Source organism: Streptomyces sp. SD15 (genome assembly GCF_054462255.1).
Genome location: NZ_JBTLMO010000025.1, coordinates 1 through 57,671 on the forward strand (window position 1 = coordinate 1; position 57,671 = coordinate 57,671).

Consider the following 57,671-nt stretch of genomic DNA (forward strand, 5'->3'; position numbering starts at 1 on the left):
GCCGGAGTCATTGTCGACGACCAGGGCCGAGCCCTGCTGATCAAGCGTCGCGACAACGGTCACTGGGAACCCCCGGGTGGCATCGTCGAGCGGGAGGAAACCCTCCCCGAGGCCCTTCAGCGCGAAGTCCTCGAAGAAACCGGCATCAAGATCGCACTTCCCGCGACCCTCACCGGCGTCTACAAGAACATGACGGGCCTGATCGTCTCTCTGGTCTTCCGCTGCGAAGCCGCCGACGGCACACCCACCACCGGGGACGAGACCTACGCACTGCGCTGGGCCACCCGCGAAGAAGTCACCGAACTCGCCGACGAGGCGTACGCGATCCGCGTCCTGGACGCACTCGACGCGGCATCCCCGCCAGCCATCCGCGCCCACGACGGCGTGAAACTCGTCTAGCCCGAACCCGCTGCACATGGCGGCCTACCAGCACGAAGGAACTTGTATGCACGAGTATACGAGCACTGCGCGGGTCTGGGGACTCACTTGCCCAGGTTTCCCCGAAGAGGTCAGCCGGGCCCGCCGCTGGACCCGCGACATCCTGCGCGGCTCACCGTTAGCCGAGGACGCCGAACTGATCGTGAGCGAGCTGAGCGCGAACGCGATCCTGCACACCGCCAGCGGACAGCAGTCGGGCAGCTTCCATCTGGCCCTCGCTGTGTCCTCGCAGGTGGTCGCCCTGTCAGTCACGGACGACGGCGGCACCGGGACAGCACCGAAGGCCGAGCACGCCGACCAGAACGCCACACACGGGCGGGGCCTCGGCATGGTCAGCGCAATCGCCCACCGGGTCGTGATCCACGACAGCCAGGCCGGCCACACGGTCACCGCGGAACTCTTCACGAGCGCCCGCCCGGGAGGCCACCCGTGCTGACCTCGACCACTCCCGAGGACTTAGCCGCGGCGAGGCAGGGCGGCGCGTACCGCTGCTGGGCCACGGCCTATCCACTGCAGGAGACCAGCCCGATCCCCCTGGGATCACACGATTCGACGAGCCCCCGCCTGGCGCTGCGATGGCTTCTCGAGCGCACGAGGAACGTCACGGACCAACTCGACACGGCATACGCCCAGCCGGGCCGCTACTGGCTGCGGGACGAAACCGAACACGAACGAGCCCTCGCCTACCTGACCACGGGTACGGCCTACCAACTCACCCTGCACGACGAGAACACGCGCTACATCCTCGTGGCCTACCCGCCGGGAGCGACCCCGTGAACGGATACACCCGCGGCTTCTGGTGCGAATGCTGGACCGAAGACCTCACCAAGGCGCAACAGCCGACCCTCCGCGGCTCCTTCGACGCCCACTCGGCCGGACAGGCAGACCGCTGGATAGCAATCGCACTGCGCACCATCACACCAGCACTGGACCCCAGAGCCTCCGACGAAGCCTGGGAATGGCTGTACGAGGGCCGCATCGAAACGAGAAGAGCCCTCCTGTGCTCGGAACCCTGCACGGTCACGATCAACCAGGGCGGCACACGCATCACTTGGACAGCCCGACCAGCGCTCTTCCTACCCCTGGCACACCGGCGAAGCCTTGAACTCCCAGCCTGTGCATATGACTTCAAGCCCCACACCGAGTACTGAGTTACAACTTTCTCTACTGGTTCAAGGCCCGCGCACGGCGCGGGCGCGCGCCGCCTCTGCGGCGCGGCCTGCCTCCTGTCTCCGCCCCGGCTGGCCGCGCCCGGCGGCGCGCTAGCGAGCTGCGGGCATGAGGTGGGGGACACCCTCTGTGGCTGGGACGGTCGTCTCCACGGATTAGGCAGCCACTTTGGGGCGAGCCTCTAAGATCATGGCCCCAAAGCAGCTCCAGCCCAAAGCCGCTCCGCCGACCTTTCGTATCCAAGATCCGCAGCGGCCCGCTCAGAATTCCATCTCATCAATACGACTCTCAAGCTGCAAGCATAGTGCATCAATACTGCTTGCACGCTTAGGGTGCAGAGCAGCGCCAGGATTAGCAACCACGAGTTTCGACACGAGTATTTTCACCTCCGCACCCACGCTTGCATCATACACTTTACCCTGCGATCGAAAAGCAGCCTCCATTCGGTCCCCCCACTTACTCTTTTCTCTCTTAAATTCCGGTACATCCAAGGAAACGCCAAACGTTTTCGAGACTTCCCCCTTATACAGCTCCACGTTCAGAGCGTCTTCAAATTCCGACTCCTTCATGGAAGGAACTATGGTGTAGGTTTCTTCTTTGGAGGAGAGTAGACCTGCGTCGCGCGCTTTACTTCCGGCTATCAACCCGGCAGAGTCATGATCCAAGAGAACATGATACTGACAAAGCTGCTGACGCAATCCATCCAACTTGGGCAGCAAATTGGAGGCACCCTTCAAGTGATCCAAGGCGAGTCCACCACTAGCGATAAATGCACTAAGCTTTTGGCTTTTGTTCGCTATCAGAGCCTCAAGGGAATTACGATCCGTAAGCCCCTCGACGATCAGCACAAGATTAGCTTGTGCGAGGTTATCTGAAGTTCTCACCCCCAGAACATCGCGCAGTTCATTCAGCGTCTTCGCCGGTGCAGCCTTACTGCCTCGCACGATGACATTATTGGACAGCTTAAACCTGTCCACCAAAAGCGGACTATGGGTCGTATAAATCACCTGCTGCTTTGATGCGATTTCGTTCACTACTTGGCGTACCCTATGCACGGCGCTCGGATGCAGGTGAGCCTCGGGCTCTTCAATAGCCAGGATCAACGAACGCCTTCCGCTATCGGCCACCTTCCGCGCCATAGCCAAAGCCGCCAAGCTCTGCACACCATCACCCTTGTGCCTCAGGTCAGTTTCGGCACCATCATCGATAAGTACCGAAGTCTCGTCGATTAGCCCGTCGAGAATACCCCCTTCTGTTACTTGGATTCGAACGTCAGATATGTCTGGGATGAAGTTTCTTAGAGTCTCACGCAATTCGATTGCCAGCGGCTTCATCGCATCAGTGACCGCTACTGAAAGTTGACTGACCAAGCTCTCGTATTGTACGGCGTCGAGAGCTTCAGTGATGCGGTCGCGCAACATTTCACGGATCACCTCTGTAGCGTCAGCGGCCGTTCTAACCGAGCCGACGTATTCAATTCGAAGTCGGCGACCAACAAAGCCCGCCACTTGCCCAGACTTTCGGTTTAGTGTCTCCTTTCCTGGCCCCTGCTTACGGACAGTAAAATCCGCATACTTGTTAACCGTGAGACGGATCGGCAGTTCTGTTTTGAGGCTGACTCCGATCTGACTCTTAAAAAGAGCCTTTTCTGCATCATCCAACTCAAACCAAAAGTCAATTATCGTGCTGCCGTTCGGAGTCCTCTCCTGAAGGTCTTTCGGGTAGTCTTCGAACCAGTCATAATACTGCCTGCTAGAAAGACGTGCACTTGGAGAGCTAGCTCTGGCGGATCCCATCAATCCCAAACGACGCAGTATTCGCATGCCCATAACTGCCGCTCGGAGTATGTTGGACTTCCCCTCATTGTTGGGGCCGACCAGAACTGCCAACTCTCCGAAGTTGAGACGCGGAGTCTGTTTGATTGATCGGTAATTCTTCACCGACAGTCCTGAAAGTTGCACTTTCGTGGCCCCTTACCCCGTACGGCGGTTGTGATGCTCAAGCTTAGATCCGCCCTACGAGCCGTACGACGCTTTTCTTCCAGTTCGCCACCCGCGTCGGTTATGTGGTGCGACACTGTGGTGCCGTGCCGGGTGCTATCCGATTGCCGAACCGCAGCCCAAGGGCACCCCACGCACAAGAGCCCTCCCGGGCCGTCCTGGGGCCGTGGAAGGGCACTCGTTGGTGACCAGCGCTGCCAACTGCTGGCAGCTGCACAGCAGTTCAGAGCGATGATCCAGTAGATTGCCGCAGGTCACGGCCGCTGGTGGTCAGTTGTGGCTGTACAGCATCTGCGTCAGAGCGCCGACGTCCCATAGCCGTGCCACATAGGGCGGTCAACCACGGTCAACAACGGCTCGCCGGAGTCGAGATGCGCTGATGAGTTGGGCTGGCTCTACAGCCGGAGCGACCTGGACACTCTGGTCGCAGATCACGTCAGCGGGTCCAGATAGAGGCCGACGACATCGTGGACCTTGTCGACGAAGTACGGATCGGTCGACAGCTTGAAGGTCTCGGACCGGTGCGACTGCAGGCCGAACGCCCGCCAAATCCGTGACACCGACGACTGTGAGAGGCCCATCTCTTTCGCCATCGACCGTGTCGACCAGTGCGTTGCGTTCTTCGGAGTAGATTCCAGCGTCTTGGAGACCACCGCGGCGACCTCTTCATCCGTCACTGTCCTGGGGCCACCGGAACGTGGCATGTCACCTAGACCAGCGATCCGGTACTGCACGAACCTGGCCCGCCAACGGCCCACCGCATGCGGCGTGGAACCGAGTTGAGCCGCCACGTCCTTGTTCGAGGCGCCCTCCGCGCAGGCCAGGATGATCCGACACCGCAAGGCCCACGCCTGCGGCGTGGAACGACCCCGCACCCACCCCTGAAGTGCGGCCCGTTCCTCGTCCGACAGCGTCACCTCGGCCTTCGGCCGCCCCATCCGTGCCATACAGCAAGCCTATACATATGAACAGAATTCCTGACTCAGAAGACTAGAACCGTCCGCGGATCTGCTTACCTGTGTCGCTCTCCGGGTGGTTCAGCGCGTCGTAGACCTTGTGGCCGGAGTCACGGGCACCGCCCGCCCAGGAGACGGCCCCCCGGTCGGTTACCTTGGCCGCGATGCCGCTCCAGTACTTCGCCTCGCGCTCCCACTCGATACCTTCCAACATGCGCTCCAGGGTGACGCCCTCGGGCATGGGGTCGGCGCTCCAGGACATGGTGCGGTTCATGGTCGCGCCGAGGCCGGCCACGACGGCGGGGGCGGTGACGGCAGCCTTGGCGTGGAAGAGCGCGGCGTTCTCCTGGAGGAACACGCCCACCGTCTCCATGACCTCGCGCTGGACGACCGCCTTGTCCGGTCGGTCGCCGCTCTCGTTGGCGGGGATGTCTTCATGCTCGATGCCGGTCGACGCGGCGTGGATACCGGCCTTGCCGAGCATGGCCGTGGCGACGAGGGTCCGCAGGACCGACATCGTCATCCACTCCGGGGCCTTGTCCGACACCTGACGCTTGCCGGTGAGGATTAGGCTGGACAGCGGAACCGTGGTCTCACCAGCCGGCACCTGCAGCGACTCCATCAGCTTGCGCGTCACGGTGGTGCCGAAGTCGCGGCCGTCCATGGACATGGCCAAGGACTTGTCGACCGGAACGCCCTTCAGGTTACGGTCGTGGAAGATCTGGCGGGCCGCCATGACGCTGATGCCGTGGAAGATCTCGAACGACAGCGGGATCGCTCCGAAGTCGCAGTCCTCCAGGCCGTACGCAGCCGGGTTCTTCTTGATCCGGTGCCAGGCGGTGACCTGAGTCTCGCTGTCGAGAGCGAAGAGGCCGTCCTTGATCGGCAGGGCCGACGAGCCGTCCTCAGCGATGACCAGCGGGCGCGGCGACCACAGGGTGATCTGCGGCAGCGACCAAGCGTCGTCGTAGTCCCCTCGCAGGCCGGCCGCGATGTAGTCGGCGTACTCGCCGACGTTCTTAGCCTTCTTACTGCCCGCAGTGCCCAAGAGCCGCTGGATCTCAGCGCGCGTGCGGGCGTACGCGCCGATCGGCTGCCCGGCCTTCTGAGCGCGCTTGGTGGCGTCCTCGACCTCCTGGGGGTCGTTGACGATGGCCAGCAGGTTCTCGCAGTCGATGACGCCGTTCGCCATGACCCCCTTGCGGATCTCCCGAAGGTCGGCGGGCAGGCCGGTGGTCACCGGCTTCAAAGACGTGGACATGCTCAAGGTTCCTCCCCCTCACGGGCGCCGCTTTGACGCACCGTCATGCCCGAAGACGCTACCGGACACACCGTCAGGAAGTCAACTGAGGTGGCCAAGAACCCTCCATTACCTGTACCTCAGTTGGTGATTTCTAGCTGCGGTAGGGATAACAACCCTGCAGATGCGACCGCGGCGAGCAGTCTTCGGTCACTCCAGCCGTCCGCGGAAGCGACGGAGGCCACCGCAGAAGCGCGCCTTGATCAGTTCAGACCACGACGGTCACTCTTGTGTGTCTGACTGCATGGACTATTCGTGGACCGGTTCGACGCTGTGTGGCAGTCGCAGGGCCCTGACCTGCTGAAGAGCGTGAGACCCATGCGCCCTCCCGAGCCGTTGCAGCGTCCGGCAAATGTTGTGGCACCACCAACTACAGGGCGAGCACCATAGGCGCATGACAGACGAGTACGATCTGGGCGCACTCCCGGATGACGTAGTACACATGGGGCGCTTCCTCGAAGCCTCGTCCGACTGGCCTGAGAGCGCCTGGTTCGGACGCGCCATGGCGCTTCTCCACTTCGGCACGTTCCGCGTTGATCGCTTTCCGTTCGAGGAGACCTTCGAGAATGAGCTCGCTGCCGCAGGGGCGCTGGCTCGAAGCTTCACCCAACTGCGGGCAGCTTGGGTGGTCACAAGCCACGGCTTCCTAGCGGAGACGCGCAACTTGCTACGTTCGGTGTATGAGTCTGCTGGCCTGGCCAGAGTGTTGGCTAAGGACCCCAAGATGGCCGATCAATGGCTTCGTGACGGCAAGTGGTTCCCTGACGTGCGTGTACGACAGTGGCTCAGCGACGTACGAGGAGACTCCGCGCATGAGGTTGACAAGTACAAGAACTTCTACGCGGAGGCTTCTGCTTGGGCCCACCCGACGGCTGAGTCATGCATGGGGCAGTTCACAGTAGAGGAAGATCATTTCTTCTTGAACTCGGCGATCACATTCGACGAAGAGGCCTGTCAGCAAGCCGTCGGTCTGCTCGCATCCACAGCGCTCTTCGCGTGCTTCGCCTTCCGTAACGCGGTTGTCAACGAGCGGGCCATTGACCCGGCCTGGCGAAGGGATCTGTATGACCTCGCCCGCGAGATGTCGGACGAGACGATGCCCCACCTCGACCGAGACTGGGACGCTGAGCAGGCTCACTACGATGCTGTCATGGCGAACCTGCGTGATCGGCGCTACCTCAAGGGGCAGTTGCGCACCCACCCCAGGGCGTACGACAACCTCAAGCCTCAAGAATCTGAATAGCTAAGGGGCGTGTTCCCTCTTGGCTGACGTCCGCTATGCAGGCACCGTGAATAGAGGAAGCCCGTGCCAGACCCGTGCCAGATCGTACGGGGAACCACGGGGAACACCGGGGAACCGGCCGGCCTCGCAGCAGGCGCCGATACCGCTCAGCCGCAGGTCAGCCTCAGAGTAAGCCCCAGATGCCCTCAGCTTCCCAAGCTGCGAGCCTTGAGGAGGTGGACTCGGTTGTGCCCTGCGACCCGGCCAGCGTGACTTGCTGTGGTCGACGGCAGGACGGCGTGGCTGAGGCCAGTGGGGGTGCAGCGAGGCATACGCGTGCGTGGTCGGTCGGCGCACCCGCCGTCGTGGCTGACTGTCATCGGCTGAGGTTCGTGCCACTGCCGTGCCAGATGCAGGGGGCAGCCACGGTGGGTTCGGGGCGCGGAGACGCAGTCGGTCGGCGAGGGAATGGTGGATGGCGGGACTGTACGAGATCTGGCAGCGGGCGGAGGTGTCGCGCAGGCTCGACGTGTTGTCGGGTTTCATCGCAATGTGCGTGGCGAGGGACGACGACGCGCGACGTCGTCTCACCCAGCTGGTTGCCGGCGCGGACGCGGCCCTCTCCTCCTCGCCCCCGGATTTGGGGGTCGCCTCGGAGTACCTGGACGAACTCGTCTGGTGGGCTGACACGGAGTGGGCCGATCACCCCTATCGTCCCGTGGAAGCCCGGCCTGACGAGGCCGACCGGCAGACGCGTGACTACGCCAAGGATCTCCGGCACGCCGCACTCTCGGCCGGCGTCCGGGACGAGATGGGCCGCATCGAACTCAGTCTCGAAGTGCGGTTCCTGGCCTTGTGCCGCCAACCGGGGTTGGGCTGTCGGATCCGACAGGACATCTTCTACGTCGCCGGGCGTGCCGCGATGGCCCTCGACCTCGGGCACTTGGAAGCGGCAGAGCGGGAGATCCGGCGCATGGAACAGGTGGGTTCCGTGGAGCCACGGGAGAGCCGCTGCGGCTGAAGCGCGGCCTTCCGAGGTCCATAGGTGTGGAACGATCTCTTCACGTGGCTGGTGTGATCACGGCTTCGGAACCGCATTGGATAGCCCCGTTCAGCGGGCTGCAACCGCGCGACTTCCGCAGGCTGATCGCTACGTTGCGCCGAGAAGGTGCTGAGCTGACTCGCCGAGGGCGTCCCTGGTCACTGTCGCTGGAAGGCCGGGTGCTGCTGGTCACCGCGTACTGGCGGACCAACCTGACACTGCGCCAGCTTGCCCCGCTGTTCGGCATCTCCAAGTCAGCTGCTGACCGCATCGTCGACCACGTTGAGCCGTTGCTGGCGTTCAAGCAGAGGCAGCGCTTCCGCGCCGGCACCGTGCTCATCGTCGACGGCACGCTCGTGCCCACCCGCGACCACAGCGTCGCCGAGCAGTCCAAGAACTACAGGTACTCCACCAGCCACCAAGTGGTCATCGACGCAGACACACGGATGGTCGTTGTGGTCGGACGGCCGGTGCCTGGGAACCGCAACGACTGCAAGGCGTGGGCGGAATCCGGTGCGAAGGCAGCCGTGGGGAAGACCACCACGATCGCCGACAGCGGCTACCGGGGCACCGGGCTGGGCATCCCACATCGCCGTCCCGCGGGCGGCGAACTGTTCGGCTGGAAGCAGGAGCACAACCGATCTCACAAGCAGGTCAGAGCACGCGTCGAGCACGTCTTCGCTCGGTTGAAGACCTGGAAAATCCTTCGCGACTGCCGCCTGAAGGGCGACGGCGTCCACAACGCCATGCTCGGCATAGCCAGGCTGAACAATCTCGCCCTCATTGGAGGAGCTGGCTTCGCCTCACGGTGAAAGTGTTCTGCCCGTCCAGCGTCGCGACGCCGTCCGGCGAGGTGGAGACCGTCACGATCTCGTCGCCGACTGTCCCCACGCCGACACCCTGGACCACACACGCCACCGTGACCTCGACTGGGTAGGTCGAGTCAGGGGTCAGCTCACCAAGCTGGGCAAAGATCGCACACTTGTCGATCAAGGACCAGCAGTGTCCCGTTGCATCGATGAACCGGACCTCCACGATGCCGGGGAACGGCTCATCGTCCACCCAGCGAACCGCTTCGCAGCGCAACTCAGGCACTCGGCCCCCATTCCAGAGCCGCGCCACCGCGGCAACGCCCGTCAGTATGCCCGAGAGGCCGACATCACTTACGGGACAGCCTTTAGAAAGTGTTAGCCCGCTGGACGCAATGAGGTCGGAGAGGGCAGTCGGTGCAGTAGGGCTCACTCTCACGACAGACGGTCATGCCAATCCGCCGTATACCAGCCATTCGCAAGGGCGCCTCCTCACCCGCTCCTATCAGCCTCGCCAGGTCTACACGGCCATCACTGAGTCGGTTGGACCGGTCGGCCTTGCTACCGTTGACGCGAGCAGCTACGCGGAGCTGCCCTTGTCCAACGAGGAGAAGATCTTCCCCCAGCAGGAGTCGGTACAAGGAAGTCTCGGCCCCTTTGAAGCCAACTCTCTCGGGTACCTCTAGAGGTTCTCTCCAGACGACGGACTTACCCACGAGTGGCCGCAGCCGCTCGAGAGATATGACAAGTCGGTCTGTAGGAGCGAGGCCCAGGAGTTTCGCGAACGTTGACCTCCTGAGAGTCTTCTCGCCCTCGACTAGATTCATTGCGTCGGCCAGTGCGGCACCAGATAGTTTCGAGGAGGAAAGGGCAGCTGCCACTGCGGCTTGGACAGGTCCCATTTCATTTCCTGGAAAATGGAACCACGCTTCAGCGTCACGCTGCTTTTCTGCCCACACCGTCAGATCCTCGCGCGCATCGAGCCAACGGGCTCTCAACGGAGCATCTGACACAGTCCCCGGCAACGGGCGCAGGGCTTCTGCTGCAGCCTGCCCGAGCATGGGCGGCACAGCATTACCGATCTGCCGGAAGGCGTCACTGCGTACTCCCGCGAAGCGGAACCAGTCGGGGAAGGTCTGGATACGCGCAGCCTCCCGTACTGAGAGAGTCCGATGCTGCTCCGGGTGGATGTACCCGTATCCGTCCTTGGCGATATGCGCAGTGATAGTCCGACTAAGGTCGTCCCAGTCGAGCCTCTTGTACTTGTCTTTGAAATGTTCGGTGCCGTATCGCCGCAGATGGGCAGGGATGTCCCGGTACAGGGTACGGGAGGTCATACCCTCGAAGATTTCCCGGTCGTCAGGGCGGACATGCCGTGTCATATGGTCATGCACGATCCCCCGATGCGCCTGCTCTCGCATTTGTTGCGCGAAGGTTGGCAGGCCACCCGGCTCGATGTAAGCGAGAGCACGGCCGCCAGTTTCTCCGTCACCGATGGCCGGAAGATCGCCTATGGCATCCCGCAGTGAAGTCCGCTTCTTCACCGCATCCGGCCACTCGATCCGATCGATATCGTTGCGCGCCAGGAGGATGAGACGTTTGCGGTGTTGGGGCACTCCGTACGTCCAAGCGTCGACGAGGCGAACCTGGGTGACGTAACCCTCCTGCTGCAGCTTGTCCTCGATCGTGCGCGTAACAAAGAAGTCGTCTCCGAGTCCCATATCTGGGACGTTCTCCATCAGGACAGCACGTGGCCTGAGCGCCAGAACGATGTCGAGGTACGCAACCCACAGTTCCTTGCGCCGGTCGTGAGGATCCCTGCCATGCCTCTGCACAAGACTGCGGATCTTGCTACGTCCCGCTCTACTGAACGGCTGACACGGAGGACCGCCAGCGATGAGGTCGATGCTGGCTGGCTGGAGCAGCTCGACCAGCCACTCCCGGTACTCCGGGTTACCCAAATCCAAGTGGAGGCTTAGGCCAGGGAAATTGGCAGCATGAGTCTCTAGGGCGCGTTCGTCAGCATCGACGGCCGCCGCTACCTGCCAGCCAGCCTGCTTGAGGCCAAGGCTAAGGCCGCCGGCACCGGAGAAAAGGTCAACGGCCAGCGGCCGGTGATCGCCGTGCTCCGCAAGCCAGTTCGTGAAGGTCTCCGGTGTACAGCTGTTCTCGTGCGGATCGAGCTTGAGATAGTCACTCCGCTCGAGAGGCACACCGTAGTGACCCCCCACTGTCCAACCTCCGTTTAATGACAACAACGAGCACCAGGAGACCATACATCCCCCCAGCCAGGCAAGGTCTCCCAACTTCCTGACCTGGGGCCTTCCTTCCGTCCGCGCCCGAACGGAAATGACGCCCCACTCGGCCCTCCTGCTGGCGGTCCGTCAGGTGCGTGGACCCCAGTCCACCGCGCGAACCGTTTGCCAACACTGCGACTTCTTGCACCACTCGGTGACGTTTCCCGAGCCCGGGGCCGCGACCAGCAGCGGCCGCACAACGTCGACCGCCAGTTCAGGCACAAGGTCATCGACCCACTGAGGGAGAGCCTGCGCGCGCCAGACACCGTCCAGATCAACCTCGTCCCGGTACCGGTCGATCAAGAGCGCCACTGCATAGGCAGTGGTCGGCCCCAAGTAGCCGCCCAGTCTCATTTTCTGGATCGTCTTGCGGGTGTACTCAAAGAGAATGCGCTTGGCCACCACGTGCTTGAAATGACCTGCGTCAGGAGAGCCCTCGAAAGCGTCGACGACGTCCGTCGTCCAAACCCGGAAGCACTTCTCCGCGCCCAAACACACGTCGTGGGGGCGTCCCAGGTAGGTGAGCTCGTACTTGGCCACATCCGTCTTGCTGAACTTTTTAGCCAGCGGGTACTCACGCGTGAACTTCGTCTTCTCGGCCTGCTTCTCCAAGGCGCTCAGGTCCACCTGGTACTGCCCGCGAACACGCTCGTAGTACCAGCGAGCCTGACGCGTGCTGCCCTCCGGGGCTGGTGCCCAGATCGACCGTGACAGTGCCTGCAGCCTTCGGTGGTAAGGGCTGTTGGCTTGGAGGTCGGCTTCCTTGATCGCGTTTTGAGAGTTGGCGAAGCGCGAAATGTTCGGGACGAGCTCGTCCAGCATCTCCTGCCGAACAACGGTGATTTTCGCGGGCACTCTGACCTGAGAAAGGTCGACACCTTTCTGCATCATGTGGTGAAGGGAAGCGGTGGTCTGCCCACCGTTGACGATCTGCAGGTCGACTAGCCGGGTCAATACCACTCCGCCGTCCGGCATCACCGTAGTGTCCGCCGTGGTCACGGTAGCGGACACGCCATTGTTGTACGCAAGGAAGCGTCCCGGCTCCTGACGCACTGTTTCGCTGATTCCTTTATTCACCTTGCCACGGGCCTGCAGATACGCGCGGACGTTGCGCTGGAGCAGACGGCCACCGTGCTCCTTGTAGAGCTCAGCGAGGAGTTGGCCCGGCAAAACGGTCAGGAGGCAGTCGAAGTCCGGGTCACCCGGCGCATTCAGGCATGGGAGAGGCTCGGCAAGCTCGATAACGGTCTCTTCCTCACGCCGCCCCGACGAGGCCAACCGGTGCAGACGGACGATGTCCCACAACTCGTAGGTGCACCGCAACCCTTCCGTCTCACCCGGAGGCATCGACTCGACGGTAAGCCGGGCGTCGGTAAACAGGAAAATGCGCACGCGGTTGATTCCTGACCAAGCATCATGAATGCTCTGCGCCATCGAATAGGCGGGGTCAGTCTCGTCCATCTCCAGATGGAAGCCCTTCCGGCACTTCTCTACGAAGGACTGGGCCCGGCGCAGGGCACGCTGGACATCAGCCTTATGAATCGTCTGTGCCTTCCAGCCATGCTCCGCTGTGACGATGTCCAGGACCGATCCGCCATCATTTAGCGCATACCCGTACACCTCAGCCGTACTACGGCCGAGCTGCTTACGGCAATAGCAGGGCTCGACGTCCTCCAAGACACCATCCTCGACGAGATACTCGCGGAAGACATCGACGAAAGCACCGTTGAACCTCGTGCCCACGGGAGAATCCGTGCGCGCTCGCGCGTCCTCATAGAGATACTCCGCGAACTCCGTGAGCTCGTTCTCGCTCAACCGTCCCCCTCCCCAGGGTGGCGCACACCGGCGCCCAGCACAGCCAGAACCTGAGCCTCCCCGACCAAGGCCTGTCCGCAGGCACCAAGGTCCAGATCGTACGACAAGTTGGATATGCCCTTGGGCAGCAGGTTAGGCACAAGCCGCGGGAAATCTGCGGTGACCCGGTAACATCGGCGTGCATTCAACTGCCATCGCTCGCCCTCATAGTGACTGCGATGCACGTCAAACCATCCAGCCTCGACCAGGCAGTTCTCCAGTACCGCCCCCTGCCCGTCAACGCTGGGGTGGGCTCGCAGCTCGTCGACGAGATCGCACAGACTAGACCCTGCCTGATCGCTGCGCAGTTGCTGGTGTACGAGCGCCAGGTAGTCGAGTGAGCCCTCGTCCAGCTGCTCCTCTCCATGGATGCGGCACCGCAGGCGGTTGTTGCCGCGGTCTCCGGACACCGTCTTGACCTCCAGGCCCCAAGCCCCCCATGCGAAGTCCCGCACACCACCCGCCGGCCCCAGCCATCTCGACACGGCGTCCCGGCCGCAGGCAGGCAGCACAAGGTCCCGCAGGACCAGCAATTCACCGAAGAGACCGATCCTGGCCTCGGGCTTCAGCATCCCTCCCAGCCCCCGGCCCAGCACCCGCTGCCAAGAGGCGATCCTGCGCACCACTGCAGCAGCCGGCGCGACGGACGTGCGCTCGATGTGATCGACAAGGTCGGCCAGCAGGGTGCAGAAGATGTGGGTGTCCGTGGTCGGCTGCGCCACGACTTCCACGTGCCCCTCCCGAAATGAGCAGGTCAGACCATTGGCCATGACGAGCTGCCGGTTCTCCAGCCGCTCGCCGCTCGCGATCACCAGGGCACGTTCCCGGCCGGGAAACCGCACTTCGAGGAAGACGTCGAGAGGGTTGTCGGGCAGCAGCCGACGCCGTGAACTGCCGTGGGACGCGGCACGGGCTCGCTCGATGGCGGTGAACGACTCGGCCACCTCCTGGGGGGTCACACGCGTCACTCTTCGCCCTCCTCGGGGTCCTCGCCCGCTCCGGAAAGCATCCTCTGCAGCTCCCGCAGATAGATGTCGTTGACCCGGTAGCGCTTTGGGCGTGCAGTGGTGGAGACCGGCAGGGACAGCGCGTAGCCGACTAGGGGAAGTCCCTTGGGCCGAACTCCGTCGACCTGGTCGCCCGGGTCCACTGGATAGACGAGAAGAAGGCCCTCGCCCGGATCCCTGCGACTGCGAATCGTATGGCCACTGGCCCGCGAGGAGGCCTTGACGCCCGCCCCTTCCGTGCCCCCCGAACCGCTCGCCAGCTGCTGGTAGGCCTCAGCTGGCAGGCCAATAGCTTCATGGACCGGGCTCACCAGCACACCCACCTGGTAGTCGGTGCCCGCAGAGATAGTCTCCTGCAGACCAGCCAACTTGCGCTTGACCATGCGCAGTTCCCGACCGTCGAGCGTAAAAGTGCGCGACGCATTGCCGGTCGTTACCGCGACGGTCCACCTAGTCAACTCACCGCGGCTGTTCTGCTGAGATATGTAGTCGACGAGCGTCTGCGGGTTGGCCTGCAGGGTGCGGGGCGAGGCAGCGAACCCATCAAGAAACTGCACCACGGCCGAGGCAGGCACGTTTTGGCGGAAGAAACCTTGCGCACCGCGCCGCAACGGTTGAGGCACGTCATCGCAACCCTCCACCGCGGCCACCAGCCGCTCCAAGCGTGCATGGTTGTCCCGCAGAGCCTGCTCGTTGGTGCGCATGTAGAGGGTCTCGGGCCGCTGCCCGGAGGAGCACAGAGACACTGAGGTGGAATTGCGCATCTTGGCCGCTGCGGTGACCTGCAGGTGCTCATAGCCGTCCTGCACACGCATCCCCACGTCCTCCGGCGTCCGACCCGTCTCAGCCAGGTAGGACACAAGGTCCATCAGTTCGCGGCTGGCCCGTGTCACGTGGACATAGGAGTCCACCAGCTCCTTGGTGGTGTACAGCCGAGTGACGTCCAGATAGCCAGGCCGGTAGCCGAACCAGCGCCCCATCTGCATAAGCGTGTCGTAGGTCTTGGACGTCCTGAGGTAGTAGGAAACCGTCAGTCCCTCCAGGGTCAAGCCCCTGGAGAGCTTGTCACCGCCGACCGCAATCACGGTCGCTGGCGTGCTCGCTTCGTACTCCAAGACGTCCGCGGCATCACCGTTGATGGTCTTCACTCCAGCGGCGCACTCGGAGAGGACGCCCGCGATCAACGACTCGACCTGCTCCCAGGTGACCGACTCTCCCACCAGTCCGGGAAGGTCACTACGCTCGGAGAGTTCCGTGTATGTCGGAACGAAGTCGTTCTCCCACAACTCCCGCAGGCGCAACCGAAGTGCAGCTCCAGCGGCCCCCCGGTCTCCCCAAAGGTTGTCCATGCCGGTGAAGTGGTCCGTCAGCTGCCGGGCCACCGCGAACTGAACCGCTTTATACCGGGTGACGTGCACGAGCATCGTGTTGTGGCCGGACCGGCTTCCCAGATACTCGGTACGGGCCTTGCGTACCGCTGTAGCTAGCACGAACGAATCCAGCGCCTGCCGCAGCGAATTGGGAAGCAGCCGGTGGGGCTGATGCTCTTTACCGTGACCGTCAGGTACCCATAGCGCCTCGTCGGCCACCGCTCTGATGACGGGCAGCGGCTCACGGATGACGTCTGCAGACGCGTCGTCCAGCCCGAATACGACCTCGGGGCCGCAGTAGTTGGTCGGTGGGCGTAGAGCCACCATGAAATTGCGCGGAAAGAGATCATCCCGATAGTCAGGATGATCGGTCCGGTCGTCTATGAAGATGTTCGCAAAGGGCGTTGCCGTGTAGCCGACATACGCGCGCTTCTCGAAGAGGTTCAACAAGTCACGAATGCACTGGTTAATACGCGTCGGATCGTGCTCCGAGTCGCTGGCGCTCTTTCCACGCCGCGGCTTGCGGGTGTCCACCGAAGCGTAGTCAGCCTCGTCGTCGATCAGAAGAAGTGGCAGGTCCCTGATGATCCGGCGGCCATCGTCCTGCGTGGCCGTGAAGTTCCCCAACCAGTCCCTCAGGTTTTCCAGGATACGGGCGTTCTTCTTCACAACGGCCAGCAGGCGCACCCTACGCGGATCCACAGGCGTGCTCTCGAAGACGCTCGCGCTGAAGTCCTTGTCCCGCGTCGTGATCGACAGACACAGCGGCGGATTCTTCATACTCAGATTCCCGACCCCGATATAGGTCGAGTCGTCGGTCTGTTGGCGAGTGAAACGGCTGTTGAAGCCGAGGAACTCCAGGTCCAACCGTGCCTGCGTCTGGTGACGGAGGCTCTCGTGAGCGCCGGTGAGTACGACCACAACCTGGTAGCCGGCATCGACGGCCTTGCAGATGAGGCCAGTGTAGTTTGCCGTCTTGCCCGACTGTACCTGTCCGTAGGTAAGGCCCTTCACCGACCACTCACCCTGACGCTCAGGACTCTCAAGCAAAGAGAGCACCGTATTCGTGGAATCGCTGAGCGCCTCCACCGTGGGTGGCTTCCATCCCGAACGATGCGTGAGCCATGTCTTGTATCGATCCCAGTATGCCCACTCGATCTTTTCCTGACGGTCCGACAGCCAGGGCTGATGATCGTACGGATCCTCAATATGCACCGCAGGGGGTACCCAGACGTCGAATCGAGCCTCCAACTTCCGGGCGATCCGCTCCGAGGACACGTCCTTCCCTGTCGCGGCCAGCATGGTCCGGACTGTCTCCGCGATGCCCCTGAGCGTTTCCGGCGTACGGTTCGACTTCTCCGTCTCCAGCAGCATCGCCTCAGCCATGCGGAGAGCAAGGGTCAGCGGATCGATACTCAACGTCATACTCCCGGGTTCATCTGACGGACGATCTCTGTGACCATGTCGGGGAATCGGTTAAACGGCTCTACAGACCCCAGGGCGCGAACGACAGCTGCCCGAGCCTGAGCATCTTCGGGCAGAGCCGCAAGCATCACTACCAGGTCTGCCCTTGCTTCGGCCTCCTCCACGCCTTCTAGCGCCGCGTGGGGCATACGTCCCAAGTCGTTCTCAGCCTCGATAGCGATCACGCCAACCGGGAGGGTTCGCTCCACCATGCGGAGGAGGGCTTCGACATGAGCTCCTGGACCCACGGCCAGAGCGGCTTGCACAATGGGATGCTGACGGTTGACCAGGTACCGGGACGTGCCGTGTCTGCGTTCCTGGATCCACCCGAAGGTGAGCTCACGATCACGTCCCTGTCGTCCAGGCGTATTGGTGGCCCTCCGGCGAAACACAGCGACCGATGCCTCGCGAGCAGCCGCGGCGAGTCTCGTGAGATCCTCCTCGAGACCGGCAGGCGGGTGTACCCGGGACTTGCGTACGTCCACCTGCCAAAGGTGGTCCGAAGCGGGATCCATGGAGATCTCGATTCTCGCCAGGCGAGTCTGCGGCGCTATCACCATTTCGGGCAGACCGAGCCAACCGCCTGCGGAAACCATCCTGTCCCCGCGGTAGACGTAGAAGCCCTGTTGTGCGTTCCAGCCACGCGGCCCCGCACTGTCTTTGATCTCGGCCTCGCTCAGCCGGGATGGGTGGGGCAGGACATATGGAATTACCTGAATCTGTCCTCCGGCCTCCAGCCGCTCGGTTCCCAAGTCCTGCGTCGCCATGTGCTGGCGGCAAAACGGGTCCCACGGCTCCAGCACGTGCCCACCCACTGTGAGGCGGAGCCTGCCACGCGCGATATAGCGGTGGAACCACATCCTCAGCCGGCTACGGCTTTGCCCCAGTTTTCGGGCCAGAGTTGCGCCCTCACCAGCGTGATCGAGTCGCCTCCACAGGACCATCGTGCCTGGCCCCTCGAAGCCGATCTTGTGCGCGATACCAACGGCTTCTTCGTCGGCCACGACACGGACTCGCCAGTCGTCAGCAGCACGGACCAGGTCGATGTCCCAGGTTCGACACACGAGACCGTGGTGCGTGCGGGATAGGACGGTGAGCACACGACACTGGGACAGAGATGCCGTCTTCATACCAAGGCCGAAACGCCCAAGATCACCCGTCCTGCGCTCCAATGTCGGACCGCTTCCACCGAAGCGGACAGCTTCATGAAGCTCCTTCTCGGTCATACCGTCGCCGTCGTCGACCACTGCAACCCAGGCGGCACCCTCATCGGTGCAGAATTCCACACGTACTTCGCGAGCCGAGGCTGAAAGACTGTTGTCTACAAGATCGGCGAGCGCAGTAGCCATGTCGTAGCCGAATGCGCGAAGCGAGTCCATCAGCGCTGAGGCGCGTGGTGCCACTACAGCTTCTAATCCATCCGCATCGGGCATAGCTGTCCCCCACCACCGCTCTACATGCGCCTTGTTGAGCAGAGTAGGCGATCAAGATTCAACCAGTCACTGGTCTAGCGAGATCGTCAGATACAAGGTGTCCTGGCGGCACTCGGCAACGACGGCAGCGCCGGAGGACACCGGGTAGGTGTTGATCCGGCTGTACGGGTCTAGTCGCCGCGCCACCTCAGCGGACGCGACGGCATCAACTCTCGCCGTCGACTCGCGAGACCTAACGCCCCATTGGCCATGAGCGTCCACCAAGCCGCCAACAGGTCCATGGCATCGGTTGCCTGAGACGTTGATCGCTTCTGTCCAGCAGCAAGCCGTCAGGTCACGGACCCCAGCAAGCTGCTGACGGATCTTTCTCGCCTACTCAGGTGCAACCAAGCCTTGTGGAGGGCAAGACCCGGAACCGCCGCAGTCGGACCTCGGTTGTCCACACTCCGCCCACGCAAGCTACGCCCAGTGCGGTAGCGCAGTCGTGAGAGCGCTCGCGCTCATCCCGCCTGAGGAATAGCTCCCTTGGACCATGCGTGGACGAGTTCACCTCTGCGGATCGCCGCCTCGGCTATGACCAGCGAAGTTCCTCTTACTCGACGCGGCCTTCGGAGCCGTGTGCGCAGGTTCGAATCCTGCCGGGGGTACTCGCCACGCAGCCAGTAAGAGATGGACGGGAGTCAGTCTCACTGACTCCGGCCCTTTCTCATTGAGCCTTTTCAGCGTGGCCACCGATCCGGTGACGGCTTCGGCTCCCCGGGCATCAAGCATTCGTCGAGGAGGCAGTCAGTTGAAAGCGTCGGTCATGCAGTCCATCCGGCAGTCGGCGGCCTCGTAGCGCTGGCGGAGGGCGGCTGCTGCCTCTTCGCGCTCCACGAAGAGGTGCCCGTAGTGCTGGCACGCCACCCTGGTCACGTCCCCGACCGTGACGATGGCCGGCTCGCCGCGTGCGGCCCGGCGGCGCGCTTCGGCGATCGCCATGTCCGCAGAACGCAGCAGATTTCTGGAACGGTCCCGGATCACGGCCGCCTGGGCCCGTTTCAGCGAGAGGGGGCGCAGGACACGTCCCCGCCAGACGAAGCCGGCGGCGACAAGTACGAGACCGAGCGCTACGAACAGGAGTCCGCCGGGGTCGTGAGGCATCTTTCCAGTCTTCACCACTCGCGTGGTGATCGTCATGCCCGCGCCGGCGTGACGCTGCCGATTTTCGGAGCGACTGGGTATCAGTGGGCCTTTCAGCACGGCCACCGATCGGGTGGCGCCGCGGGGATGCGGGAGCCGTGACGAATGGATTCGGTCCTGCTATAGGAGGTGAGCGGCGTGCGGCTGAACCGATCGGCCGTAGGTTTTCTACGCCTTTCCGTTCCCACCTCGCAGCGACGACAGCACCAGACGCCCGTACCGGGTAGTAAGGACTGCCGCCGTGGCGGCGACCGACAGGCCGACGGCGGTGAGTAGGTGCGTCACGGAGTGGTCGTCGAGGACCTGAAGGATGCCGAGGGCGGTGCCGAGTGGCAGGCCGAGAATGGTGAGGACACCGAGGGCACCGCTGATTTGCTGGCTTTCCTGTGTTTGTACGAGCCTGCTGTAGTCGGCGGCCTCGGCGAGGATCTCCTGGAAGCGGGCAGGCAATCGGTGCTGGTTCTGGAAGGCGAGCAGCAGATCGTTCGCCGCGCCGTGGGCGGTCAGGTGCTGCCGCCAGTAGGTGCTGCGGAAGACGGCGATGTTCCTCTCCAGGGTGGCGACGCGGCGTGCCAGCCGTGAGGAGGTGAACACTTCGGAGAGTTCGTCGGTGAGCTCGTCGATGTGATCGCGCTGGAGGGCGCCGAGGAGTAGGGCGTCGAGGTAGACGGTGCGGGAGTGCAGTGCGCCGAACTCGAAGAAGTCGCCCGTGCCGGTGTCGGTGCGGTGGCCGAGGAAGGCAGCTCCCTGCCGCAGCACGAGGGCGCTCCAGTCCGCTGAGATCCTCAGAGTGTCTTTGAGTTGTTCGGCCGCGGTCTCCGGCGGGAGGGGGAAATCCTCCGGCGTGGAGCGTGATGCCAGTTGCCACAGCCATCGGTCTGCGGTGGCGGGAAGTCCTCCTTCGAGGCCGCTGCGGAGGGCGGGAGCGTGTTGTGCCGTCGGGGCCATGAAGGCGATGGAGTAAGGCCGGGCGATGGCGAAGGGTGCGCGGGGGTCACGTACGTCGGCGATGCCTGCGAGCAGCCCGGCCGGGTCGAACGGCCCGGTGAGTGGTTCGCCGGCGGAGTTCGGCCGCCGTCCGGCCAGGGCCCGCAGTACGGGCAGTAGGGGGATTTCCACGGTGAAGTGCAGGACGGCGAGCGCGTGTTCGGGGTTGCGGGCGGTCGCCGCGCGCAGGAGTTCCATGCCGAGCAGGTGCAGCCCGTCGTGCTTGGTGTCCAGCGGGAGGTACCAGCGGCGGGGTCGCCCGGGAGCCCCGTAGAGGGCGCGCGCGGAGGCGGGGGCGAAGTAGGTGGATCGGGTCTCGGCGTCGGTGCGGCGGCTGCCCAGCTCGAACGGGAAGGGGCCCTCGGACCAGTCGGGGGCGCGCAGCAGCCGTACGGGCAGGACGACCGTCAGTTCCTGGCGCGCCCCGGTGACGTCGTCCAGCCGTGGAACGCTGCCGGTCACCCGTAGTACTCGGCTGGGTCGGGCTGGTCGAGGCGGATGACGAACTCCGCCCGGTCGGGGCTCTCGGCGTGGACGTGGAAGCGGACGCGTTCGCCGGTGCGGACGGTCCGGAATCCCTCCGTCACGATCTGCCGGTAGTCGAAGCCGTAGTACCGCTCGTCCTCGTCGTCCCGGACGATGTACAACCCGGCGGACCCGCCGAGTCCTCCTCCGTTGGGGCGCCTGTCGACGATGGTTCCGTGGCGTGGTCCGCCGCCGGTCATGCTGTGGTCTCCTCTGCTTCGGAGCTGTCGATGATGTCCTGTACGCACCGGAAGCCGACCGCATTGCTTCCGCCCCGCTTGCGGTAGATGCCCTTGGTGCTGGTCTGCACGGCCCGCATGGGGTTGTCGTAGCTGCCGCCGCAGATGACGGCCTCGCCGGGGTCGGTGAGGCTGGTGGAGGTCCATTCCCAGCAGTTGCCCACCATGTCGCGTACGCCGAACGGCGAGCGGTTCCCGGTGCGTTCGCCGTCGGGCGTCACCCCTGCTCGGCGCAGTGCGTCGTCGGCGAAGTCTCGGTACCACGCCTGGTACGTCACGACAGGCCGGCCGACCCATGAGTCCGCGCAGTTGACGTGGCGCTCGGCGGGCGTGTCCCCCCAGGGGAACAGTCGGCCGTCCGTGCCGCGCGCGGCAGCCTCCCATTCGAGAGCGGTCGGCAGACGTTTGCCTTCGAACGAGGCGAAGGCGTACGCGCTCCACCAGTTCACGCAGATCGCCGGGTGGGCGTCGTAGCGCGGGTTCTCGTAGTAGTCGGGCCGTCGCAGCCGGTCGGTCCAGGGGCGGTGTGTGACGTGGGCGGGCTGGTCGGGGTGGTCCCACTGCGAGGTGCCGTCCGCGTCGAGGGCGTCGAGGAAGCGGCGGTAGCGTGCGACGGTCACGGCATGGCGGTCGAAACGTACGGGGCGCGGGATCCGGCGCATCAGCAGCCGTTCGGCCGGGCCGACCAGGTATGTCCCGGCGGGCAGTACGCAGTCGTCCGTCTCCGGAGCGCCGGGCATCGCGGCAAGGAAGGCACGCACTTGCTCGGTGAGGAAGGCGTCGCCGGGAATGTCCGCTGCCGTGTCGCGGTGGAGGGACTCGGCGAGGTGCCGGGCGGCCAGCAGTTCCTGGTACGCCGTGTGTACGAAGGCGACGTGATCCGGCCCGGCGGGGCGCAGCAGCGGGGCCAGGACGCACGTGTCGAGACCGAGGCTTCCGTCCGTGAAGGCGTCGGCCCCCAGCAGCCGGTACAGGTCGAGGAATGAAAAGACCGTCTGGTCGGTGAGAAAGGCCTGTCCGAACGCGGTGGGTAACCGTTGCTCCAGATCGGGTCGCCCGCGCTCGGCCAGAGCCCGCGTGATGTGCGCGCCGAGGACGTCCCCGAGTGGCTGCCCCGACGGCAGCGCGAGTTCGGCCGTGAGGCGCCTTTCCAGGGGTGTGGCGCCGGGCTCGGCCAGGCGCACCACATGGAAGTGCGGAACGCGCGACGGGTCGACGCCGTTCGCGTACATCTGCTCGACCAGTTGCTCGGAACGGCCCGCGCCGCTGTCGAGCAGCTGACGAACCTGGGGCGAGTCGGCGAGGAAGGACACGCGGGAACTCATGACCACCGCCGACTCGGCGGACAGGACGGCGGCGAGATCGGTGAAGAGTCGCAGGAACCCGGCGGGGCTGGGTTCCTCGACCCCCTCGTCGACGGCGTCGAGCACGCACAGCGCGGTCCCGGAACGGATCAGGTAGAGGAAGAGGTCGTAGGCGCGAGAGCGGTCCGATGCCATGGCGGGTGCCAGGAGGCGCGCCGCGTACTCGGAGAACGGTTCGTCCTTCGGTTTGAGACCGAGGTCGAAGTAGAAGCGGAAGCGGCGGAGGCCCGGGCTGAGGGCGAGCGAGCGCAGAAGGGTGCTCTTCCCGCTCCCCGGACGACCGGTGACCAGGACGTTCGCACTGCCGCACGCCAGGCGCGTCAGCAGCTCGGCCGCGTCTTCGGACTGCACCACCTTCGACTCGCCGGTGTGCGGGTCGGTGGTCATGACCGCCGCGGCCACGGCAGTGCGTGGTTCGGCCGGAGCGGGCGAGGCGAGACCGGCGAGGTGCGCTTCGAGATTGACGATGGTGTCGACGAAGCCGTCGTAACGCACGATGCGGAAATCTACGCCCAGCATCTGATGAAGCGGCCCCGTCGCCGCGCCGCCGCCGATGTCGTCCAGGATGACGAACCGGGTGAGCTTGGGCAGCCGGGTGCGCAGAAGCTCACCTCCGCTGGAGGCAAGCACGGTTCCCAGATCGTCCGCGTCCTTGGAGAGCATCAGCTCCACGTACTCCAGGCGCATCCCCGACTCGCGGCAGAACAGCAGGTACACGGTGTCGGGGCTGAGGACGAACCGCTTGGCCTGGCGATAGCCGAGAGTGACGTACAGCCCGGCCAGGAACTCGCACCTGCGTGCCACCTCGGGCGCCATGTCCGGCTCACCGCCGAGGAGCGCCGCGCTACCGGTGTCGGTGAACCAGACCAGTACGTCGACGAGCCGCCGGACCGCCAGCAGTCCGTCCTCGTCGCTGATGTCGTAGCCGTCGTGTGTGGACCGGTTGCGGAGCCGGCGGATGTCTTCCAGCGCGTCCACGACCGTGCTGCTCCGAATGTGCGGACGGCAGCGCTTGACGAGGTCGTTCAGGGCCTTCGTCGACGGGTCGCCCTCGATGCCGTGGTGGCGCCACAGCTCTTTGAGCAGCTTCTCGGTCAGCTTGCCGATCAGGGCGACCGCGTTCTCGGGATAACCGTCGTTGAGGGAGCGCAGCGGCCGTTCGAGATCGAGCCCCAGTCGGTCGGCGATCCGCGAGTGGTCGTCGAGTTCGCTCCGCAGCCGCCTCAGCCGCTCGTCGACCACGGTGTTCACGCGCCCTCACCCCGTCGCTGTCCGATGATGAACGCGAACCGGTCGGGGAACACCAGGACGGGCTCAGGATGAGCGACTCGCATCTCCTCGATGCCCTTCTCGATCTCGCTGTCGCTGAACGTGGAGAGCAGTGACATGTAGCGGGCACGGACCATGCCGAGGTACTTGTCCCGGTCGATGCACAGCTCGTGCTCGACGTGGGTGAGCGAAGCTTCCAGTCCGGCAGCGCGTAGATGCCCCTCGACGGCGGCCGGGTCCGGCTGCAGCTCCTCGAAGCGGGCCAGGGCCGCTTCGAACAGCGGGTACTGGATGGTGGCCGGAAGCATCACCACCAGCATCCGGCCTCCGGGCGCCAGCCGGTCGGCGAGGCCCCGAAGCGTATGCGCGGGGTCGGCCACATGGTGCACCGACTCCTTCAGCCACATCGCGTCGAGTTGCTCGTACGGCAGGTGGGCGCGCCCTTCGGCGATGTCCTCCGCGGAAGCGACGACCGGCGTCAGATCGGGCGGAGGCGGTGTGCCGAGCCGGCGGAGCATCGCCTCGGACGGGTCGACGCACAGAAGGGGACGGCGTGGCTGGAGCTGCCTGGCCACTTCCCGGGCGAACAGCCCGGTGCCCGAGCCGATGTCGGCGATCCGGTCGGTGGGGCCGAGCCGCAGCGCATCGGCGATCCGGCCGGACATCCAGGGAACGTAGTTGGGGTCGTAGACCCAGTGCTCGTCGTACTCGGCTGCCAGCTCCTCGTAGTGCCCCCGCATGTCGCGCTGCTCCACGATCCCCCTTGCGTCTTGCCCATGGCCCCGGTGGTGCCGTGCCGGACCCCACAGGCTATCGGGCGTGCCGGTACGTCAACAGGGCGTAATCGGACGAGGGATTGGGCGTTGATCAGCTCTTTGCGGGAGGCCGGTACACCTCAGCCCAGACCGTCTCTTCCGGGGCGTTGCGGCGCGGTGTGACCCCCCAGGCATCGGCGAGGTCCGCGACCAGCAGCAGGCCCCGACCTGACTCGGCGTCGTGCGGGGAGGGTTCGGGGAGCCGCTCGGTGCGGGTGTCGGACACTTCGAGGCGCAGGGTTGCAGTGGTGGCGGTCGGCCGGACCTCGAAGGTGGCTTCGGGACACGCGGTAGCCGGGCAAGTGCCCAGCTCGTCCCCGGGACACGGGATTCCGCGACCCGGTCATGCGCGACGTTCTTCAAAGCCCTTGGGGAAACAACCAACCCCACCAAACCCGGCCCGGCAGCCGTGAGTTGGGGTGCCACTCGTTCGGGTGACGGGAGCGTCAGACGGTGGGGCGGGTGGGGTACGGTCGCCGCACATAACCGCATACAGAGAACGGCCCCCGGCGGGACTGCAATCCCGACGAGGGCCTGACCAACCAGGAAGAATCGAGCTTCCCGATGGCTGACCCGCAGTCTAACGCGGCCCTGCCCGCACACCCGTTGCCCGCGCCCCCGGCGCTCCCTCCGGACGCGCCCCGCGCCGGTGTCCTTCACGTGCGCCACCGCCACACCGAGCGCTACACCGTCGTCGGCAACCATCTCGCCCAGCACCCCCGCCTCTCCGCCACGGCGATCGGTATCGGCGTCTACATCCAGTCCCTCCCCGATGGCGCTCCGGTGACCATCAAGGCGTTGACCGCGCGCTTCTCGGAGGGGGAGGTGACGATCGGCAGAGCGCTGCGGGAGCTGGAAGCGGCCGGATACCTTGTCCGTCGCCGGGTGCCGCTCGGGGGTGGCCGTATTGCTACTCGTACGTTCTTTCTCGATCATCCGGGGGCTGTACGGGCCTCCGTGCGCGGGAGTGGATCGCGGGGCGCCGCCTCTATCTCCATCTCCGTGACCCCCGCGGCCGGGAGGGCGCGTGAGTCCGACGCCGCATCTGTGCCCGTACCCGTTCCTTCGCTCGAGCCCATGTCGGTGGCCGGGTCCGGATCGGTGGAGGTCCCGCGGTCCGCTTCGGCGCCAACTCCCGTACGTACGCGATCTGCTGACGCGGAACCCGTTACGGTGCCCACCGGTCCGGCGGCCGACCTGCTGGTCCGTCTGCGCCTCGCCGATTCCCGGCTGCTGCTGTCCACGCGGGACGTTCAGCGGCTCGTGCCCGCCGTCGAGAACTGGCTCGCCCGCTCCGCCACGCCGGAACAGATCACGCGGACCCTCACCGCGAGCCTTCCGTCCCTGGCCGTACCCATCCACCACCCCGCCCGCCTTCTCGAATACCGTCTGACCACACTCCTGCCGCCCCCACTGCCGACAGCGCCACCGCGTACGGCGACGGTGACGCCCCCGCTCCGGCCTGCGCCGCTGGCCACCTGTGAGGGGTGCGAGCGCGCCTTCCGTACGCACGATCCGCATGCCCTCTGCCGTGACTGCCGTGCCGACGCTGCCCACTCGGTGGCTTGAGCCGACGTCGACAGGTCCAGGCCACCCCATACGTGACAGCCTTTAGGTTTGCGCCAGTTCCTTGCTGCCGGGGACTCCGTGTATCGCGGGCGTATCGAAAATCGGATACGCCACCGCAACGGCCCTCCGTCTCCAATGGGGGCATGAGCCGCAACGCATCCCTGTCAGCACCGTCCCGCCGCGCGCGCAGGATCGTGCTCCTCGGCCTGGCGATCCTCGGCCTGTCGAGCGCCGCGTTCGTCGTGCGGGGGCCGCTCATGATGTCCGCTCCGATGTGCATGGCCGGGCGGTGGCACGGCTGCTTCGACACGTTCAACGGTGTGGTGCTCATGACGTTGGTCGCGCTGCCGTTGGCCGCGCTGGTGGTGTGGGTTCTGGCGCGCTGTCGGCGTGCCGCCGGCGGCACATCGGCGTGGCGGATGTCGCTGGCCGAGGTGGGCATGGTCCACGGGACGGTGCCGTTCGTATGGATGACCATGATGCCGGGCGGCGGGGCCGGTGTCGTCCCCGCCCGGGTGAGCCTCGTACCCCTGCGGGACCTGGTCACCATGGGGCCGCTCGGGATCGTCGGCAACCTGCTGGTCTTCGCGGCGTTGGGGTTCTTCGCCCCGATGCGGTTCGCGGCGCTGGCGTCCGTGCCGCGGATCCTGGCGCTCGGGGCGGGCTGCTCGGTCCTGGTCGAAACCGCACAGTACGTCCTGCGACTTGACCGGGTGTCCTCCGTGGACGACGTACTGGTCAACGCCGTCGGCGCCGTGCTGGCCGCGCTGGCGTCGCGCCGCTGGTGGCGCACTACGGCGGAAGCGCCGTCGGGGCGGCCTCGCCCCGCGCCGGCACCGGCAGGCTGAGTCACGTGTCCGGTGTGCACACGTCTTCGGATACGTCGGCGATATGCCGTGCTGCTTAGGCTGCAGGCATGCGCGTACTGATCGTGGAGGACGAGCCCTACCTGGCCGAAGCCGTCCGTGACGGTCTGCGGCTGGAGGCGATCGCCGCCGACATCGCCGGCGACGGCGACTCGGCCCTGGAACTGCTCAGCGTCAACTCCTACGACCTGGCGGTCCTCGACCGCGACATCCCCGGCCCGTCCGGCGACGAGGTCGCCCGGCGCATCGTCGCCTCCGGCAGCGGCATCCCGATCCTCATGCTCACCGCTGCCGACCGGATCGACGACAAGGCTTCCGGGTTCGGACTCGGCGCCGACGACTACCTCACCAAACCGTTCGAGCTGCGGGAGCTCGTCCTGCGGCTGAGGGCGCTCGACCGCAGACGCGCGTACGCCCGGCCCCCGGTCCGCGAGATCGCGGGCCTGCGGCTCGACCCCTTCCGCCGGGAGGTCTTCCGCGACGGACGCTACGTCGCGCTGACCCGTAAGCAGTTCGCCGTCCTTGAAGTCCTCGTCGCCGCCGAGGGCGGGGTCGTCAGCGCCGAAGAGCTCCTGGAACGGGCCTGGGACGAGAACGCCGACCCCCTCACCAACGCCGTCCGCATCACCGTCTCCGCACTGCGCAAACGGCTCGGCGAACCATGGATCATCGCCACGGTGCCGGGTGTCGGCTACCGCATCGACACCAACCCTGACACCACCGGCCCCGGCAGTACACATGCATAGACGCCCAGGGCTCAGCGTCCGACTGAAACTCACCCTCAGCTACGCCGGGTTCCTCGCCGTCGCCGGTGCTCTTCTGCTGGCCGTGGTGTGGGTGTTCCTGCTGCGCTACGTACCCGACAACTCCCAGGGCCTGCTCGGGGTCTCGCCCAACCGCTACCTCCTTGTGCACACCTTCGCCCCCGCCGCGGCCGTGGCGATGGTCTTCCTGCTCGTGTTCGGCCTCGTCGGGGGATGGATCCTCGCCGGCCGGATGCTCGCACCCCTCACACAGATCACGGATGCGGCACGGATGGCCGGGAACGGGTCGCTGTCCCACCGGATCCGCATCAGGGGCCGCCGGGACGAATTCCGTGAACTCTCCGACGTATTCGACTCGATGCTCGAACAACTCGAGTCCCATGTCGCCGAGCAGCAGAGGTTCGCCGCGAATGCCTCCCACGAACTGCGCACCCCGCTGGCGATCTCGCGGACGCTCCTCGACGTCGCCCGCAAGGACCCCACGCGGGACCGGGGCGAACTCATCGAACGCCTGCACGCTGTCAATACGCGGGCGATCGACCTCACCGAGGCCCTCCTGCTGCTCAGCCGCGGCGACCGCGGAGATTTCACCCACGAGAGCGTCGACCTCTCCCTCCTCGCCGAGGAAGCCGCCGAAACGCTGCTTCCCCTCGCCGAACAGCGCCGGATCACGCTCGACGTCACCGGCGGGGCGGCCCGGACCAGCGGCTCCGCGGAGCTCCTGCTGCGGATGGTGACGAACCTCGTCCAGAACGCCATCGTCCACAACCTCCCCGCCGACGGCACCGTGACGGTCCACACCGAGGCGCACGGCGACACGAGCGTGCTGCGGGTCGAGAACACGGGCCGTCGGCTCCCACCGGAACTGGTACCGACCCTCACCGAACCCTTCCGGCGCGGAACGGAACGCGTACGCACCGACGAGCACGCCGGCGTCGGCCTCGGCCTGGCCATCGTGCACAGCATCGTCCGCGCCCACGACGGGACCCTCGACCTCGTCCCCCGCCCCGCCGGCGGTCTCGTCGTCACGGTCCGGCTTCCCGGCACGCCGTAGGCATCGTCCCCGAGCGGGGCCCACGCCCCGGCGGGTTTCTGGCGTATCCGGGAACCCTGTACACGCAGAGCACGCGTACGGAACCGCGCTGTGAGTGCGCCGGGGGCACGGCGAGCAGCTAGCCGTTGGAATTGCATGGCTCCGTAGCGCGCGGGACGCTGGTCATGTCAGCCCTGCCGCGTCCGCTTGCGCTTCGGGTCGGGAACGGTGCCTGGGCGCCGGCACACAACCGACCATCGGCGGCCCGGACCCCGGACCCCGGACCCTGGGAGATGAACCTGCCCCCCATCCGACCGTTCAGCAGCCGAGCGGCACATTCGGACCCCCGGGGAACATCGGGTCGAGACGACCTGGTGATGACCCCGATGGGAGACTCGCGATCGAGGTTGCAGCCGGAGAACGCCCAAGCCGGGCGGGGCGAGGGCCGGGTGGGATGAGGTCCGCGCCTCCCATCAGGAGATCGTCATGGACAGCGCAACTCTGGAAGCGATGCAGACCACGCTGCGCGGACCGGTCATAGGTCCGCAGGACGCCGAATACTCCCAGGCCCGCAAGGTCTACAACGCCATGATCGACAAGCGTCCCGCCGCCATCGTGCGGTGCGCGGACGCCGCGGATGTCATGGAGGCGGTGACCTTCATCCGCGACAACGGCCTGGAACTCACCGTCCGGGGTGGCGGACACAGCGGTCCCGGCCTCTGTCTGGTGGACGACGGCGTCACCGTCGACCTGTCGTCGATGCGCTGGGTGCGTGTCGACGCCGCCGCGAGGACCGCTCAGGTCGGCGGTGGTAGCCGGCTCGGCGACCTCGACCACGCCACCCACGGCTTCGGGCTCGCCACACCCACCGGCATCATTTCGATGACCGGCGTCGGGGGCCTGACCCTCGGCGGCGGCCACGGCTACCTCACCCGCAAGTACGGCCTGACGGTGGACAACCTGCTGGCTGCGGACGTGGTGCTGGCCGACGGCAGCTTCGTCACCGCAAGCAAGATCGAGCACCCGGACCTGTTCTGGGCCCTGCGCGGTGGCGGCGGTAACTTCGGCATCGTGACCTCCTTCACCTACCGGCTCCACCCGGTAGGCACGGTCGGGGTCGCGATCACCGTGTGGCCGGTCGATCGCACCCGCGAGGTGCTGGCGTGGTACCGCGACTTCCTCCCGCAGGCGCCCGAGGACGTGTACGGCTTCTTCTCGCTCTTCACCGTCCCGCCCGCCCCGCCGTTCCCCGAAGAACTCCACGGGCAGAAGGTGTGCGGCGTCGTGGGGTGTTACACGGGTGATCCGGGCCGCTTCGAAGAGGCATTCACGTCAGTGCGGGAGCCCGGACCGCCGGCCTTCCACTTCACGGCACCGATGCCCTATCCCGCGTTGCAGAGCATGCTCGACGACTTGATCCCCACCGGGTACCAGTGGTACTGGCGCGGCGACTTCTTCGACCGTATCCCGGACGCCGCCCTGGACGTGCACCTCAAGTACGGCGAGAACATCCCCACCCCGCTGTCGCTGATGCACCTCTACCCGGTCGACGCGGCCGCCCATCGGGTGGACCAGGACGACACCGCGTGGAGCTACCGGGATGCCGTCTGGTCCGGTGTCTTCGCCGGTGTCGACCCCGACCCGGCAAACGCCGAGACCATCAAGCAGTGGTGTGTCGACTACTGGGAGGAGATGCACCCGTACTCCATGGGCGGCTCGTACGTGAACTTCATGGGGCAGGGCGAGGGCCAGGAGCGGGTCCGGGCCACTTACCGCGACCACTACGACCGGCTCGCACAGGTCAAGTGGACGTACGACCCGGACAACTTCTTCCATGCCAACCAGAACATCAAGCCAGTTCAGCAGCCATGACCGGTGAACCGCCCGGCGCACCGACGCGGTGAGCCGCATCCCCACAGCCCCGGAATCGGCGGCGGCGTCGATGTCAGTGGTGACCGCTAGCTTGGAGTCACTGGAGATCGGCCGTACTGGCCGACCGGGGCCTTTGGGGAGGGGTGTGCTGTGTCCGCTGCGCAGGCACAACAGTCGGGGAACACGACGTATCTGGAGCTGTCCCAGGAGGACGGCGGTGCCCACAAGTTCTACGAGGTGACCGTCGCGGGGACGACCGTCGCCGTGCGGTACGGGCGGATCGGCGTGGACGGGCAGCGCCAGATCTCCACCTTTCCGACCGTCGAGAAGGCGAAGGCAGCGGCGGCGAAGAAGATCGCCGAGAAGGTACGGAAGGGGTACGCGCCGGCCGTTCAGGGGCAGCGCGCGGCCCGCCCCGTGACGCGCCGTCAGGTGACGTCCGCCCCGTCCACGGCGCGGGCGACGGCCCCGGTGCTGTGGCGGTTCCGTACCGGCGCTTCGGCGTTCGGCATCCATGTGGACGAGGACCGCTGCTGGGTCGGCAACCAGCACGGCGACGTCTACAACCTGAGCCATGCCGGCGAGGTGCTGGCTCACTACTCGCTGCCCGACGGTGTGAAGTGCCTGGTGGCGGACGACTTCTGGATCTACGCGGGATGCGACGACGGCCGGGTGTACGACCTCTCCTCGAAGGTGCCGTTCGCGGCCTACGAGATAGCGGCCGAGGTGGACATCTTCTGGCTGGACATCCACGCGGGCGTGCTGAGCGTCTCCGACCGCAACGGCGGGCTGACGGTCATCGACCATGAGGACGAGCTCCAGTGGTCGCGCAACTCGTCCGGGGACAACGCATGGATGGTGCGGGCCGACGACCACGCCGTGTACCACGGGCACAGCCGCGGTGTGACGGCCTACGCGGCGGACGGCGCCGGCCAGCTCTGGCACACCGCGACCAGCGGCAATGTGCTCTTCGGGTGGCAGGAGGAGAACGCGGTCTACGCCGGGACGGGGCGGCGGGTCGTCCAGCGGCTCGCCAAGTCCACCGGGCGGATCGAGGCCTCCTACCAGTGCGACGCCGCCGTGTACTCGTGCGCCACATCCCCCGGCGGCCGGTACGTCTTCGCGGGCGACTCCTCTTCCTCCGTCTACTGCTTCACAGCCGACGGCACCCGGCTGTGGAAGCTCGGCACCGGCGGCGGCTCGGCGCTCTCCATGCAGTACCACGACGAGCGGCTGTACATCGTCTCCACGGACGGCTCGCTCGCCTGCATCGACGCGACCGAGGCCGCGATCAACGCCGCCCAGTCGGGCACCGTCCCGGTGGCCGCGGACATCAAACTGGCGGCTGCCCTGCCGACGTACGCACCGCTGACCACCGCCGCCTCCGTCGCCACGGTCAGCGCTGTCCCCGCAGCGGGGAACGGGGTGGTCGTGGAGTGCATTCAAGAAGGAGGACGCGTGCGGGTGCATGTGGTCTCCGACGGCTATGAGCCGAGCTGGAACGTCCAGTTCCCGCGTGCGATACGCCAGCCCGGCGCCCGCTATGTGGTGGACGCGCTGCACTCCTCCTCGGGTGGCTTCTATCGAGTGCGCGGAGAGATCAGGCGCCTGGTGTGACCTGCGGTGTGCAGCCTGACATGGTCGACTTCTTCCACCGCGAGCAGGCGGCAGCGGGCGGCGTGGCCGCCGGTCAGCTCATGTCCTGCCGCGTGGGATCTGAAGCAGTCCGCAGGTGTGGGTCGGCTTGCGAGGAGGCAGTGATGGGCCGGCCGTAGTGCCGGGTGCGTACGCAGAAGATGAGCAGGGCCAGGAGGCTGGTGGCTACGAACCAGGGCAGAGCCAGGGCCGCGCAGGTGAAGGAGTCCGCGTGGGTGAGGGAGGCAGCCAGGGCCGCCTGCGTGGGGCCGTACAGCGGCAAGGCGCTCCGCCAGGCCTGGTCTCCGGCCGGGTTCGAGACCGGGCTTTGCATGCCGACATCGATCAGCGTGGCCATCACCACGACGAAGAAGCCCTCCAGCTGGCCACGCAGCAGGTAGCCGGCCATGAGGCCCAGCCCTCCGTAGGCCAGGATCGCTGCCGTCAGAGCGGCGGCGACTGCCGCAGGCTGAGTCAGCGGCCACGACAGCCACAGCAGGCCGGTGGTGTAGCAGGTGAGCAGGGTCGTGATGACGAGGAGGGCACCGATCCTGGCGGCCAGCAACTGCAGCCGGGGGTAGCCGGCCAGTACCAGGCGCAGGTCCATTTCCCGGGCGCTGAAGGTGGCCATGAACATCATGAAACCGGCGATCACCGTGACGGCGTGCAGGGCGCTGGAGACCTGGATGGTACGGCTCATCGACGCGGTCACCTCGATGCCCAGTGCGCTGCTGAACGTGATGTCCGTGTCCAGAGCGGTTGCACGGACCAGGTAGATCCAGGTCGGGATGAAGAAGGCGATCATGCTCATCGCAAGGCGGTTGCGCAGGTGACCGGTCAGCGTGAAACCGAGCGCCACCGTGAACGCCGTCCACTGGTGTCTCATCGTGACGTTCCCGCCTGGTACAGGCGGCCGTCGCGCAGAAGGTGGACGGTGTCGAAGTGCTGCAGCTCGTGCAGCAGGTGCGAAACCACCACCACCGAACGCCCGCGGCCGCGCAACCGGTCCGCCAGCTGCCAAAAGCGCTGGTGCGTGTCCCAGTCGAATCCCTGGTAGGGCTCGTCGAGCACCAGCAGCGGCGGATCATGCATCAGTGCCAAGGTCAGGTTGAGCTTCTGCCGGGTACCGCCACTGAGCTCTCCCGCCCGGGTACGCCGCTCAGCGCCGAAGCCGAGCAGGTCCACCAGCTCCCAGGCATCGTCCAACCTCGGCAGCCGGTAGGCGACCTGGAACAGCCGCAAATGCTGGGCGACCGTGAGCGTGTCATTGACCACCGCCTGCTGCGGGCAGTACCCCAGCGCGCTGAAACGCCGCACGGTGCCGCGGTCCGGCATGAGCTGTCCCACCGCGATACGCAACAGCGTGCTCTTGCCCGAGCCGTTCTCGCCCACCACCCCCGCGAGCATGCCGACCGACACAGTGAAATCCGCGCCGCGCAGCACCGCTCGTCTGCCGTACGCCTTATGCACGGCCCTCATGTCCAGCCGCATGTCTGGTGCCATGTCGTTCAGTCCCTCGCCGCCTACTGCACAATCAAGGTTCGCTCAGGCCGACGGGAGCGGCCAGCGCACAGACCCGCCTGATCCGCTCCTGTGGCTGCGAGGTGCTGGTTCCTGTACGCCCCGGCTTGCGCCCTGGTCTCGGCGGACCGCATACGGACCGCATACGGACCGCATACGGCCCGGTACGGCGGAGCATCTCGCCGCGCTTCCGGGTGTCACGGTTCTCGACCTGGACCTGCCCGCCGCGCTCGCCGTGGCCCGCGAGACCTCCTGGGCCCCCGCGCATACGCGATACGCCGCCGAGCCCACGGCGGAGCGGCCGAGCGGCGCTGTCGTCGCCACCACCGCGCCCGAAGCCTGGAAGGGGCAGCCCGTACGGGTCATCGACCTCAGTCCTTGAGCCCTTCGGGGGCCACGGCGTGTCATGAGCCGGCATTCAGCGACGATGGAGCGCGTCCAGCGCCTCGTCCAATGTCGTCGCCGCCATGATGAGGGACAGGTGGGTGAAGGCCTGGGGGAAGTTGCCGAGTTGTTCGCCGCTGGGGCCGATTTCCTCGGCGAAGAGGCCGACGTGGTTGGCGTAGGTCTGCATTTTTTCGAAGGTGTAGCGAGCCTGGGGGAGTCGGCCTGCGCGGGTGAGGGCGTCGACGTACAGGAAGGTGCAGAGGCTGAAGGTTCCTTCGGAGCCGCGCAGGCCGTCGGGGGAGGCCTTGGGGTCGTAGCGGTAGACGAGGCTGTCGGAGACGAGGACGCGGTCCATGGCGTCCAGGGTGCTGAGCCAGGCGGGGCTGCGGGGGGCCAGGAATCCGACGCGGGGGGCGAGCAGCAGGGAGGCGTCCAGGACGTCGCCGTCGTAGTGCTGGACGAGGGCCTGTTCCTTCTCGTTCCAGCCGCGTTCCATGACCTGTTCGAGGATGGTGTCCCGGGCCCGGGTCCAGCGCGCGGTGTCGGCCGGTCGGCTGAACTCGGCTGCCAGCTTCAAGCCGTGGTCGAACGCGGCCCAGCACATGACCCGGCTGTAGGTGAAGTCCTTGCGGCCGCCCCGGGTCTCCCAGATGCCCTCGTCGGGCCGGTCCCAGGAGTCGGCGAGCCAGTCCAGGGTGCGGGCCAGGCCCTTCCACCCGTGGTAGCCCGCCTGTTCGCCGACCTCGCGGCTCTCGGCCAGGGCGTAGAGGGCCTCGCCGTAGATGTCGAGCTGCAGTTGGTCGGTGGCGGCGTTGCCGGCCCGGACCGGGTAGGAGCCGCGGTAGCCCTCGAAGTGTTCCAGGATCTCCTCGGTCAGATGGGGGTCGCCGTCGACCCGGTACATGATCTGGAGGGGTTCGTCGTCCGGTCCTTCACAGTCGTGCAGGCGGTCGCTGAGCCAGTGGGTGAAGCGGGTCGCCTCCTCGACGAAGCCGAGGTCGAGCAGTGCCCGTACCGACAGGGAGCCGTCCCGCACCCAGGTGTACCGGTAGTCCCAGTTGCGCTCGCCACCGACCTGCTCGGGCAGTCCCATGGTGGCGGCGGCGACCGGAGCGCCGGTGGGGGCGTAGGTGAGGAGCTTGAGGGTGATCGCGGAGCGGTGCACCGTCTCCGTCCAGCGGCCGCGGTAGCGCGAGGTGCGCACCCACAACTGCCAGAAGTCGATGTTCGCCCAGAGCTCTTCGGTGACTCGTTCGGTGGTGGGTGGCGGTGGCGCCTTCCCGTCCGGGGCGCACACGGTGAACACCACGGCCGCCGACTCTCCCTCGTTGAGGGTGATGGCGCCCCGGACGTCCTGCCCGTCGCGTTCCAGCGGGATGGCGCTCTGCAGGTAGGCGGTCGTCCCCGGGGCCCGGAACGTCGCCGTGTCGGGTGTCAGGTCGAGTTCGTGGGTGGCCCGCGCGTAGTCGAACCGCGGCCGGCATTCGAGGTCGAAGCGTACGGTGCCGCGCACCGAGCGTACGACGCGCACCAGGCGGTGCCGGTCGGTCGCCGTCAGGCCCGGGTGGACCGGCATGTGGTCGATGATCTCGCCGACTCCGTCAGGTGACATGAAGCGGGTCACCACGACGGCGGTGTCCGGGTAGTAGAGCTGCTTCCAGGTCCCTTCGGGCTGTTCGGGCGCTAGGAGGAAGTAGCCGCCGCCGTCGTGGTCGAGCAGGGAGGCGAAGATGCTGGGCGAGTCGAAGCGCGGTGCCGCGAACCAGTCGATCACGCCGTGGGACGACACCAGGGCCGCGGTCTGCAGGTCTCCGACGAGACCGTGGTCGGCGATGGGCGGATAGCGGTCCATGCTGGTTCTCCCGGTTCTCCTGGTTCTCCTGGTGCTGCTCGTTCTCCTGGTGCTGCTCGTTCTGCTGGTTCTGCTCTTGTCGGGGCTGGTCTCCTTGTGAGGCGTCGGGACCGGTCTCCTTGTCAGGCGTCCGGACCGGTCTTCCTGTCAGGCGTCCGGACCGGTCTCCCTGTCAGGCCGCTTCGGCCGTCACCCGCCCCGTACGGGCGGCCTCGACGAGTGCCCGGTGGTCCTTCTCGTTCTGGTCGGCGTAGAGCTCGGCGAACGTCACCAGCGCCCGGTCGAAGACGTCACCCTTGCCCAGGTACGCGGCGATGGCGATCCGGTCGCCCGACCTCGCGTGCGCGCGGGCCAGCGTGGCGCCGCACAGCTCACCGAAGGCCCGCATTCCGGTCGGCACCATCGTCTCGGGCTCGGCGATGCCCTTCCAGTCCCGCAACTGCCGTACGTAGAAGTCCCGTCGGCGGCCGTCGATACCGTCGATCCGCTCCCAGCCCAGGAAGATGTCGCTGGTGGCCTGCATGAGCCGTTGGCCGGAGACCACGCGTTCGCCCTGCGTCCGGTAGCCGCTCGCGCCGGCGTGGGGCGCCAGCACCGACTGGTCGGCCTCCTTGGCCTGCAAGAGCAGCGGATCCCTGTCGTCCCGGCCGAGCAGGAGCACGATCCAGCAGCGGGTGCCCACGCTGCCGACCCCGACCACCTTGCGGGCCACGTCGGCGAACCGGTACTGCTTCAGCAGGAACCGCCGGTCCGACTGCAGGGTCTGTCCGTAGCGTTCGATCATGCGGCGGATCTGCTTCTCCAGGGCGCCGCGTTCGACATCCCGAAGCAGATCCTGGAGTGGGGTGATCAGCGGTGGGTCCGGTGCGATGCGGACCGCTCCGTCGACGATGTGGGTGAGCTTGTCGAAGGCCTGGAGACTGTCCCGGGTATGTGCCTTCGCCACCGACTGCGTCCAGCGGCGGCGGGCCCGCGCGCTCACGTCCTCGACGAAGTGGGACCACACCCACTCCTCGTCGAACTGGGAGTACCACACGGCAAGATGGCCCATCCCGGCGAAACTCCGTATCCACTCGCGGTAGGACCGCACCGTCGCCTGCACGATGTCGGCCCGCTCCTTGGTGCTGAAGCCGTTCGCCCGGCCCGCGATGACGAAACTGGCGGACAGCCGCTTGACGTCCCACTCCCACGGGCCGGGCAGCGTCTCGTCGAAGTCGTTGATGTCGAACATCATGCGGCGCTCGGGCGAGGCCAGCAGCCGGAAGTTCAGCAGGTGCGCGTCGCCGCACAGCTGCGTTCTGATCCCGGACCGGGGGGTGTCGGCGAGATCCCCGGCCATGATGGCGGCGGCCCCCCGATAGAAGCGGAACGGTGACTCGGTCATCCTGCCGTAGCGGATCGGTACGAGCTCGGGCACCCGCGTCGCCGACTGCGCCTCGACGATGTCCACCGGGTCGGGCCGTTTCTCCGAGGGAGCGAACTCGGCGTGGCTGGAGCGGGGTACGGCCGACCGGGCGGCCTTGCCGAGTGCGGCGCGCTCCTGCGGCGTACGGTGCCGGGTGTCGTCGTCGGCCGGGTTGCTGGGGGTCATTGCAGTCGCTCCGCGATGTGGTCGCCGACGCGCAGGGCGTTGGCGATGGCGGTCAGCGAGGGATTGACTGCTCCGATGCTCGGAAAGAAGCTCGTGTCGACCACGTACAGGTTGTCGAGGTCATGGGCCTTGCAGTTGACGTCGAGGGCGGAATCGGCGGGGTCATGGCCGAAGCGGACCGTGCCCGCCTGATGGGCGGTGGCGCCGATGGGCATGCCCTTGTGCAGGTAGATGCTGTGCGACAGCAGATGGTGTTCGTGCATGCCCAAGTGGCCGAGCATGCCCTGCAGTTTGTGCCGCAGGCGTTTCAGCCCGGCGATGTTGTTCTTCTCGTCGAGGGCCAGGTGGATGCCGTCGTCCTGGTCCAGGGTGACCCGGTTGTCGGCTACGGGCAGGTCCTCTCCGCACAGCCAGAAGTCGACCGCGTGGTGGGCGAGTACCTCGAACGGCATGTCGGGAGTGACGGCCCCGGCCCAGCGGGGCGCCTCACCGTGGATCTGTGCGGAGTCGGACTTGCCGAGCATCTGGATGCCGCCGAGGGGATAGTCCCAGTCGTCGGATCCCAGATACCAGTCGTGCAGCGCCAGGGTCTTCTGGAAACTGGTGTCGTTCGGTTCCCTGGACACGGCCATCAGCGCCAGGTTGTTGTGCCGCATGTAGTGCCGGCCCACCACGTCCGAGCTGTTGGCCAGGCCCTGCGGATGCCGGTCATCGGCCGAACGCAGCAGCAGTACGGCGGAGTTGACGGCGCCGCAGGCGACGATGACGATGTCCGCGCTGAACTCCACGGTCGTACCGTCCGGATCCTCTCCCACCGTCGCGACGACCGAGGTGACGCTGCGGCCGGTCGCATCCGTCCGGAGTCGCCGCACGTCCGCATGGGTGACCATCTCGACGTTGGCGTGTTCGAGAGCCGGGTCGACGCAGATGACCTGCGCGTCGGACTTCGCGCCGACCAGGCAGGGGAAGCCGTCGACGCGGTCGCAGCGGATGCAGGCGCTGGTGTGTACGGGCCTGCCCCGGTCGTCCTGGGTGAGGTTCACCCCGATCGGGAGGTGGAAGGGGTGCAGCCCCTGCTTCTCCAGGTCGTGGCTGAGCTGCTGGATGCGCGGCTCGTGCTGGACCGGCGGGTAGGCGTACTGGGCGCTGGTGGGTCCCTCGGTCGGGTCCTCGCCGTGCCGGCCGTGGACGAGGTAGAGGTGTTCGGCCTGTGTGTAGTAGGGCTCGAGTTCCTCATAGCTCAGGGGCCAGGCGGGGGAGACGCCGTCGTGGTGGCGGAGTTCGCCGAAGTCCTCGGGGCGCATACGGAAGAGTGCGGCGCCGTAGAACTTGGTGTTGCCGCCCACGTAGTAATTGACCTCGGGCGGGAACTGGTTTCCGTGTTTGTCGAACCAGAACTCAGGAGCGCGGTACTTCCCTTTGACGAAGACCGCGGTGGAATCCCAGTTGTCGCGTTCGCGGGGGAGATATCCGCCGCGTTCGAGAAGGAGTATGCGTTTTCCCGTGGACGCCAGTCGGTGGGCGATCGTGCCACCCCCCGCACCGGTGCCAATGATGATGACGTCGTAGTGCTGCGCGTCGGTCATGCCGGCCACCGTCCTTGGAACACGGTCCGGTCCTGTCGGGTGAAGGGGAAATGAAGGGAAGCGAAGGGGAAATGAAGGGAAGCGAAGGGGAAAAGAAGGGAAGCGAAGGGGAATTGATGGGGGGGCATCAGCCCCGACCACCAACGTATCTCCGGGCGATGTTTCCGGCGAGTTGGGCCGGTCGGGTGAACCGGGGCGGCGGAGCGGCGTGGCGCCGCCGGGTCACAGGATCGCGAGGGGATTGACGGGGGAGCCGGTGGCCGCGGGCAGCCGGAGGGGGGCGATCACACAGAGAAACGACCAGCGGCCCTCCCGCGCGCAGATCGGCGCGAGATCCTCGAACCGCAGGTAGTCGAGCAGATGCAGTCCCATCGCGTGGATGGCGAGTACATGCACCGGGAACGCGACCCCCCGCACCGCGCTGGGGGCCGTGTCGTTGTTGCCGTCACTGCCCAGGACGGCCACCTCGCGCTCGGCGAGGTACTCCATGGCGGTCGGATGGAGCCCGGCACGAGCGGCGGCCGTGTCCCAGGGGCCCAGTTCCTCGCGGCGCCGGCGGTGTCCGACCCGTACGAGGAGGATGTCGCCCCGGCGGACCCGTATCTCCTGCCGTGCCGCGGCGGCGGCGAGGTCCTCGGCCATCACGTTCGCCCCGGGTTCGAGCCAGGACACGCCATGCAGCCGGGGGATGTCGAGGAGGACCCCGCGTCCCACGATGCCGTCGCGGGCCAGATCGACGGACAGGGCGCTCGCTCCGTCCGGCGACAGCACGTCCGCCGCCGGGATGCCGCCGTGCAGCGTGCCGTCGTAGATGACATGGCACAGCGCGTCGATGTGACTGTCCACATCGCTGTGAATGTTCATCGCGAAGCGGTCCCGCGCGAATTCCAGGCCGCTGGGGCCCGGTCGGCCATCGGCCGGAGCGGTGAGCCGGTGCTCGGCCGGATCGGCGTCGTCAGGTCCGGCACGGGTGTTCACGGGGGCGGCCAGCGACACGGTGCGTCCCGACCGGACCTCGAGAAGGGCCGCCAGCACCTGTTCCTCGGTGATCGTGTCCAGGGCGCCCCGGCTCGTGGCGCCGCCGGGGGATATGCGGCGCAGGCGCCGGTAGAGCGACCGGAATTCGGCCTCGCTCAACCGGAATTCGGCCTCGCTCAACTCGTCGGGCGTCCACATGTCCCCACCATCCGGCAGGTGTCGGATTCCGGCACGCCGAGTTGCCCGGCCCAGGCACCGCCGCGTTAATGGATGAGCGACCTGCCCAGGCCATGGCCTGGTGCACGGCAACGGTACGCGGAGGTCCGGATGGACATGATTCATGTCCGCGCGGTGTGCCCGCCGGACCTCACGGAGCCCACCATGGCCCTGCTGAGTGCCGAGCCGTGCGTCCTGAACCTGCTCCTGCAGCCGGGCCGCGTACGCAACCCCGACGGCGCCGCCATCGAGTGCGACGTGCTGACCGGAGCCGCGAACGAGGTGCTGCGCGGGCTGCGGGACCTGGGACTGGAACACCACGGCTCCATCGTCCTCGAGCCCGTGGACATGGTGTTCTCGGAGCGCGCGGCCAGGACCGGGGCCGAGGAACTCGGGGCCCGGCTGCGCGCGCCGGTGTGGGAACAGGTGGAGGCCCGGATCCGGGCCGAGGGCAGGTACCCCCCGAGCTTCTACCTCTTCCTGGTCATCGCCGGACTCATCGGCGCGGTGGGCATCATCACCAACTCCCAGATCCTCATCGTCGCGGCCATGGTGGTGGGACCCGAGTACGGCGCCATCACCAGCGTCGCCCTCGGGATCGACCACCGTTCCCGGCCGAGAATCCGGCAGGGCCTCATGGCCCTGCTCGTGGGCTTCCTGCTGGCCGTCGTCGCGACCTTCCTCTTCGCCCTGCTCGTCCGGGGTTTCGGGCTGCAGCCGACGGCCTTCGAGCTGGGGCTGCGGCCCGTCTCGAATCTGATCGACACCCCCAACTTCTTCTCGGCCGTGGTGGCGGTGCTGGCCGGGGTCGTCGGCATCGTCTCGCTGGCCGAGGCCCGGACGAGCGCGCTGCTCGGCGTCTTCATCTCGGTGACCACCATTCCGGCGGCGGCCGACATCGGCGTCTCGTGCGCGTTCGCCAGCTGGGCCGAGGCCAGGGGGTCCCTGTTCCAGCTGCTGCTCAACATCGTCGTACTGATCGTGGTCGGGACCGGCACGCTCAAGTGCCAGCGGGCGATCTGGCGGCGGGTGAGCAAACGCCGGCACGAGCGCGAGGTCGGAAGGCCTGCGTGAATACCGCACCGAAGTGCGGCTGCTTCCGTCCGATGATGCAATGGAATTCGGGGTGATGATGAGGGGTGATGGCGAGGGTGATGGCGAGGGGGATGACGCGGGGTGATGACGCGGGGTGATGATGCACAGCTGATGATGCATCGGCAGCCGGGGAACAGTGGGAATTCCGCGACCGATCAGGGGTGAAGCCGTGAGCGATGAATTCGTCGAGATGGGGCCGATCGACTATGTGGTCGTCGAGTTTCCCGGTAACCGAATGACCGGCGAGGGATTTCCTTTGCTGGTCGATCTGGTGGACCGCGGCCTCATCAGGATCCTCGATCTGATGTTCGTCAGAAAGGAGGAGGACGGATCCGTGGTCGGCCTGGAAATCGCCGACCTCACCGGCGACGGAGCGCTGGACCTGGCCGTCTTCGAGGGTGCGTCCTCCGGCCTGCTCGGCCAGGACGACATCGAGGAGGCGAGCACCGCCCTGGAGCCCGGCAGCTCCGCCGGAATCCTGGTCTACGAGAACCTGTGGGCCGCGCCCTTCGCCACCGCCCTGCGACGCGGCGGTGCTCAACTGGTCGCCTCCGGACGGATTCCGGCGCCTGACGTCCTGGCCGCGCTGGACGCGACGGAGGCCGCCCGGCCGACGGCACCGTAGAAGGCTCCGGCACCGGAGAAATTCCGCCACCGTAGAAGTTCCGGCACGGCGGGTGGACAGGCACTCCGGGCGGTCCGGCACGACGCTCTGCGACATCCGCGCCGCGAGGCAGACGGTCCTGGCCCCTGCGGCCGCGGTCCGGGAGTGCGGGAGGCAGCGCGGTGACGGAAGACCAGGTGCTCGTGGGCCTCGGACTGAACGGGGCTTTCTCGGGTGGATGGCACCCCGCGGAATGCCTGACCTGTCAGCGGGCCGGGGGGTGATCGAGGCAGCTCCCAGGCCGATGTGCGACGGCATTCATACGGTGCTCCAATGGAATGGTCGGATGCGCCGAATCGCACATCGGATTCAGGAGCTGTTTAGCTGTTTGTTTCGCATGCCTTCCGCGAGAAGGGAAACCGCCGTGCCAGGTCTCCTCCGCGGGGTCGCCCGCACAGCCGCTGTGGCGGGTACGGCGACCGCCGTGTCGAACCGTGTGTCACGCCGTCAGCAAGGGCGATGGGCCCAGCAGGAGTACCAGGAGGCCCCGCCGCAGCCGGCGCCCGCGGCAGCACCTCCCCCTCCCGCTTCGCCGACCGACGACATGACCAGCAAGATCGATCAGCTGAAGCAACTCGGGGAACTCAAAGCCCAAGGCGTCCTCACCGAGGCCGAATTCGACGAGCAGAAGCGCAGGATCCTCAGCTCCTGACCGCCCCTTGTCGAGGCCCCCGCCCCTTCTCCCGGGCACCTGCTGACGGAACGGTCTGAGGAAGAAGCTCAGTCACCCGTTGCCCCGTCGGTCCGCTCCCGTAGGAAGTCGGCGTGGCCGTTGTGGCGGGCGTACTCCTGGATCATCAACACGTAGACCCAGCGCAGGCTGAGGGGAACTCCGCGAGAGGACATGAAGGTCTCGTCGAGGTCGTGCCCGGCCGCCGCCGCGTCGCACGCTTTGACCTCGATCTGGAACAATCCGAAGTCCCTTTTCGCATCGGCTGCGTGAACTCCGTCGAGTCCCTCATTGCCGTCTGACGGGCCGGTGAAGACATCGCCGATAGCCTCACCTGCGAAGCTTCGCCGGAACCACCATCGCTCTACCTCCGCCATGTGCCGGACCAGGCCAAGAAGGGTGAGGTTCGACGGCTCTACGGCCGTCCGCGCCAATTGGGCCGGCTCAAGCCCGGCGCACTTGGCCAGCAACGTTTCCCGGTGCCAGCTCAGCCAACCCTCCAACATCTGACGCTCAGTTACGGTACCCAGGCCACCTAGCTGCTTGGTGCGCTCGACCTGTGGTGCTGTCCATGTCATGGATCCACCCTGCACCGCCATCTGGGAGGGTTCAAGCAGGCAGAATGGCAGCGCGGCCAGGCCGTCCTCGAATTCCAGCATCCATGCGAAGCTGTTGCTCTCCTTACGACACCGACCACGCACGCGTGCAATGACGCCAACTCTCCCGAACGGAAGTCGCGCCAGTGAGCCGTCCCGCGATACCTGATCTGGCCTGGTGGCGCGGGGACCCGGAACGATGGGAACTTCTGGAGTTCGACGGGCGGCACGCTGAGGATGGGCTGCCCGTCGACGCCCGCTGGGAGGACAGGGAGCAGGTCCTCGAAGCCCTGGTCCGGGAACCTTGCCAGGAAGACGGGAACTTCGCCCGGTTCCTGCTGATCCAGGAGACACAGCGGCATGGGCACTCCTGGGGATTCAGCCACAGCATCGAACTCGCTGCCCTGCGGGTCGCCGAAGAACGCCGTGTCGAGGACGTCTGGCTCCTGTGGGAAGCCATCTGCCGGAGTTTCGACACCTGGTGCGGCCTTCCCCACCACCTGCTGCTCGCCGCGGGGGTGGCCGTCACCACGGAGTACGTCAACGACTCTCACCATCCCCAGCGGGACAACCTTCTGGGTCACCTGGGGAAGATCTCCCAGGTCACAGACGAGGAGGTCGACCGAACGCTGGCCCATCGGCGCCGCTACTACAGCGAGATCGTCGAGGAGCTGAGCGGGGAGTGAGTCGGCTTGGAGACCACCGTGCAGTGGGTACGGACGTCGTGGACCAAGCGGTCCTGAGGTGGGCAGAGCGCCGCGCGCAGGAATGCTGCCCTGGTCGGGCTTCACTATCGCCTACGGACCGGTGACCGCCGACGTGTTCTTGGGAACTCCTGACTTCCTCAACGATGAGCAGGGCCCGGTCCGCTGAGGGTCCTTAGCGGCTGAGGGTACGGCGACGGGTGGTTGCCTTTCTCAGGAAAGCCACGGTGGTCGCCACGAACCGATCCGCGTCGTCGAGCCACGGGAAGTGTGCGGTTCCGGGTTGAACGACCAGCTCGGCATTCGGAAACAACTCGGTGAACTCAGCCATCGCGCGAGGAGGGGCTGCCAGATCGGCCTCCCCGGCGAGCAGCAGCACCGGAGACGTGAACAGTGCGAGTGCCGTCCGGGTGGCATCCGGGTCAAAGGCGCCGTCGGCGACGAAGAGTGTCGCGGCTTCCGTGTTCTTCTGCCCGTCCTCGGCGGCTCGATGGGCTCGGGCCGTCTCGTCCCAGCGGCCGTAGTAGAACGGTGCGATTGCCTGCCAGGAGTCGGGAGTCGCCTTCCCTGCGACGATTGCTTCCAGGGCCGCGAACGCGGCACGGAACCACGGCTCGTCCCGGCGGAGCCTCGCCGTCTCGAGTCGGTCATCGCCGGTGATCGTCACGCCGACAGCCATGACGCTCGGCGTGATCAGCGCGAGCCTACTGACGCGTTCCGGGTGGCGGCTCGCGTACAGCGCCGCCAGACTCGCGCCGGCTGAATGCCCGAGCAGGTCCATCCGGTCGAGGCCGAGGTGCTCGCGCAGGGCTTCCACGTCATCAACGAGCTGGTCGCAGCGGAAAGTGTCGGCGTCCTTCGGCTGTGCAGACTGCCCTGTGCCCCGAAGATCCAGCATGACCAACTGATGGTGCGCGGACAGTCCACCGAGGTCGCCGAGATAGGCGGAGGCCTGCATCGGTCCCCCGGGCAGGCAGACCACGGAGGGGCCGTCCCCGACCAGGTCGTAGGCGAGCTTGGTTCCGTCGTACGACGTGAAGAATTCCATGGCAGGCAGCCTGGGGGTAGCAACAGGCGTCCGCCTATCGTTTAGCCACAGCTACATGATGAGGCGGCACGGATGGCGGTCGAGATCAGATTCACCGCGGCCTCGGTCGCGAAGGTGCGGTTCGCCGTCTCGCCGCTGGGCGAAACGGTGCTGGCACTGCGGATCCTGCTCGGCACGGGCGGGCACGCGGTGCATGAGCCGTGGGTGCGCAGGGCTCGGCCGCTGCTCGCGGGCGAGCACGAGCTACCGCTGCTGCGGACGCTCATCGCCGGGCCACTCCCGTCATTCCTGTTCCCGGTGCCGCAGAAGCGGCTTCCGTCGATGGCGACGGAACTGGACCTGCTGCGGTCCACAGGAGAGTCTTTCTTCCGGCGGGAGTACAGCGCGGTCCTGGGCATACCACGCGAGGAGGCCCCCGAGCCGGCGACGGTGCTGCCGCGGCTCGCGGGAGCACTCCACCGCTGTCACGAGCTGCTGATCGCCCCGCACTGGGGCCGGATGAGCGCGGTGCTGGAGGCCGATGTCGGCAGGCGTGCGCTCACCTTGGTGGACGGTGGAGTACAGGCGCTGTTCGCCGAGCTGCACCGGGATATCGCCTGGGACGGCGGCCAGCTGGTGGTCCACGGCCGGCGCACCCCGCAATCGGTCCGCACGGTGGACGCAGGCGGATACGGCCTGGTCCTGCTGCCCAGCGTCTTCAACTGGCCGAACGTGGGCGTTGACAAGTCCCCGGTCACAGCAGCGTCGATCCGCTATCCAGCCGTGGGCGTCGGCCTGCTGTGGGAGCCACCCCCGCCCACACCGACGGGGCTCGCCCCGGTGCTGGGCCACACGAGGACGGCACTGCTCACAGCACTGGCCGAACCCCTGACGACGACGGCCCTGGCCGGCCGCCTGGGCATCACGCCGAGCGCGGTCTCGCAACACCTGGGAGCGCTGCGCGGGGCGGGCCTGGTGTCGACACAGCGCCAGGGCCGCACAGCGCTACACCTACGCACGGAACGAGCAACCCACTTGTTGGGCACGTCAGCCCTCTGAGGCCGTTCGGCACAGTGCCGAGGTCTCCACGACTCACCTCAGCCAACTCTTCCGGTGACGACGTGCCTCACGTGGCTGACGGATGGGCACCAACCATAACCAGGGAAGATCGTCAGCAACCCTACGCCTGCTCGTCGAACAGCGTCTCCTGCTCGCCCTCGGCGGCCCGCCGTACCCTCTTGTTCCGCGCACCCACCACGGCCAGCGTGGCCGCCGCCGTCACGCCGAATGCTACGGGGACCATCCAGCCGCGGTTCACCGTGTGGCCCAGCAGATGGTCCAGGGACAGTCGGCCGGGGCCCGTCACCGCGAGGCCCGCAGCCGTCAGGCCCAGCGACGCCGCGTACTCGTAGCCGCCGCCGCTCGCGAAGAACCCGTTGGGCAGGTGCACCGCGGCCGCGCCCGCCATCGCACCGGCCGCCGCCGCACCGGCCGCGGGTGTCGCGAGGCCCAGCGCCAGCAGGGCGCCGCCGCCTGCCTCGGACAGCCCCGCCGCGGTCGCGCTCGCCTTCCCGGGGGCGTAGCCCATGGCCTCCATGCCCGCCCCGGTCCCCTCGAGCCCGGCCCCGCCGAACCAGCCGAACAACTTCTGCGCCCCGTGCGCGGCCAACACCCCGCCCGTGCCCAGACGGAGCAACAGCAGTCCCAGATCGCGTCGGTCGTAACAGGTCACGGTGACTCCCGGAAGAGGCGGCAGAGCTGATGATTGCTTCGAACTGCTTCCTCCACCCTCACCGGCCGGGCCGCCTCGCACCCGGCGCGCGCGTCCATCCGGGTGGCGGGTCGGGTGGCGGCCTCCGGGGCGCGGTGCGAGTCTGACCGGCATGACGATTCAGGCAACGAAACTCAGTGACCCGGCCGTCCGGGCCTTCGTCACCGCCGTGAACGCCCACGACCGCGAGGCCTTCCAGGCCGTCCTCGCGCCCGGCGCGACCATGTCGGACGACGGTTCCGACCGCGACCTCGCCGACTGGACCGAGCGGGAGATCTTTTTCTCCCACGGTCACATGGACGTCGACAACGAGTCCCGGGGCGGTCTCGCCCTTATCGCCCACTACAGCAACGACACCTGGGGCGAGATGAAGACGAAGTGGGTCTTCACCGTCGACGGCGACGGCAGGATCTCGCGCTTCGAGACCGGTCAGGCTTGACCCTCAGTCACCTCGGTCACCTCGGTCACGCCTGACCATCAGTCACCTCGGTCACGCCTGACCGTCGCCACCCTCTCGACGTCCTCAGCGACGCCCTACTGCTGGACGAACTGCTGAGGCGCGGTGCGCCGAGCCCCCTGCTCCTTCAACGTGATCCGCCCCGCCTTGATGGTCGCGAGGCGCGGTGCGCGACGGGCGATGGACGAGTCGTGGGTGACCATGATGAAGGTCAGCCCGTACTCGTGCCACAGGCCTTCGAGCAGGCCCATGATGTCGTCGCGGGTGCCCTCGTCGAGGTTGCCGGTGGGCTCGTCGGCGAGCAGCACCTTCGGCTTCTTGACCAGCGCGCGGGCGATCGCGACGCGCTGCTGCTGGCCGCCGGACAGCTCGCTCGGCGCGTGGCCCAGACGGTCGCCGAGGCCGACCGAGGTCAGCGCCTCGGCGGCCCGCTCACGCCGCTCCTTGGGCTTCACACCGAGCGGTACGAGCGCCGTCTCGACGTTCTCCTGCGCGGTCAGCGTCGGGATGAGGTTGAACGACTGGAAGATGATGCCGATCTTCTCGGCGCGCAGCCGGGTCAGCTTGGCCTCGCTGATGGACGCGAGGTCCACGCCGTCCAGCTCGACGCTGCCGGAGGAGGGGCGGTCGAGACCGCCGATCATCTGGAGCAGGGTGGACTTGCCGCCGCCCGTGGGGCCCTGGATGACGAGCTGGTCGCCGTCCTCGATGGTGAGGTCGATGCCACGCAGCGCCTCGACCGTCTCCTTGCCCCGTGTGTAGCGCTTGGTGACGCCGGTGAGCTTGTACATGAGGTTCTCCGAAGTGAAGAAAGTGAAGAAGAAGCAGCAGATGAAGAAGGGGGTGGGGCGCCGCGGCCCGGGGGGAACGGACGCGGCGCCCCAGCTCGGGGGAGGGTTACGAGACGCTGCGCAGCGCGTCCGCCGGGCGCATCCGGGAGGCGCGCCAGCCGCCCATCGCGCCGGCGATCAGACCGCCCGCGATGGCCAGACCCGCCGCGAGCGCGATGGTGGTCACCGAGACCGGCGCGGAGAGCGCGATCTCCAGGGTGTTCGAGGCCGCCTGCTGGCCACGACCGCCGCCGCCGGGACCGCCGCCCATGCCGCCGCCCATCCCGCCACCGCCGCCGGTGGAGCCGAGCTCCGCGGTCAGCTTCGGGCTGATGGCCGTCACCGCGTACGCCGCGCCGAGGCCGATGGCGATGCCGAGCGCGCCGCCGAGCAGACCGTTCACGATGGACTCGCCGACGACCTGCCGGGTGACCTTGCGGGACGGCCAGCCGAGCGCCTTGAGGGTGCCGAACTCACGCACCCGGCGGGACACGGCGGAGGAGGTGAGCAGCGCGGCCACCAGGAACGCGGCCACGAGCACCGCGATGGACAGCCACTTGCCGACGCTGGTCGCCAGGTTGGAGGCGGTCGACAGCGAGCCGGAGACGGTGTCCGCGAGGTCGGCGGAGGTGGTGACCGTCGTACCCGAGATGTTCTTCTGGATGGTCGCCTTGACCGTGTCGATCTGCTTCGAGTCGGTCGCCTTGACGTAGATCGTGGTGACCTTGTTCTTCGAGTCGCCGAGCGTCTGCGCCTGCTTCAGCGGCAGATAGACGTCGGTGGTCGACTCGCTGCTGTCGGGCGTCGCGATGCCGATGATCTTGTACTTGGTGCCGGAGATCGTGACGGTCTTGCCGACCGTGTACTTGTTCTCCTTGGCGTACGACTTGCTGAGCACCGCGACCTTCGCGTCGGTCTGCGAGGTCGTGAACGCCTTGCCTGTGGTGATCTTCGAGGTGGCGAGCGGACCGAGGTCCAGGTCGGTGATGTCGACGCCCGCGACCGAGTACGAGTTCACGTCGAAGGAAGCGCCGCCGCCCCGCACCTGCGGCTGGCCGGTGCTGGTGCCGCCGCCGGGACCGCCCTGGCCGCCCTCCTGCTGGGTGGTCGAGGACTGCGCCTCGCCCTGGGTGAAGGAGCCGTCGACCTTGGTGACGTTCAGGTTCAGCGCGCCCACCGCGCTGGAAACGCCCTTCTGCGAGGCGACCTTGGCGACGAGCGAGGAGGCCAGCGACTGCCCGCCCTGCGTCATCACCCGGTCCGAGCTCTGCGTCTCGCTGTCGTCCGAGGACTGGGCGTCGAAGTCGAACTGAGGTCTGCCCGAGGAGTTGCTCGTGGGCGCCGTCTGGGCCTTCGTCACCGTCATGTCGGTGCCGAGCCCGTACAGCGACTTCAGGACCTTGTCCTGCGCCTGCTGCATGCCGGCCGACACCGAGTTGACGGTGATGACCAGCGCGATACCGAGCGCCAGACCCATGGCGATGACCAGGGCCGCCTTCTTGCGCCGGCTCAGTTCACGCTTGAGATAGATGCCAAACATCCCGTTCCTCAAAGGTTCTTGGCGCCCGCTGTGGGCGCGGCCACAAGCTATGGAGAAACCTTTGAGTCGGCCTGAGTAAGAGATGTGTGAGGCCTGAGAAATCGGGGTCCGGAATCAATATTCCATAAGACAGCTGATTCCTAAGGTCCGGAGGGGCTACTGCCAGGAAACGCCTGTTGGGTGGGCTCTTGGTGAAGAACAGCGGGCCCGCCCGGTGCGTAGCTTCCGGTGGGACGGCGGTCGGGCGTACCGTGCGGGCCCGCACCTTTCTCCCACCCCAAAAGCCGCGCCCGGCCGTGCCCTGCCGGGCTTTGCCGTTCCTTTGGGAGCGCCGTGCCTTTTCTTTATGACCCCGCCGCGCGGCTCCGCGGACCGGCTTTGTACGGTCCCGGAATGCGCGACTCCTCCCCGCTCCCGCCGCATGTCCTTCCGTGTGCCGCTGCGCTGTCCCGTCGTGCCGCGCTCGGCCTCGCCGCCGCGACCGTTCCGTTGAGCGTGGCGGCACCGGCGTCCGCCGCCACCACGATCGGTGGTGAGCGGCTCGGCCGCGCCGGCGTCCAGGTGCGCGGGGCTTCGGGGCTGCCCAAGGGGCTCACCGCCCGTGCCTGGCTCGTCGCCGACCACGAGAGCGGCCAGGTGCTCGCCTCGTACCACGCGCACCGGCGGCTGCCGCCCGCCTCCACGCTGAAGATGCTGTTCGCGGACACGGTGCTGGAGAAGTTCGAGCGGACCGAGCGGTACACGGTGACCGACGCCGACCTCGTCGGGATCCCCGCGGGCTCCAGCCTCGTCGGCGTCAAGGCCGGCATCACGTACACCGTCGCGCAGTTGTGGCTCGGCGTCTTCCTGCGCTCCGGAAACGACGCGGTGCACGTGCTCAGCCGCATGAACGGCGGCGTCGCCGAGACGGTCGCGCAGATGCAGACCAAGGCCGAGGATCTGCAGGCCCTGGACACGAAGGTGGTCAGCCCCGACGGCTTCGACCACAAGGGTCAGGTGTCGTCCGCGTACGACCTGACGCTCTTCGCCCGGCACGGCCTCGCCGACGCCGACTTCCGCTCCTACTGCTCGACGAAGACCGCCGACTTCCCGGCCGGCGGCAAGAAGACCTTCCAGATCCAGAACACCGACCGGCTGCTCACGGGCGCGTGGGGGGTGGAGACGTACGACGGTCTCATCGGCGTGAAGAACGGCTACACCAGCAACGCGGGCAACACCTTCACCGGCGCGGCGACCCGCGGCGGGCGGACCCTCCTTGTCACGGTGCTGCACCCGAAGAGCGGCGGCAGCGGCGTCTACGAGGAGACGGCCGCGCTGCTCGACTGGGGATTCGGGGCGGGGGCGAAGGCCGAGGCGGTGGGCACGCTCGTCGATCCGCTGAGCGAGGGCGGCGCCAGTGCGACGCCGGCGCCCACGCGGAAGGCGGCGAAGGTCGCGGCCGGTGCGCCCGCCTCCGCCGCGGGGGGCCGCTCGTCGTGGGGACTGGTCGGCGGGGCCGCGGGAGCGGTCGCGCTGTTCGCGGGCGGGGCGTTGGCGATGCGTAGGCGGCGGCGGGTGGTCGTGGCGGACGACGAGTCCTCGGAGGGCCGCCACCGGCGCTGACGTGGTGCCGTGCCGGGTGTTACTGGCTGATATTGGGGCAGCCGCCCCGCGATCCGGTGCTTTCCTCGCGGTCCCGCGCGAGGTCCGCCCCCAGCCGGGTCGCGGAACGGCTGCCACCTCCCCCCTCGGTGTGGACCGTGGTCGTACCGAAGCCCTCCACTCCAAGTGTGAAGCTCTTGTGGAGGAGAAATGAGCATAAGCCAGCTATCGGCCCCAACGGTACGGATGTTCAGCTTCCGTTTGTGCAAGTTGAGCCGTTGACGAGGTGCGCGCGGCAGCCTCAGCCGCGCCCCACGTACGGCATCGCCGTCGCCGGTACCGTCGCGAACTGCACATTCGCCCAACCAGGCATAGCGAGAAGCCACCCCGTTTACGGGGTGGAGGAGTCACGGCATTCATGGGCCCGCAGCGGCTCAGCGATTGATCGGCCTCAGTCGTTGACCTTGCTGGGACGGGGCCTCAGTTGATCTCGCCGGGGTAGCGGACGCCGATGCGGTCCCGTATCGCGTCGAGCGTCCGCATCACGGCGAGGCTGCCGTCGAGGGGGACGAGGGTGGACTCGGTCTCGCCGGCGCGCAGGGCGCGCATCACTTCGGCGGCCTCGTGCTTGAGGCTGGTGCGGGGGCCGTCGGCCGGTTCGGCCTTGAACTCCTCGGGGTCGCGGCCGTCGCGGTGCAGGACGAGGCGGTCGGGGAAGAAGAAGCCGTCGGGGAGGTCGATGCGGCCCTCGGAGCCGGTGATGGAGGCGGAGACGGGGGTGCCGCCGTTGATGGAGCAGTGCACCGAAGCGAGAGCGCCGCTCTCCCAGGCGAGCACCGCTCCCGTCTGGAGATCGACGCCCTCGTCGGAGAGCACTGCTCTCGCGGTGATGTCCGAGGGCTCCCCGAGCAACAACTGCGCGAACGACACCGGATAGACGCCGAGATCGAGGAGCGCGCCGCCGGCCTGCGCGGGGTCGCGCAACCGGTGCGACGGAGGAAAGGGTCCGGAAATCCCGAAGTCCGCTTGAATCGTGCGGACTTCACCGATCACGCCGTCGTCGACAAGCCCCTTGAGCCGCCGGATCAGCGGATTGCAGTACATCCACATGGCCTCCATCAGGAAGCGGTCGTGCTCCTTCGCGAGCGCGACCAGTTCCTCGGCCTCGCGCACGTTCAGCGTGAACGCCTTCTCGCACAGCACATGGCGCCCGGCCTCCAGACACATCCCGGTGGCGGCCCGGTGCGCCGAGTGCGGAGTGGCGACGTACACGACATCGACGTCCGCGTCCTCGGCGAGCGACGCCCAGTCCCCGTACGCCTTCGGTATCCCGAACCGCTCCGCGAACGCCTTCGCCGACGCGTCCGTTCGCGAAGCCACGGCCACCACCTCGGCATCCGGCATGTCCACCAGATCCGCCGTGAACGCAGCGGCGATCCCGCCGGTCGCCAGAATCCCCCACCGCACCCGCTCGACCAGCTCGCGCTCGCCCGTCATCCCGGCCCCTCGCTCAGTTCTGTAACCCCGAACACCCCGTTCGAACTGAGAGCATAGGCGGCGGATTACTCGGAGAGGGAGGGGCTCATGCCCGAGCGTGGCCGTACCGCGCGGGACCAGGAAGACCCGGAGGGGCACATATCGAACACGGCGGTCGCCGACACCGACACCGGCATCGCTACGGACACCGGCATCGCTACGGACACCGGCATCGCTACGGACACCGGAATCGCCACCGGTACCGGCACCGCCATCGCCACCGGCACCGATGCGGCAGCCCCCGACCCCGGAACCCTCCGCCGCACCGGTCTCCTCGTCACCCTGATCCTCGGTGGGCTCACGGCCACGCCCCCGCTGGCCATGGACATGTACCTCCCGTCCCTGCCGGAGGTCACCCGCTCGCTGCACGCCCCCGCCGCGACCGTCCAACTCACGCTGACCGCGTGCCTCGCGGGGATGGCGCTCGGCCAACTCGTCATCGGACCGATGAGCGACAAGTGGGGCCGTCGGCCCCCGCTCCTCATCGGCCTCGTCGTCTACATCGTGGCCACCGCGCTGTGCGCCGTCGCCCCGAACGTCGAGTTCCTCGTCGCCTTCCGGCTCGCACAGGGCCTCGCGGGCGCGGCCGGCATCGTGATCGCGCGGGCCGTCGTACGCGACCTCTACGACGGTGTGGAGATGGCCCGCTTCTTCTCCACCCTCATGCTGATCTCCGGCGTCGCCCCGATCGTCGCACCGCTCATCGGCGGCCAGATCCTGCGTGCCACCGACTGGCGGGGCGTGTTCGTCGTCCTCGCCGTGGTCGGCATCGCGCTCACCGTGGTCGTCTGGACGAGGCTCCCCGAGACCCTCGAACCCGGCATGGGGGCGCCCCCTGGTCGAGCGGAGCCGAGAGCTCGGGGGAGGCACAGCGGCGGGGTCGGCGAGGCCCTGCGCTCGATCCGAGGACTGCTCGCCGACCGGGTCTTCACCGGCTACATGCTGACGGGCGGCTTCGTGTTCGCCGCGCTGTTCGCCTACATCTCCGCCTCGCCGTTCGTGATCCAGGAGATCTACGGCGCGTCCCCGCAGACCTTCAGCCTGCTCTTCGGACTCAACTCCGTCGGCCTGATGATCGTCGGTCAGGTCAACGGCAAGTTCCTGGTCGGCCGGGTCAGCCTCGACAAGGTCCTCGACGTCGGCCTCGCGGTCGTCACCCTCGCCGCGACCGCCCTGCTCCTGATGTCCACCGGTGTCTTCGGCGACGTAGGACTCGTGCCGGTCGCCGCCGCCCTGTTCGTGCTGATGTCCGCGATGGGCATCGGCCTGCCCAACACGCAGACGCTGGCCCTGATGCGGGTGCGGCACGCCGCCGGCTCCGCGTCGGCGCTGCTCGGCACCTCCTCCTTCCTCATCGGCGCGATCGCCTCGCCCGTCGTCGGCATCGCCGGGGAGGACACCGCCGTTCCGATGGCCGTCGTGCAACTGGCCGCGGTACTGGTGGCCGCCGCCTGCTTCGTGGGACTGTGCCGTCCCTGGCAGACGGGACGCAGCACATCGGAAGGAAAGGCGGCGGACAGCTGAGCGCACCGAGACTGCGCGTCGGCACACCGGAACGGGCCGGGCTCGACCCCACGGAACTGCGCCGACTCGTACGCGACGTCCAAGCCCTCACGCAGGGGCCGCGCCCCTGGACGGCGGGCGTCGTGCTGGTCGCCGGGCGCGGCCCGGTCATCGCCGTCGAGGAGGCGGCGGGCTGGGCGGTGCGCTACGCGTCGTACGACGAGGAGACCGACACCGGGGTCGAACTGCCGCCCGGGGCGCGCGTGCCCATGAACGTGCACACCCCCTTCGACCTGGCCTCCCTCACCAAACTGTTCACGGCGGTCGCCGCGGTGCAGCAGCTGGAGCGGGGCACGCTCGGCATCGAGGCGCGGGTGGGGGCGTATCTGCCGGAGTTCCGCGCGGCCTCCGCGCACGACATCACCGTACGGCAGCTGCTCACACACACCTCCGGGCTGCGGCCCGAACTCCCGCTGCACGACTGCCCGGACGACGGGGCACGGCTCGCGATGCTGCGTGCCGAGGCACCCACGTCCGAACCGGGCGCATACCTGTACTCGGACCTGAACCCGCTCCTCCTCCAGTGCGTCCTGGAACGCGTCACCGGCCGCACGCTCGACGTCCTCATCCACGACGGGATCACCCGGCCGCTCGGTATGACCGCGACCGGCTTCGGCCCCTGCCCCGGCGCGGCGGCGACGGAGGACCAGCGGCGGCCGTGGGCCAAGGTGGACCGGGGGATGCTGCGGGGGGTCGTGCACGACGAGAACGCGTGGGCGCTCGGCGGGGTGGCCGGGCACGCGGGCCTCTTCTCCACCGCCCACGACCTCGCGATCTTCTGCCGGACGCTGCTCGCGGGCGGCTCCTACGGCCCCGCCCGTATCCTCGGCCCCGATTTCGTCGAACTGATGCTCACCCCGCCCGGCTTCGGCTTCGCCCTCGACCAGCCCTGGTTCATGGGCGACCTCGCCTGTCGTGGCGCCGCCGGTCATACGGGCTTCACGGGTACGTCCCTGGTGCTGGACCCGGCGACGGACACGTTCCTGGTGCTGCTGGCGAACACCGTCCACCCGAGGCGCCGCCCGGCGAACAGCGCCCCACGGGCGGCGGCGGGGACGCGGCTGGCGCGGGCGGTGCGGGGGGCTTGAGGGGGTGCCCCTATGTCTCTCGTCAACCCTCGTCTCCTGCGTGGCGGTTACAAGCAGTTCACTGCGGGGTATTGCCGTCGACAAAAGTGCATGCAAAAGTGTGTTCATCTTGGAAGGGAGGGTCTCCATGGCCGGGACGAGTGTCAGGGCGAGAGTGGGCAGCGCTCTTTACAACGAGGTCGTCGAGTGGATGGACACCGAGGCTGAGCTGCTGGACGCCTACCGGGAACGCGAGTGGCTGGAGGCGATGGTCAGCCGTGACGTGGTGTACCAGGTGCCGATCCGGCAGACCGTGGAGCGGGCGCGCGGGAACGGCTTCATCGAGGGGGCGTTCCACCTGGATGAGACGTACGGATCGCTGGAGAGCCGGGTGGCGCGGAACGAGACCCCGTACGCCTGGGCGGAGGATCCGCCGTCCCGTATCCGCCACTTCGTGACCGGGATCAGGGTCGCCGAGGACGCAGACCGGGTGATCGTACGCAGCAATCTGCTGATCTACCGCACGCGGCAGGAGCAGACCCAGCCGCAGCTGCTTTCCGGTGAGCGGCAGGACCAACTGCGCAGGGAGGACGGTGTGCTACGCCTCCTCCGCCGCGAGGTCCTGCTGGATCTCACGGTGATCGGGACCCACAACCTTTCCATCTTCTTCTGACTCCGAGAGGAACGCGGCGATGACGCAGGCGAAAAGCACGAGAGCCGACGCGCTTCTCGACGAACTCGACACCGGTCTGGCTGAGGGCGAGGTCCCCGCAGGGCTGTTCGGGAACCAGGAGATCTACGACCGTGAGTTGCGCGCGGTCTTCGGCCGGTGCTGGGTTTTCCTCGCCCACGAGTCGGAGATCGAGGCCAACGGCGACTACGTCCTGCGCAAGATCGGCGAGGACAACTTCATCGTGATCCGCGATGAAGAGGGCGGAATCAACGTCCTGTTCGACGCGTGCCGACACCGCGGGGTGCAGGTGTGCCGGGCGGACTCGGGCAACACCTCGCACTTCCGGTGTCCGTACCACGGCTGGACGTACAACGCGAAGGGCGACCTCGTGGGTGCGCCGCTGTGGCGCAACGCGTTCGGCGGGATGCCGAAGGAGGGCAACGGGCTGTCGAAGGCCGCGCGGGTGCAGTCGTACCACGGCCTGATCTTCGCGACGCTGGATCCTTCGGCTCCTCCGCTGGAGGAGTATCTGGGCGGCATGGCCTGGTACTTGGACCTGCTGTTCGGTCTCAACGAGCACGGTATGGAGGTCGTCGGGCCGCCGCAGCGCTTCGTCATCGACGCCAACTGGAAGTCGGGCAGCGAGAACTTCGCCGGGGACGACTACCACCTGGGCACACTGCACCGGTCGGTGTGGGAGATCGGCGCCTTCCCGGTGCCCTTCCGCGAGAACATGATGGGCTATCACATCCAAGCGGCCCCCGGGCATTCGCTGTCGTTCTCGATGGCGCCGACCGAGGACGAGCCGGGCCCGAAGTTCTTCGGGTTCCCCGAGGAGCTCGCCGAGACCTTCGACACCAGCCGCATCAGCGACCACCAGCTCGACATCGCGCGGCGTTCCCGTGTGATGGTCGCCAACGTCTTCCCGAACTTCTCGATGCTGGCTCTGCCGATGACCGAGGACGGTGCGAACCACGAGCCGACCGGCGTCGTGACCATCCGCATGTGGCAGCCGCACGGAGTCGGCCAGGTCGAGATCTGGAACTGGTTCTGCGTCTACAAGAACATGACGCCCGAGCAGAAGGACCGGGCCTACCGGGCCGGGCTCGGCACGTTCTCCATGGGCGGCGCGTTCGAGATGGATGACACCGAGCCGTGGATCACCGTCAGCCGCACCGGCCGCTCCGTCGCCGCCGACCTTCTGGACTTCAAGCTCAACTACCAGATGGGGATGCCGGGCATCGGCATCGCCAAGCCGGTGGAGGACTGGGCCGGCCCGGGCAT

General features: G+C 67.0%; 51 protein-coding genes, 1 tRNA gene and 1 pseudogene (1 of these 53 running past the window's edge). 26 read left to right on the forward strand and 27 right to left on the reverse strand.

What is annotated here, in order from left to right; all coding sequences use genetic code 11:
* The 4 genes from ACX28W_RS24075 to ACX28W_RS24090 form a co-directional block, all read left to right on the forward strand.
* Window positions 1–399: NUDIX hydrolase (locus ACX28W_RS24075; protein WP_459001365.1), on the forward strand; the 399-nt coding region annotated here is incomplete at its 5' end.
* Between the two features lie 46 nt (window positions 400–445).
* Window positions 446–874 carry an ATP-binding protein gene (locus ACX28W_RS24080; RefSeq protein WP_075027199.1) on the forward strand — a complete coding sequence of 143 codons (429 nt, stop codon included), beginning with the start codon at window positions 446–448 and terminating at the stop codon, window positions 872–874.
* Complete coding sequence (locus ACX28W_RS24085; RefSeq protein ID WP_459001366.1) at window positions 868–1,215, forward strand: hypothetical protein; 348 nt, start codon at window positions 868–870, stop codon at window positions 1,213–1,215. The genes ACX28W_RS24080 and ACX28W_RS24085 overlap by 7 nt, the downstream gene beginning before the upstream one ends.
* A complete protein-coding gene (locus ACX28W_RS24090; RefSeq protein WP_459001367.1) occupies window positions 1,212–1,589 on the forward strand; it encodes a hypothetical protein in 378 nt (125 codons plus the stop codon). Before ACX28W_RS24085 ends, ACX28W_RS24090 begins: the two co-directional genes overlap by 4 nt.
* Window positions 1,590–1,868: 279 nt before the next feature.
* Here the strand turns inward: ACX28W_RS24090 and ACX28W_RS24095 are convergent, their stop codons facing one another.
* From ACX28W_RS24095 to ACX28W_RS24105, 3 genes are all read right to left on the reverse strand, one after another.
* Complete coding sequence (locus tag ACX28W_RS24095) at window positions 1,869–3,569, reverse strand: ATP-dependent nuclease (protein ID WP_459001369.1); 1,701 nt, start codon at window positions 3,567–3,569, stop codon at window positions 1,869–1,871.
* 470 nt (window positions 3,570–4,039) lie between these two features.
* Entirely contained in the window at window positions 4,040–4,555 is a 516-nt protein-coding gene (locus ACX28W_RS24100) for a helix-turn-helix domain-containing protein (protein WP_459001370.1), read from the reverse strand.
* A gap of 43 nt (window positions 4,556–4,598) precedes the next feature.
* Window positions 4,599–5,825: a DNA sulfur modification protein DndB gene (locus ACX28W_RS24105; protein ID WP_459001371.1), complete on the reverse strand. Its 1,227-nt coding sequence runs from the start codon at window positions 5,823–5,825 to the stop codon at window positions 4,599–4,601.
* A 433-nt stretch (window positions 5,826–6,258) separates the two neighbouring features.
* On the opposite strand from ACX28W_RS24105, the gene ACX28W_RS24110 reads away from it, so the two are divergent.
* The 3 genes from ACX28W_RS24110 (at window position 6,259) to ACX28W_RS24120 (ending at window position 8,940) form a co-directional block, all read left to right on the forward strand.
* Window positions 6,259–7,107, forward strand: coding sequence for a hypothetical protein (locus tag ACX28W_RS24110; protein WP_459001373.1), 849 nt, complete (start codon window positions 6,259–6,261; stop codon window positions 7,105–7,107).
* 454 nt (window positions 7,108–7,561) lie between these two features.
* The gene (locus ACX28W_RS24115; protein ID WP_459001374.1) at window positions 7,562–8,107 is read left to right on the forward strand and encodes a hypothetical protein; all 546 of its coding nucleotides are present in this window, start codon (window positions 7,562–7,564) and stop codon (window positions 8,105–8,107) included.
* Window positions 8,108–8,151: 44 nt separating this feature from the next.
* The gene (locus tag ACX28W_RS24120) at window positions 8,152–8,940 is read left to right on the forward strand and encodes a transposase (protein ID WP_459001375.1); all 789 of its coding nucleotides are present in this window, start codon (window positions 8,152–8,154) and stop codon (window positions 8,938–8,940) included.
* Here ACX28W_RS24120 and ACX28W_RS24125 read toward each other — a convergent pair.
* From ACX28W_RS24125 to ACX28W_RS24150, 6 genes are all read right to left on the reverse strand, one after another.
* Window positions 8,909–9,223 carry a hypothetical protein gene (locus ACX28W_RS24125; protein ID WP_459001377.1) on the reverse strand — a complete coding sequence of 105 codons (315 nt, stop codon included), beginning with the start codon at window positions 9,221–9,223 and terminating at the stop codon, window positions 8,909–8,911. The two genes, ACX28W_RS24120 and ACX28W_RS24125, sit on opposite strands and share 32 nt — an antisense overlap.
* An 82-nt stretch (window positions 9,224–9,305) precedes the next feature.
* On the reverse strand, window positions 9,306–11,168 hold the full coding sequence (locus ACX28W_RS24130; RefSeq protein WP_459001378.1) for a DNA cytosine methyltransferase: 1,863 nt from the start codon (window positions 11,166–11,168) through the stop codon (window positions 9,306–9,308).
* Between the two features lie 153 nt (window positions 11,169–11,321).
* Window positions 11,322–13,049 (reverse strand): AIPR family protein, encoded by a 1,728-nt coding sequence (locus tag ACX28W_RS24135; protein ID WP_459001380.1) that lies wholly within the window; start codon window positions 13,047–13,049, stop codon window positions 11,322–11,324.
* Entirely contained in the window at window positions 13,046–14,056 is a 1,011-nt protein-coding gene (locus tag ACX28W_RS24140; RefSeq protein WP_459001382.1) for a PD-(D/E)XK motif protein, read from the reverse strand. Before ACX28W_RS24140 ends, ACX28W_RS24135 begins: the two co-directional genes overlap by 4 nt.
* The gene (locus tag ACX28W_RS24145; protein ID WP_459001384.1) at window positions 14,053–16,884 is read right to left on the reverse strand and encodes a Z1 domain-containing protein; all 2,832 of its coding nucleotides are present in this window, start codon (window positions 16,882–16,884) and stop codon (window positions 14,053–14,055) included. Before ACX28W_RS24145 ends, ACX28W_RS24140 begins: the two co-directional genes overlap by 4 nt.
* Window positions 16,885–16,886: 2 nt before the next feature.
* Complete coding sequence (locus tag ACX28W_RS24150; RefSeq protein WP_459001386.1) at window positions 16,887–18,362, reverse strand: ATP-binding protein; 1,476 nt, start codon at window positions 18,360–18,362, stop codon at window positions 16,887–16,889.
* Between the two features lie 548 nt (window positions 18,363–18,910).
* On the opposite strand from ACX28W_RS24150, the gene ACX28W_RS24155 reads away from it, so the two are divergent.
* Window positions 18,911–19,009, forward strand: a tRNA-Arg gene (locus ACX28W_RS24155).
* A 139-nt stretch (window positions 19,010–19,148) separates the two neighbouring features.
* Here ACX28W_RS24155 and ACX28W_RS24160 read toward each other — a convergent pair.
* The 6 genes from ACX28W_RS24160 to ACX28W_RS24185 form a co-directional block, all read right to left on the reverse strand.
* Complete coding sequence (locus tag ACX28W_RS24160) at window positions 19,149–19,505, reverse strand: hypothetical protein (RefSeq protein ID WP_459001387.1); 357 nt, start codon at window positions 19,503–19,505, stop codon at window positions 19,149–19,151.
* A gap of 207 nt (window positions 19,506–19,712) precedes the next feature.
* Window positions 19,713–20,993, reverse strand: coding sequence for a hypothetical protein (locus ACX28W_RS24165; protein WP_459001389.1), 1,281 nt, complete (start codon window positions 20,991–20,993; stop codon window positions 19,713–19,715).
* Complete coding sequence (locus ACX28W_RS24170) at window positions 20,990–21,256, reverse strand: hypothetical protein (RefSeq protein WP_459001391.1); 267 nt, start codon at window positions 21,254–21,256, stop codon at window positions 20,990–20,992. Before ACX28W_RS24170 ends, ACX28W_RS24165 begins: the two co-directional genes overlap by 4 nt.
* Entirely contained in the window at window positions 21,253–23,910 is a 2,658-nt protein-coding gene (locus tag ACX28W_RS24175; protein ID WP_459001392.1) for an SUMF1/EgtB/PvdO family nonheme iron enzyme, read from the reverse strand. The genes ACX28W_RS24170 and ACX28W_RS24175 overlap by 4 nt, the downstream gene beginning before the upstream one ends.
* Entirely contained in the window at window positions 23,907–24,683 is a 777-nt protein-coding gene (locus ACX28W_RS24180; protein ID WP_459001394.1) for a class I SAM-dependent methyltransferase, read from the reverse strand. The genes ACX28W_RS24175 and ACX28W_RS24180 overlap by 4 nt, the downstream gene beginning before the upstream one ends.
* Window positions 24,684–24,795: 112 nt before the next feature.
* Window positions 24,796–24,969 carry an ATP-binding protein gene (locus ACX28W_RS24185; RefSeq protein WP_459001396.1) on the reverse strand — a complete coding sequence of 58 codons (174 nt, stop codon included), beginning with the start codon at window positions 24,967–24,969 and terminating at the stop codon, window positions 24,796–24,798.
* Between the two features lie 338 nt (window positions 24,970–25,307).
* On the opposite strand from ACX28W_RS24185, the gene ACX28W_RS24190 reads away from it, so the two are divergent.
* From ACX28W_RS24190 to ACX28W_RS24215, 6 genes are all read left to right on the forward strand, one after another.
* Window positions 25,308–26,312, forward strand: a complete 1,005-nt coding sequence (locus tag ACX28W_RS24190; protein WP_459001397.1) for a hypothetical protein — start codon at window positions 25,308–25,310, stop codon at window positions 26,310–26,312.
* 143 nt (window positions 26,313–26,455) lie between these two features.
* Window positions 26,456–27,160: a VanZ family protein gene (locus ACX28W_RS24195; protein WP_459001399.1), complete on the forward strand. Its 705-nt coding sequence runs from the start codon at window positions 26,456–26,458 to the stop codon at window positions 27,158–27,160.
* A gap of 68 nt (window positions 27,161–27,228) precedes the next feature.
* Complete coding sequence (locus tag ACX28W_RS24200; protein ID WP_459001401.1) at window positions 27,229–27,924, forward strand: response regulator transcription factor; 696 nt, start codon at window positions 27,229–27,231, stop codon at window positions 27,922–27,924.
* Window positions 27,917–28,996 carry a sensor histidine kinase gene (locus ACX28W_RS24205; protein WP_459001403.1) on the forward strand — a complete coding sequence of 360 codons (1,080 nt, stop codon included), beginning with the start codon at window positions 27,917–27,919 and terminating at the stop codon, window positions 28,994–28,996. Before ACX28W_RS24200 ends, ACX28W_RS24205 begins: the two co-directional genes overlap by 8 nt.
* A gap of 465 nt (window positions 28,997–29,461) precedes the next feature.
* Entirely contained in the window at window positions 29,462–30,847 is a 1,386-nt protein-coding gene (locus ACX28W_RS24210) for an FAD-binding oxidoreductase (RefSeq protein ID WP_459001405.1), read from the forward strand.
* Between the two features lie 150 nt (window positions 30,848–30,997).
* The gene (locus tag ACX28W_RS24215) at window positions 30,998–32,464 is read left to right on the forward strand and encodes a WGR domain-containing protein (protein ID WP_459001406.1); all 1,467 of its coding nucleotides are present in this window, start codon (window positions 30,998–31,000) and stop codon (window positions 32,462–32,464) included.
* A 73-nt stretch (window positions 32,465–32,537) separates the two neighbouring features.
* On the opposite strand, the gene ACX28W_RS24220 is transcribed toward ACX28W_RS24215, so the two are convergent.
* The gene (locus tag ACX28W_RS24220; RefSeq protein ID WP_459001407.1) at window positions 32,538–33,368 is read right to left on the reverse strand and encodes a hypothetical protein; all 831 of its coding nucleotides are present in this window, start codon (window positions 33,366–33,368) and stop codon (window positions 32,538–32,540) included.
* The gene (locus ACX28W_RS24225; protein ID WP_459001408.1) at window positions 33,365–33,973 is read right to left on the reverse strand and encodes an ATP-binding cassette domain-containing protein; all 609 of its coding nucleotides are present in this window, start codon (window positions 33,971–33,973) and stop codon (window positions 33,365–33,367) included. Before ACX28W_RS24225 ends, ACX28W_RS24220 begins: the two co-directional genes overlap by 4 nt.
* 117 nt (window positions 33,974–34,090) lie before the next feature.
* On the opposite strand from ACX28W_RS24225, the pseudogene ACX28W_RS24230 reads away from it, so the two are divergent.
* Window positions 34,091–34,385 (forward strand): annotated as a pseudogene (locus ACX28W_RS24230) (PIN domain-containing protein); the annotation flags it as partial.
* Window positions 34,386–34,421: 36 nt separating this feature from the next.
* On the opposite strand, the gene ACX28W_RS24235 reads toward ACX28W_RS24230, so the two are convergent.
* The 4 genes from ACX28W_RS24235 to ACX28W_RS24250 form a co-directional block, all read right to left on the reverse strand.
* Window positions 34,422–36,242, reverse strand: a complete 1,821-nt coding sequence (locus tag ACX28W_RS24235) for a glycoside hydrolase family 15 protein (protein WP_459001410.1) — start codon at window positions 36,240–36,242, stop codon at window positions 34,422–34,424.
* Between the two features lie 172 nt (window positions 36,243–36,414).
* On the reverse strand, window positions 36,415–37,833 hold the full coding sequence (locus ACX28W_RS24240) for a DUF2252 domain-containing protein (RefSeq protein WP_459001411.1): 1,419 nt from the start codon (window positions 37,831–37,833) through the stop codon (window positions 36,415–36,417).
* Window positions 37,830–39,419 (reverse strand): GMC oxidoreductase, encoded by a 1,590-nt coding sequence (locus ACX28W_RS24245; protein WP_459001412.1) that lies wholly within the window; start codon window positions 39,417–39,419, stop codon window positions 37,830–37,832. Before ACX28W_RS24245 ends, ACX28W_RS24240 begins: the two co-directional genes overlap by 4 nt.
* A 222-nt stretch (window positions 39,420–39,641) precedes the next feature.
* A complete protein-coding gene (locus tag ACX28W_RS24250; RefSeq protein WP_459001413.1) occupies window positions 39,642–40,595 on the reverse strand; it encodes a cyclase family protein in 954 nt (317 codons plus the stop codon).
* 129 nt (window positions 40,596–40,724) lie between these two features.
* Between ACX28W_RS24250 and ACX28W_RS24255 the strand changes: the two genes are divergently transcribed.
* From ACX28W_RS24255 to ACX28W_RS24265, 3 genes are all read left to right on the forward strand, one after another.
* Window positions 40,725–41,687 carry a DUF389 domain-containing protein gene (locus ACX28W_RS24255; RefSeq protein ID WP_459001414.1) on the forward strand — a complete coding sequence of 321 codons (963 nt, stop codon included), beginning with the start codon at window positions 40,725–40,727 and terminating at the stop codon, window positions 41,685–41,687.
* A gap of 190 nt (window positions 41,688–41,877) precedes the next feature.
* Entirely contained in the window at window positions 41,878–42,333 is a 456-nt protein-coding gene (locus ACX28W_RS24260) for a DUF6325 family protein (RefSeq protein WP_459001415.1), read from the forward strand.
* A 403-nt stretch (window positions 42,334–42,736) separates the two neighbouring features.
* Window positions 42,737–43,024: an SHOCT domain-containing protein gene (locus ACX28W_RS24265; RefSeq protein WP_459001417.1), complete on the forward strand. Its 288-nt coding sequence runs from the start codon at window positions 42,737–42,739 to the stop codon at window positions 43,022–43,024.
* 68 nt (window positions 43,025–43,092) lie between these two features.
* Here ACX28W_RS24265 and ACX28W_RS24270 read toward each other — a convergent pair whose 3' ends face one another.
* On the reverse strand, window positions 43,093–43,620 hold the full coding sequence (locus ACX28W_RS24270) for a DinB family protein (protein ID WP_459001520.1): 528 nt from the start codon (window positions 43,618–43,620) through the stop codon (window positions 43,093–43,095).
* A gap of 164 nt (window positions 43,621–43,784) precedes the next feature.
* On the opposite strand from ACX28W_RS24270, the gene ACX28W_RS24275 reads away from it, so the two are divergent.
* Complete coding sequence (locus tag ACX28W_RS24275; RefSeq protein ID WP_459001418.1) at window positions 43,785–44,324, forward strand: hypothetical protein; 540 nt, start codon at window positions 43,785–43,787, stop codon at window positions 44,322–44,324.
* A 193-nt stretch (window positions 44,325–44,517) separates the two neighbouring features.
* On the opposite strand, the gene ACX28W_RS24280 is transcribed toward ACX28W_RS24275, so the two are convergent.
* Window positions 44,518–45,390 (reverse strand): alpha/beta fold hydrolase, encoded by an 873-nt coding sequence (locus ACX28W_RS24280; RefSeq protein WP_459001420.1) that lies wholly within the window; start codon window positions 45,388–45,390, stop codon window positions 44,518–44,520.
* A 72-nt stretch (window positions 45,391–45,462) separates the two neighbouring features.
* Here ACX28W_RS24280 and ACX28W_RS24285 point away from each other — a divergent pair, with 72 nt between their 5' ends.
* Window positions 45,463–46,428, forward strand: a complete 966-nt coding sequence (locus ACX28W_RS24285; RefSeq protein ID WP_459001422.1) for an ArsR/SmtB family transcription factor — start codon at window positions 45,463–45,465, stop codon at window positions 46,426–46,428.
* Window positions 46,429–46,549: 121 nt separating this feature from the next.
* On the opposite strand, the gene ACX28W_RS24290 is transcribed toward ACX28W_RS24285, so the two are convergent.
* Complete coding sequence (locus tag ACX28W_RS24290; RefSeq protein WP_459001423.1) at window positions 46,550–47,101, reverse strand: DoxX family protein; 552 nt, start codon at window positions 47,099–47,101, stop codon at window positions 46,550–46,552.
* Window positions 47,102–47,252: 151 nt separating this feature from the next.
* On the opposite strand from ACX28W_RS24290, the gene ACX28W_RS24295 reads away from it, so the two are divergent.
* Window positions 47,253–47,579, forward strand: coding sequence for a nuclear transport factor 2 family protein (locus ACX28W_RS24295; protein WP_459001425.1), 327 nt, complete (start codon window positions 47,253–47,255; stop codon window positions 47,577–47,579).
* A 95-nt stretch (window positions 47,580–47,674) separates the two neighbouring features.
* Here ACX28W_RS24295 and ACX28W_RS24300 read toward each other — a convergent pair whose 3' ends face one another.
* Both ACX28W_RS24300 and ACX28W_RS24305 read right to left on the reverse strand, forming a co-directional pair.
* Window positions 47,675–48,388 carry an ABC transporter ATP-binding protein gene (locus ACX28W_RS24300; RefSeq protein ID WP_459001427.1) on the reverse strand — a complete coding sequence of 238 codons (714 nt, stop codon included), beginning with the start codon at window positions 48,386–48,388 and terminating at the stop codon, window positions 47,675–47,677.
* A gap of 106 nt (window positions 48,389–48,494) precedes the next feature.
* A complete protein-coding gene (locus ACX28W_RS24305; protein WP_459001428.1) occupies window positions 48,495–49,967 on the reverse strand; it encodes an ABC transporter permease in 1,473 nt (490 codons plus the stop codon).
* Window positions 49,968–50,360: 393 nt separating this feature from the next.
* Between ACX28W_RS24305 and ACX28W_RS24310 the strand changes: the two genes are divergently transcribed.
* On the forward strand, window positions 50,361–51,569 hold the full coding sequence (locus ACX28W_RS24310) for a D-alanyl-D-alanine carboxypeptidase family protein (RefSeq protein WP_459001430.1): 1,209 nt from the start codon (window positions 50,361–50,363) through the stop codon (window positions 51,567–51,569).
* A 459-nt stretch (window positions 51,570–52,028) separates the two neighbouring features.
* Here the strand turns inward: ACX28W_RS24310 and ACX28W_RS24315 are convergent, their stop codons facing one another.
* Window positions 52,029–53,045 (reverse strand): Gfo/Idh/MocA family protein, encoded by a 1,017-nt coding sequence (locus ACX28W_RS24315; RefSeq protein WP_459001431.1) that lies wholly within the window; start codon window positions 53,043–53,045, stop codon window positions 52,029–52,031.
* An 87-nt stretch (window positions 53,046–53,132) separates the two neighbouring features.
* On the opposite strand from ACX28W_RS24315, the gene ACX28W_RS24320 reads away from it, so the two are divergent.
* The 4 genes from ACX28W_RS24320 to ACX28W_RS24335 all read left to right on the forward strand — a co-directional run.
* Window positions 53,133–54,608: a multidrug effflux MFS transporter gene (locus tag ACX28W_RS24320; RefSeq protein WP_459001433.1), complete on the forward strand. Its 1,476-nt coding sequence runs from the start codon at window positions 53,133–53,135 to the stop codon at window positions 54,606–54,608.
* Window positions 54,560–55,735 (forward strand): serine hydrolase domain-containing protein, encoded by a 1,176-nt coding sequence (locus tag ACX28W_RS24325; RefSeq protein ID WP_459001521.1) that lies wholly within the window; start codon window positions 54,560–54,562, stop codon window positions 55,733–55,735. The genes ACX28W_RS24320 and ACX28W_RS24325 overlap by 49 nt, the downstream gene beginning before the upstream one ends.
* Window positions 55,736–55,862: 127 nt before the next feature.
* Window positions 55,863–56,387, forward strand: a complete 525-nt coding sequence (locus ACX28W_RS24330; protein WP_459001435.1) for an aromatic-ring-hydroxylating dioxygenase subunit beta — start codon at window positions 55,863–55,865, stop codon at window positions 56,385–56,387.
* A gap of 19 nt (window positions 56,388–56,406) precedes the next feature.
* Window positions 56,407–57,671, forward strand: the 5' portion of a protein-coding gene (locus ACX28W_RS24335) for an aromatic ring-hydroxylating oxygenase subunit alpha (RefSeq protein WP_459001437.1). The gene runs 112 nt beyond the window's last position; 1,265 of the gene's 1,377 nt are visible here — the first part of the coding sequence; it begins with the start codon at window positions 56,407–56,409; the stop codon falls past the right edge of the window.

Coding starts and splice junctions, on each gene's coding strand:
- ACX28W_RS24080 (WP_075027199.1), top strand. CDS start 446: ATGCACGAGTATACGAGCACTGCGCGGGTCTGGGGACTCACTTGCCCA.
- ACX28W_RS24100 (WP_459001370.1), bottom strand. CDS start 4,555: ATGGCACGGATGGGGCGGCCGAAGGCCGAGGTGACGCTGTCGGACGAG.
- ACX28W_RS24105 (WP_459001371.1), bottom strand. CDS start 5,825: ATGTCCACGTCTTTGAAGCCGGTGACCACCGGCCTGCCCGCCGACCTT.
- ACX28W_RS24110 (WP_459001373.1), top strand. CDS start 6,259: ATGACAGACGAGTACGATCTGGGCGCACTCCCGGATGACGTAGTACAC.
- ACX28W_RS24115 (WP_459001374.1), top strand. CDS start 7,562: ATGGCGGGACTGTACGAGATCTGGCAGCGGGCGGAGGTGTCGCGCAGG.
- ACX28W_RS24150 (WP_459001386.1), bottom strand. CDS start 18,362: ATGCCCGATGCGGATGGATTAGAAGCTGTAGTGGCACCACGCGCCTCA.
- ACX28W_RS24160 (WP_459001387.1), bottom strand. CDS start 19,505: ATGCCTCACGACCCCGGCGGACTCCTGTTCGTAGCGCTCGGTCTCGTA.
- ACX28W_RS24170 (WP_459001391.1), bottom strand. CDS start 21,256: ATGACCGGCGGCGGACCACGCCACGGAACCATCGTCGACAGGCGCCCC.
- ACX28W_RS24190 (WP_459001397.1), top strand. CDS start 25,308: ATGGCTGACCCGCAGTCTAACGCGGCCCTGCCCGCACACCCGTTGCCC.
- ACX28W_RS24195 (WP_459001399.1), top strand. CDS start 26,456: ATGAGCCGCAACGCATCCCTGTCAGCACCGTCCCGCCGCGCGCGCAGG.
- ACX28W_RS24200 (WP_459001401.1), top strand. CDS start 27,229: ATGCGCGTACTGATCGTGGAGGACGAGCCCTACCTGGCCGAAGCCGTC.
- ACX28W_RS24205 (WP_459001403.1), top strand. CDS start 27,917: ATGCATAGACGCCCAGGGCTCAGCGTCCGACTGAAACTCACCCTCAGC.
- ACX28W_RS24210 (WP_459001405.1), top strand. CDS start 29,462: ATGGACAGCGCAACTCTGGAAGCGATGCAGACCACGCTGCGCGGACCG.
- ACX28W_RS24220 (WP_459001407.1), bottom strand. CDS start 33,368: ATGAGACACCAGTGGACGGCGTTCACGGTGGCGCTCGGTTTCACGCTG.
- ACX28W_RS24225 (WP_459001408.1), bottom strand. CDS start 33,973: ATGCGGCTGGACATGAGGGCCGTGCATAAGGCGTACGGCAGACGAGCG.
- ACX28W_RS24235 (WP_459001410.1), bottom strand. CDS start 36,242: ATGGACCGCTATCCGCCCATCGCCGACCACGGTCTCGTCGGAGACCTG.
- ACX28W_RS24240 (WP_459001411.1), bottom strand. CDS start 37,833: ATGACCCCCAGCAACCCGGCCGACGACGACACCCGGCACCGTACGCCG.
- ACX28W_RS24245 (WP_459001412.1), bottom strand. CDS start 39,419: ATGACCGACGCGCAGCACTACGACGTCATCATCATTGGCACCGGTGCG.
- ACX28W_RS24250 (WP_459001413.1), bottom strand. CDS start 40,595: ATGTGGACGCCCGACGAGTTGAGCGAGGCCGAATTCCGGTTGAGCGAG.
- ACX28W_RS24255 (WP_459001414.1), top strand. CDS start 40,725: ATGGACATGATTCATGTCCGCGCGGTGTGCCCGCCGGACCTCACGGAG.
- ACX28W_RS24270 (WP_459001520.1), bottom strand. CDS start 43,620: ATGACATGGACAGCACCACAGGTCGAGCGCACCAAGCAGCTAGGTGGC.
- ACX28W_RS24280 (WP_459001420.1), bottom strand. CDS start 45,390: ATGGAATTCTTCACGTCGTACGACGGAACCAAGCTCGCCTACGACCTG.
- ACX28W_RS24285 (WP_459001422.1), top strand. CDS start 45,463: ATGGCGGTCGAGATCAGATTCACCGCGGCCTCGGTCGCGAAGGTGCGG.
- ACX28W_RS24295 (WP_459001425.1), top strand. CDS start 47,253: ATGACGATTCAGGCAACGAAACTCAGTGACCCGGCCGTCCGGGCCTTC.
- ACX28W_RS24300 (WP_459001427.1), bottom strand. CDS start 48,388: ATGTACAAGCTCACCGGCGTCACCAAGCGCTACACACGGGGCAAGGAG.
- ACX28W_RS24305 (WP_459001428.1), bottom strand. CDS start 49,967: ATGTTTGGCATCTATCTCAAGCGTGAACTGAGCCGGCGCAAGAAGGCG.
- ACX28W_RS24310 (WP_459001430.1), top strand. CDS start 50,361: ATGCGCGACTCCTCCCCGCTCCCGCCGCATGTCCTTCCGTGTGCCGCT.
- ACX28W_RS24315 (WP_459001431.1), bottom strand. CDS start 53,045: ATGACGGGCGAGCGCGAGCTGGTCGAGCGGGTGCGGTGGGGGATTCTG.
- ACX28W_RS24320 (WP_459001433.1), top strand. CDS start 53,133: ATGCCCGAGCGTGGCCGTACCGCGCGGGACCAGGAAGACCCGGAGGGG.
- ACX28W_RS24330 (WP_459001435.1), top strand. CDS start 55,863: ATGGCCGGGACGAGTGTCAGGGCGAGAGTGGGCAGCGCTCTTTACAAC.